Genomic DNA, 57671 nt, shown 5'->3' with positions numbered 1-57671 from the left:
CGGCGGGGTCGGCGGCGAGGTAGCCGAGGCGCAGGCCGGCGGCGCCGAACGCCTTGGACATGGTCCGGGACACCACCAGGTGGGGCCGGCCCTCGATCAGCGGCAGCAGCGAGTCGCCGTGGCTGAACTCCACGTACGCCTCGTCGACCACGACCATCGACGGCTTCGCCGCCTGCGCGGCCTCGTACAGGGCGACGACGGTCTCGCGCGGGACCGCGTTGCCGGTGGGGTTGTTGGGGGTGGTGATGAAGACGACGTCGGGCCGGTGCTCGGCGATGGCCTTCTCGGCGGCGGCGAGGTCGATGGTGAAGTCCTCGTTGCGCGGCCCGGAGATCCAGCCGGTGCCGGTGCCGCGCGCGATGAGCGCGTGCATCGAGTACGACGGCTCGAAGCCGATCGCGGTGCGGCCGGGTCCGCCGAAGGTCTGCAGCAGTTGCTGGATGACCTCGTTGGAGCCGTTGGCCGCCCAGACGTTGGCGAGGCCCACCGGGTGGCCGGAGGTGTCGCTGAGGTAGGCGGCGAGCCGGGTGCGCAGCTCGACGGCGTCCCGGTCGGGGTAGCGGTTGAGGTCGCGGGCGGCCTCGCGGACGCGCTCGGTGATCCGCTCGACCAGCGGCGCGGGCAGCGGGTAGGGGTTCTCGTTGGTGTTGAGCCGTACGGGGACGTCCAGCTGGGGCGCTCCGTAGGGGGACTTGCCGCGCAGCTCGTCCCGTACGGGCAGGTCGTCGATGTCGGTCACTTGCTCTCGGGTACCTTCCAGCCGAACCGTGCCTTGATCGCCGCGCCGTGTGCCGGCAGGTCCTCCGCCTCCGCCAGGGTCACGACGTGGTGCGCGACCTCGGCGAGCGCGTCGCGGGTGTAGTCCACGATGTGGATGCCGCGCAGGAAGGACTGGACGGACAGGCCCGACGAGTGGCAGGCGCAGCCGCCGGTGGGCAGGACGTGGTTGGAGCCGGCCGCGTAGTCGCCGAGGGAGACCGGCGCCCAGGGGCCGATGAAGATCGCGCCGGCGTTGCGCACGCGGTCCGCGACGGCGGCGGCGTCGGCGGTCTGGATCTCCAGGTGCTCGGCGCCGTAGGCGTCGACGACCCGCAGGCCCTCGTCGACGCCGTCGACGAGGACGATCGCGGACTGCTTGCCCTTCAGGGCCGGCACGATCCGGTCGTCGATGTGCTTGGTGGCCGCGATCTGCGGCTCCAGCTCCTTCTCCACCGCGTCCGCGAGCTCCACGGAGTCGGTGACGAGGACGGCGGCGGCCAGCGGGTCGTGCTCGGCCTGGCTGATCAGGTCGGAGGCGACGTGCACCGGGTCGGCCGTGGAGTCCGCGAGGATCGCGATCTCGGTGGGGCCGGCCTCGGCGTCGATGCCGATCCTGCCGGTGAAGTAGCGCTTGGCGGCGGCGACCCAGATGTTGCCGGGGCCGGTGACCATGTTCGCGGGCGGGCAGGACTCGGTGCCGTGCGCGAACATCGCGACGGCGGTGGCGCCGCCGGCCGCGTACACCTCGTCGACGCCGAGCAGCGCGCAGGCGGCGAGGATCGTGGGGTGCGGCAGCCCGCCGAACTCGGCCTGGGCCGGTGAGGCGAGCGCGATCGACTCGACGCCGGCCTCCTGGGCCGGGACGGCGTTCATGATCACGGACGACGGGTAGACCGAGCGGCCGCCGGGCGCGTACAGGCCGACGCGGTCGACGGGCACCCACTTCTCGGTGACCGAGCCGCCGGGGACGACCTGGGTGGTGTGCGCGGCGCGGCGCTGCTCGCGGTGGACGAGGCGGGTGCGGCGGATGGACTCCTCCAGGGCCGCGCGCACGGCCGGGTCGAGCTCCGCGAGGGCCTTGTCGAGGGCCTCCGCGGGGACCCGTACCCGGTCGAGCCGGACTCCGTCGAACTTCTCGGCGAAGTCGATCAGCGCCGCGTCTCCCCGATGATGCACGGCCTCGCAGATGGGACGCACCTTCTCCAGGGCGGCCGCTACGTCGAAGTCGGCTCGGGGCAGCAGGTCGCGCAGGGCGGGGCCCTCGGGAAGGGCGTCGCCGCGCAGATCGATTCGGGAGATCACGTACCCAATTCTCTCAGACCCGCGTCCGGCCCCGTGGACGCGTATCAATGGCTGATACAGAGCGTCCGGGGAACCCGGAAGATCCCCTTCACGTCTTGCGTTCGGGGCGTCACTCAGCGGGCATCACGGTGGTACGGGTCCACCGACTCGCGAGTAGCCGAGGAGGATGAGAAGGACGTGACCGAGGGGGCCGGCATCCGGGACGGGGACCTGCCGGACGATCTGACCGCCGCCGAGGCCGGGATGTGGCAGGCGTTCCGCAACGGCAGCGTGTACGACCTCAGCAGCGGCGACACGGTCGTCGACGATCCGCACGGCGGGCACCCCTGGGGCGAGGAGCGGACCGTGCGGGCCCGCATCGTGTGCTGGCTGCTGCTGGACGGGCCGCGGGCGCTGGCGGGCCGGGTCTCCTCGCTGAAGCTGGTGGGTGTGCAGGTCAGCGGCGCGCTGGACCTGGCGGGCGGCACCGTGCACCCGTACGTCGAGATGCGGGGCTGCCGCTTCGAGCGGGAGGTCCTGCTGCCGGAGGCCCGGTTCACCACGCTGCGGCTGGTGGACTGCTCGGTGCCGCGCCTGGAGGCGGCGCGGGTGCACACCGAGGGCGATCTGCATCTGCCGCGCTGCCGCTTCCACAACGGGGTGCGGATCACGGACGCGCACATAGGCACGGATCTGCTGCTCAGCCAGGCGGTGGTGTACCGGGACCGCAGCGGCCGTTCGATCGCCGGGGACGGCATGAGCGTCGGCCAGGACCTGCAGGCCGAGATGCTGGAGTCGCACGGCGAGCTGAGTCTGCGCGGCGCGAGCATCGGCGTGTCGCTGAGCCTGCGCGGGGCGCGGCTGGTCAACCCGTACACCCGGCTCGCGCTGAACGCGCCGCAGCTGACCGTGGGGCGGACCCTGTACCTGACCCCGGCGGGGGTCGGCAGTCCGCTGCTGAGCGGGCGCACCCCCGCGCGCGGGACGCGGGTGCAGCGGTTCGAGTGCCGGGGCGGGGTGCGGCTGGACGACGGGCGGTTCGGGGACGCGGTCGACCTGGAGCGGGCCCGGTTCGTCTTCACGGACGAGCAGGAGCTGTCGATGCGCCGCATCCAGACGCCGGAGCTGCGCTTCCTCGGGGAGCGGATGGAGCGCGGCCGGGTGGTGCTGTCGGGGGCGCGGGTGGTCAACCTGATGGACCGGGCGGACGCCTGGCCGGGGCCGGGACTGCTGCACATGGGCGGCTTCGGCTACGAGAACCTGGTGCCGCGCGGCCCGTTCCCGCTGGAGCGGCGGCTGGAGTGGGTGGCCGCCGCGACGGCCGAGTACAACCCGGAGCCGTACGAGCTGCTGGCCTCCGTGCTGCGGGCGGGCGGGGAGGACGAGGACGCGCGCGAGGTGCTGCTCGCCAAGCAGCGCCGGCGGCGCGAGACGCTGCCGCCCGCCGGGAAGCTGTGGGGATACGTCCAGGACTGGATGGTCGCCTACGGCTATCGGCCCGGACGGGCCGCGGTCTGGATGGCGATCCTGTGGGCGGCGGGCTCGGTGGCCTTCGGGTACGCCGACCATCCGCCGATCAAGGGCGGCGAGCACCCGGCATGGAACCCGACGCTGTTCGCGCTGGACCTGCTGCTGCCGGTGATCGATCTGGGGCAGGTGGGGTTCTGGCAGCTCAGGGGCGTCTGGCAGTGGCTGGCGGCGGCGATGATCCTGCTGGGCTGGATCCTCGCGACGACCGTGGCGGCGGGGGCGACCCGGACGCTGCGCCGCAGCTGAGACCGGGGCGGGGCTCTGGGTGATGTGGGGATTTGTGTGACCCACGAGCTGATTTCATGGATGTCCGACTGTTGTTGAACACTTGACCTTTACCGGTTCTTGACCTGCCGGGATACAACTTTCGCCGTCTTGGCCGTTCCCTCTGGCGCGGGCGTGAGCTGCGGACTTTCAATGGTCGACACCATGGCTCTGCCGCTTCCGTTCGGCCGGGCGTCACGGACGCCCAGGCCCTCAGCGCAGCATCCCGCCGCCGGGCTCCCCGCCGACGACGAGGTGCTCCTCGACGCGCCCGACGACCGCCTCGGCCCCGCGCTGGTCGCGGCCGGGCAGGGGTCCCACCGCACCGCGGCGGACCTGCTCGCCGCCACCCGCGCGCACCGGCGGTGGGAGGACCGCGACCGGTACGTCCTGCGTCTGGCCGCCTTCGCCCGCTCCCGGCCGGAGTGGGTGCAGGCCTGGTACGCGGCCGCGCCGGACGACCCGGACGTCCTGCTGCTGCGCGCCCAGCTCGCCGTGGACCACGCCTGGCGGTCCCCGGCCCGTGCCGAGCTGCTGCGCGGCGTGAGTCCGCTGATCACCGCCGCCGCCCGGGCCGACGACCGCGACCCGGTGCCCTGGCGGCTCGCCCTGGACCACGCGCGCGGCTCCCGCGCCGGGCACACCTACTTCGGGGAGCTGTGGGAGGCGGCCCTGCGCCGTGCGCCGCTGCACTACGGCTGCCATGTCGCCGCCCTGCGCTATCTGGCCTCCTCCTGGCACGGCTCCCACCGGGAGTGCCTGGACTTCGCCGACCGGGCCGCCCAGGACTCCCCCGCCGACTCCCTCGTCCAGGCGCTGCCGGCCCGGGCGGCGCTCGCCTACCTGCACGACGGGTGCGGCCCCGGCGTGCCTCCGGAGCGGTTGCACGCGGCGGCCGACCGGGCGGTCGCGCTGTCGGCCCGGTTCCCGGCGGCCGACCCCTGGCCGGCCGCGGTGCGCAACAAGCTCACGTACGTCCTGGTCGAGCTCGGCCGCTGGGAGGACGCCCTGGATCAGCTGCGGCTGATCGGGCCGTACGCCACGTCCTACCCGTGGAGCCGGTTCGCGGAGGATCCGCTGAGCCGCTTCCTGGAGGTGCGGCACCAGGTCCGGCGGCACGTGGGCCCGGCCTCGGCTCCGGGGCGCTCCGGGCATCCACCAGGTGGGCGCGCCGGACGCGCCGGTCGGCGCGACCACTAGGCTTTGGCGCCGTGACCGTCCGCCTTCCGCTCTTCCCCCTGAACTCGGTGCTCTTCCCCGGGCTCGTCCTGCCGCTGAACGTCTTCGAGGAGCGGTACCGCGCCATGATGCGCGAGCTCCTGAAAACCCCCGAGGAGGATCCGCGCCGTTTCGCCGTGGTCGCCATCCGCGACGGCCACGAGGTGGCCGCGAGCGCCCCCGGGATGCCCGATCCCACCGCCGTGCCCGAGCGCGGCCCCACGGCGGGCTTCGGGCCCGACCCGCTCCAGGCCTTCCACTCCGTGGGGTGCGTCGCGGACGCGGCGACGATCCGCGAGCGGGCCGACGGCACGTTCGAGGTGCTGGCGACGGGCACGACCCGGGTGCGGCTCGTCTCCGTGGACGCCTCGGGCCCCTTCCTGACGGCCGAGCTGGAGGAGCTCACCGAGGAGCCGGGCGACGAGGCGGGAGCTCTCGCGGAAGGCGTGCTGCGGGCCTTCCGGCAGTACCAGAAACGTCTCGCCGGCGCCCGTGAGCGGTCCGTGTCCACCACCGCCGACCTGCCGGACCAGCCGTCCGTCGTGTCCTATCTCGTGGCCGCCGCGATGATGCTGGACACCCCGACCAAGCAGCGGCTGCTCCAGGCCCCGGACACCGCGTCCCGGCTGCGCGACGAGCTGAAACTCCTTCGCGCCGAGACCTCGATCATCCGTACCCTGCCCTCGCTCCCGGCGTCGGACCTGACCCGCGGACCGACCAGTCTCAACTGACGCACCACCCTGGGGAACGGCCACCGATGGCGAAGAAGTCGAAGAAGCAGCAGCCGGGCGGTACGCCGGCCACGGTCGCGCTGACCGCGGCCGGTGTCGCGTACACCGTCCACTCCTACGAGCACGACCCCGCGCACCCCTCGTACGGCGAGGAGGCCGCGCAGGCGATGGGCGTCTCACCGGACCGGGTCTTCAAGACGCTGGTCGCGGACGTGGACGGCGCCCTGACCGTCGCGGTCGTCCCGGTGGCGGGCCAGCTGGACCTCAAGGCGCTGGCGGCGGCGGTCGGCGGCAAGCGCGCCGCCATGGCGGACCCGGCGCTCGCCGAGCGCACGACCGGCTATGTGCGGGGCGGCATCTCCCCGCTGGGCCAGCGCAAGAAGCTGCCCACGGTCCTGGACGCCTCCGCCTCGGACCACGACACGATCTGCGTCTCGGCGGGTCGCCGGGGCCTGGAGGTCGAGCTCTCCCCCGGCGACCTGGCGGCGCTCACCGGCGCGGTCCTCGCTCCCGTCGGGCGTGCGTGAACCCTCGGCAGCGGGGCCGTCCCTCGGTCGAGTGCGTCGAGCACGTCGAGCACGTCGAGCACGGAGGATGTGCCGAAGAGGACGCGCAAGCGGAAGTGGCGTAGCGGGAAGGGCCGTTCGAACGACGGGCACCGCCGCCCGGCGTGACGTGACGGTCCACGCTCGGGGGGCCGGCCTCCGTGCCTCAGGCCACGGGCCCGCCGTGCGCGTCCTTCGCCCGCCCCTGCGGGGGCTGCTGCTGATACGGGTCCGGATCCCGCGGGCCGAACAGCGCCGTCAGCCCGAGATGCACCACCAGGGCCGCGAGCGGCCAGGCCAGCCAGGCCCCCTTCGCGCCCAGCTTCAGCGGCGCCGGGAAGGTGACGCCCTTGCCCACCGCCTTGGCGTGGGCGACGACGTTCTCCGTGGGGCCGAGCCAGACCCCGATGCGCCACGCCAGCAGCGACCCGAGGAAGCCGCCCAGGGCCAGCCCCACCACCAGCGGCACACCGCCGCGCCGCCGCCACAGGAACACGGCCACGGCGCTCACCAGGCCGAACGCGAGCGCGAGCAGCGTGAACGTGCCGTCCACCCCGATGGCCTGCTCGCCCTCGGAGTCCTTGAAGTACACGACCCAGCCGTCGTCGACGACGTCCCCCACGAGCGGCACGCTGGGCGCCAGCCGCCACCACAGAACCCCCAGCAGCGCGCCGAGCAGCGCGACCACCACGGTGACCACGGCGCCCTCGCGCAGTTCGGTCTTCATACCGGGACCGTCCTGTCCGTACGAGCCCGGCGCGCCGTACGGGCCGGGCTCGCCCTTCGGGCCTCCGGCGGCGTCGGATATGGCGTCGTGCGGCACGGCGGCCGTGTACCCGGCAGCGGGCGGCCCCCACCCTCCGGGGGAGGACGGGTCACGCGGCGGCGGAGGAGGAGTCAGCGGAGCGGTCACCCTGCCATCGTGCCAGGCCGCCGGCTGGGGCGCGTCACCGGACGGCCGCCCGGCGGTAGGCCCAGGTGGCGACGGCCAGCGAGACGACGCCGACCACCGCGCACACCGCCAGGTCACCGAGGACGAACGCCCAGGAGGGCCGCTCCCCGAAGGTCCGCGCGAACGCCTCCACGCCGTAGGTCGAGGGCAGCAGGTCGCGGGTGAACCGGACCACCTCGGGCATCCGGTCGGCGGGCAGGACGCCCAGCAGCAGCGCCGCCGACATCCCGAGCTGCCCGAGCAGCGTGGCCAGCTCGGGGCGCGGCGCGAGCAGGCCGAGGGCGGCGCCGAGGCCGGCGAGGGCGGCTCCGGCGAGCGGGATCACCGCGACGAGGATCCACAGATGGGTCATCGGCAGACCGAACAGCAGGCAGCCGGACACCGCGGTCACCACGGTCCCCGGCACCGTGAAGGAGGCGTACGCGCCGGCCGCGCCGAGCACCACGGCCGCGGGCGGCACCGGAAGCGTGGCGTAGTGGTCGAGTCCGCCGCTGGCGCGCAGCTGCCCGAAGTACTGGGCGAGCAGGTTCAGCGCGACGAAGGCGACGACCAGCACCGACGAGCCGGCCACCACGGCCTGCGCCTCGGTCCCGCCGTCGACGACGCCGCGCATCAGGACCATGATGCCGACCGACTGGAAGGTCGCCACGAACAGCAGCGGGATGCGCGCGACCCGCGCCCGGGACAGCTGGGCCCGGTACACGGCGCACAGCGACGGCCCCAGCCGTGCGCGCGGCCCGAGCTCGGCCGGGGCCCGGCCGGACGTCTCGTCCGCGGCCAGGGCGCCACCCGGCAGAACCTCGGCGGGTACGACACTCACGTGGCGCTGCTCCCTTTCGCACGGGGGATCGAGACATCGGTGGCCCTGACGCGTACGGCGTCCTGTACGGATGCGGGGGTCCGCGTGCTCACGCCTTCACCAGTCCCTTCCGCGCGGCACCGCCCAGCGCCAGGTAGACGTCCTCCAGGCTGGGCGTGGCGAGCGTGAAGTCGTCGAGCGCGGCGAAGGCGGCCCCGCCGGTGACGGTGGCGACGACCGTGCGGGCCTCCTCGGGGGCGAGCCGCAGGGTCCAGCGGCGGCCGGACTCGAGGGCGCGGTCCTGGAGCGCGGCGACCTCGGGCACCTCCAGGGGCGCCCGCTCCCGCCACAGCAGTTCGACGCGGACCTCGCCCGCGACCCGTTCCTTGAGGCCGGACGGGGTGTCGCAGGCGATGACCCGGCCCCGGTCGAGGACGGCGACCCGGTCGAGGACGGTCTCGGCCTCGATGACGTTGTGGGTGACGAGCAGCACGGTGGTGCCCCGCTCGGCCCGGCGGCGGTCCACGGCCGACCACACGGCCCGCCGGGCCACCGGGTCCATGCCGGTGGTCGGCTCGTCCAGGACGAGCAGCGGCCGCTCCCCCACCAGCGCGGCGGCGAAGCAGGCCAGCCGCCGCTGCCCTCCGGAGAGCTTCTTCAGGGGGCGGCCGGCGATCGAGGCGAGCCCCAGTTCGTCGAGGACGGCGTCCCGCTCGGCCCGGGCCCGCCGGACGTCCAGGCCGCGCAGCCGTCCGGTGGTCTCGGCGGCGAGGGACACGGTCAGCTCGTCCAGGGCCGACGACTCCTGGCCGAGGTAGGCGAGGATCCGCGCGGCCCGCTCGGGGTGGCGCACGATGTCGTGCCCGAGGATCTCGACACTGCCGGAGTCGGGCCGCATCAGCCCGGTCAGCTGCCGTACGAGGGTGGTCTTGCCGGCACCGTTGGGTCCGAGCAGCCCGAAGATCTCGCCCTGGGCGATGTCGAGCCGGACGTCGTCGGTGGCCCGCAGCTCGGGGGTGCCGGGCGCTCCGCGCCGCCCCCGGACCGCCGGGTAGGTCTTGGTCAGCCCGCGCACGGCACACACGACGTCACCACCGTGCCGAAGTGCCTGTCCCGCGCGCGTACTCACAAGGCACGAGGGTACGGGGTCCGGGTGCCCGATCCGTCCCCGGGGCGGCCGGTCGCGGCGAATCGCCAGTTTGCCGCCCGCGTCGGGCACGCCGGGCGCGGGGCACGGCGGGCCGGGCTCAGTCCCCGGTGGACGCGTGTTCCGCCGTCCGTAGGTCGATCTCGCGCCAGAACCCGGCGCGGATCGCGTACCGGTCGTGCTCGTCGATCTGGTCGTCCTTGTGGGCGAGCAGCCCGAAGCGGGCCGCGTACCGCAGCAGCTCGCCGTCGATCCGGTGCGGGATGCGCGGGTACATCGAGGACAGCTTCTGCAGGTGCCCCTGCTCCCCCAGCCGTCCCATCCACCGGCGCGCGAAGACCTGCCCGACCTCGTACGGGTCGCCGCCGACCGTCGTGATGTCCTCCTCGCGGTCCGCCCAGCGCTGCTCGGCGGTGGTGAGCTGCGCGAGGGTCGGCATGGAGGCGATCTCGGGCGGTTCGGACGCGGCGCCGGGACGTTCGATCCAGCCCTTGTCCGAGGACCAGCGCAGGGTGGCGCTCGCCGGGTGCTGGGCGGTCTGGACGCCGGGTGCGCGCAGGGCGGCGAGGTCCTTCGGGGTGGGGACGCCCTTGGGCGCCGGGACCCGCTCCGGGGCGCGGGTGCCCGCGTCGGCGGCCGGGGCGTGCTCGGGCTCCTCGGAGGGGCGCTCGGCCGTCGCGCCGAGCGCGGAGTCCGGCAGGGGCGCGGACAGGATCGCGGCGATCTCCGGACGGGGCACCGGCGCCGGCGCGCACACACCGGTGAGCTCCTTGGCGCGTACGGCCTGGGTGATCCAGGCGCGGTCGAGCACCCGCCGTTCGTCCGCCTCGGCGACCAGGTCCTCGGACTGGTTGTAGTCGCCGTCGGCGGCCTGCACGGCCCACAGGTGGACGGCGACCCCGTGCTCCTTGGCGGCCATCATGCCCGGCAGCAGGTCCCCGTCGCCGGTGACCAGCACCACGTCGGAGCAGGCGCGGTTGCGGGCGAGTTCGGTGAGTTCGGCGTGCATCGCGGCGTCCACGCCCTTCTGCGCCCAGCGGCCGTCGCTGCGGGTCAGGGCGCCCAGCCGGACGGTGACCCGCGGCATCACGCGCAGCCGGCGGTGTTCGGGCTGCGGGACGCGGTCGGGGGCGCCGTCGAACCAGTAGATGCGCAGCAGGGGCTGCTGGGTGTCCGACTCGGCGCGTTGGCGCAACGCCTGGATGAGGGCGGCGTGGTCGACGCTGATCCGGGACCGGGAGGGTTCCCCGGCGAGCAGGCTGGCGGCGGCCCCCAGCAGATACCCGGCGTCCACCAGGACGATGCAGCGGTCCACACGACTCACCCTCTTCCCGGGAGGTTTGCTTCAGGCTTTCTTCGAGTCTGCCCGACCGTACGGGGGTTAACGGGCCGAACTCGATCTTCGGCGTGGCGTTTCGGCGTATCGGGCCCGCGCCTCGGCGGGGCGGGCGTCCCGACAGCCGCCACTACACAGGGTAATTATCCGACATGCATTCTTTGTCAGCCTATGTGAATCTGGTCCCGGCCCTGGCCCCTAGATCCCCCACAGGAGGCAGATCACCATGGCCAAGAACAAGAAGCAGGACCGTAAGCAGCCCCAGTCCGCGCGTGGTGCCCGGCAGAGCGACACCACGGTGATGGAGTCGCCGGCGGAGCCCGCGCTCGCGCAGGCGAGCCCGGGCGACATCGCCCGCAAGGGCCGGCAGAAGCGCTTCGGTCACAACTGAGATCTGCGTAAGGGTTGTTGAGACCCGGACACGACGAAGGGGCGCGTCCCGTGCGGGACGCGCCCCTTTCGTACGGCTGCGGGTGACCGCTCAGCCGGCCAGGCAGGAGGGGCCGAGCAGCACCTTGAGATCGCCGAACAGCGCCGGATCGGGCTTCACCCGGTGCCGGTCGAGACGCAGCACCGTCGTCCTGGTCGGGCCCTGGAGCTTGATGCGGACCTCGCTCTCGCCCCTGTGGTGGCTGAGGATCTCGCCGAGCCGGCTGACCATCGGCGGGGTCACCTTCATCGCCGGGATGGTGAGGATCACCGGCGCGTTGGCGCCCGCGTTGGACAGGTCGGGGACCTGGAGCTCCATCGCGACGAGCCGCGGCACGTCCTCGCGCTTGTCGAGCCGGCCCTTGACGAACACGACCGCGTCCTCGACGAGTTGGGTGGACACGAGCTGGTAGGTCGCCGGGAAGAACATGCACTCGATGGAGCCCGCGAGGTCCTCGACCGTGGCGATCGCCCAGGCGTTGCCCTGCTTGGTCATCTTGCGCTGCAGGCCCGAGATGATGCCGCCGATGGTGACGACCGCGCCGTCCGCGTGCTCGCCGCCGGTGAGCTGGGAGATGCCCGCGTCCGCCTTGTCGGACAGCACGTGCTCCAGGCCGAAGAGCGGGTGGTCGGAGACGTACAGACCGAGCATCTCCCGCTCCTGGGCGAGCAGATAGGTCTTGTCCCACTCCTCGTCGGTGAAGGTGACGTCGAGGCCGAAGCCCGGTTCGTCGCCCTGCTCCTCGCCCATCCCGCCGAAGAGGTCGAACTGGCCCTCCGCCTCCTTGCGCTTGACCGCCACCACGTTGTCGATCATCGGCTCGAAGTGGGCAGTGAGGCCCTTGCGGGTGTGCCCGAGGCTGTCGAACGCGCCCGCCTTGATCAGCGACTCGGTGGTCCGCTTGTTGCAGGCGGCCGCGTCGATCTTGTCGAGGTAGTCGGGGAAGGAGGAGTACTTCCCCTTCGCCTTGCGGCTCTTGATGATCGACTCGACCACGTTGGTGCCCACGTTGCGGACGGCCTCGAGGCCGAAGAGGATCACGTCGTCGCCCTGGGCGGCGAAGTTGTGCACCGACTCGTTCACGTTCGGCGGAAGCACGCGGATGCCCATGCGGCGGCACTCGTTGAGGTAGATCGCCGACTTGTCCTTGTCGTCCTTGACGGACGTGAGCAGCGCGGCCATGTACTCGGCCGGGTGGTTCGCCTTGAGGTAGGCGGTCCAGTACGACACCAGGCCGTACGCGGCCGAGTGCGCCTTGTTGAACGCGTAGCCCGCGAACGGGACCAGCACGTCCCACAGGGCCTGGATCGCCTCGTCGCTGTAGCCGTTCTTGCGGGCACCGGCCTGGAAGATCGCGAAGTTCTTCGCCAGTTCCTCGGGCTTCTTCTTGCCCATCACGCGGCGGAGGATGTCGGCCTCGCCGAGCGAGTACCCGGCGATGATCTGGGCGGCCTTCTGCACCTGCTCCTGGTAGACGATCAGGCCGTGGGTGACGTCCAGGACCTCCCGCAGCGGCTCCTCCAGCTCCGGGTGGATCGGCGTGATCTCCTGCTGCTTGTTCTTGCGCAGCGCGTAGTTCGTGTGGGAGTTCATGCCCATGGGGCCCGGGCGGTACAGGGCCGACACGGCGGAGATGTCTTCGAAGTTGTCCGGCTTCATCAGGCGCAGCAGGGAGCGCATGGGGCCGCCGTCGAACTGGAAGACACCGAGGGTGTCGCCGCGCTGGAGCAGTTCGAAGGTCGTGGGGTCGTCCAGCGGGAGGCTCAGGAGATCGATGTCGATCCCCTTGTTGGACTTCACCATCTTCACGGCGTCGTCCATGATCGTCAGGTTCCGCAGGCCGAGGAAGTCCATCTTCAGCAGGCCGAGCGACTCGCAGCTCGGGTAGTCCCACTGCGTGATGGTCACGCCGTCGGTGTGCCGGACCCAGACGGGCACGTGCTCGGTGATGGTCTCGCTGGACATGATCACGCCGGCGGCGTGCACGCCCATCTGCCGGACCAGGCCCTCCACGCCGCGCGCGGTGTCGATGACCTTCTTCACGTCCGGTTCGTTCTCGTACATCGCGCGGACCTCGCCCGCCTCCGAGTACCGGGGGTGGTTCGGGTCGGTGATGCCGGAGAGCGGGATGCCCTTGCCGAGGACGTCGGCGGGCATGGCCTTGGTGATGCGGTCGCCCATCGCGTACGGGTAGCCCAGCACGCGCGCGGAGTCCTTGATCGCGTTCTTGGCCTTGATGGTGCCGTAGGTGCCGATCATGGCGACCTTGTCGGCGCCGTACTTCTCCGTCACGTACCGGATCACCTCGACGCGCCGGCGCTCGTCGAAGTCGATGTCGACATCGGGCATGGAGATGCGCTCGGGGTTGAGGAACCGCTCGAAGATCAGGCCGTGCGGGATGGGGTCGAGGTCGGTGATGCCCATCGCGTAGGCGACGATCGAACCGGCCGCGGAGCCTCGGCCGGGGCCGACGGCGATGCCGTTGTTCTTCGCCCACATGATGAAGTCGGCCACGACGAGGAAGTAGCCGGGGAAGCCCATCGAGATGATGACGTCCATCTCGTAGTCGGCCTGCCTCTGCCGGTCCTCGGGGATGCCGCCGGGGTAGCGGCGCTCCATGCCCCGGCGGACCTCCTCCTTGAACCAGGTGACCTCGGTGTAGCCCTCGGGGATGTCGAACTTGGGCATCAGGTCGCGCTTCTCGAACATGCCCGTGGTGTCGACCATCTCGGCGACCAGCAGCGTGTTGGCGCAGCCCTCCTGCCAGGCGTCCGAGGAGTCGATGGCGTACATCTCGTCCGTGGACTTCAGGTAGTAGCCGGTGCCGTCGAACTTGAAGCGGTCCGGGTCGGAGAGGTTCTTGCCGGTCTGGATGCACAGCAGGGCGTCGTGGGCGGTCGCCTCGTGCGCGTACGTGTAGTGCGAGTCGTTGGTGACCAGCGGCGGGATGCCGAGCTTCCTGCCGATCTCCAGGAGGCCGTCGCGGACCCGGTGCTCGATGTCGATGCCGTGGTCCATCAGCTCCAGGAAGTACCGGTCCTTGCCGAAGATGTCCTGGTAGTCGGCGGCGGCCTTGAGCGCCTCGTCGAACTGGCCGAGCCGCAGCCGGGTCTGCACCTCGCCGGAGGGGCAGCCGGTGGAGGCGACGATCCCCTCGGACCACTGGGAGATGGTCTCCTTGTCCATCCGGGGCCACTTCTGCAGCCAGCCCTCGGCGTAGGCGTCGGAGGAGAGACGGAAGAGGTTGTGCAGCCCCGTGCTGTTCACGGCCCACATCGTCTTGTGGGTGTAACCACCGGAACCGGAGACGTCGTCCCGCTTCTGGTGCGGCTGGCCCCACTGGATCTTGCGCTTGTTGCGCCGGGACTCGGGGGCGACATACGCCTCGATCCCGATGATCGGGGTGATCCCGGCCTTCTGCGCGGAGTGGAAGAAGTCGTACGCCCCGTGGAGGTTGCCGTGGTCGGACATGGCGATATGGGTCATGCCCATCTCGTTGCACGCGTCGAACATGTCCTTCAGCCGCGCGGCACCGTCCAGCAGCGAGTACTGGGTGTGGACGTGCAGGTGCGTGAACGGCGGCTTGGACACGACGTGGCCTCCATGGAAAACACTCGGTGACAGGCGGGCGGACACTTCCGGGGACAGCGTCGAAGTCTATGCCTCGGGACTGACACCTACGGGTCTCCCCCGCGTACCTTCACACCGAGGGCCCGCGGGCACTTTCCGGCGGGCCCGCCCGTTCGATACGACGGAGACGCTGTCGTACACACGCACCAGGAGGCACCCAGCGATGTCGGTCCCCCAGCTCAGCGACGAGCAGCGCGGCGACGAGATCCTCGCCGTCTTCGACACCGCCTTCGGCGAGCTCCTGGCCGCCGACCCGGCCGCGTTCCGCGTGAAGTTCCGGAAGATGGCGGCCTCGGCCTTCGCGTTCTACCGGGGCACGGCGTGCCTCTTCTACCACGACCTGGACGCGGAGAAGCAGGGCGGCCCGTACCTGGACGAGCGCACCTCGCGCGTGTGGATCCACGGCGACCTGCACGCGGAGAACTTCGGCACGTACATGGACTCCAACGGCCGGCTGGTCTTCAACGTCAACGACTTCGACGAGGCCTACGTCGGCCCGTTCACCTGGGACCTCAAGCGCTTCGCCGCCTCGATCGCCCTCATCGGCTACGCCAAGGCGCTCAGCGACGACCAGATCACCGAGCTGGTGCGGATCTACGCGGACGCCTACCGCGCGCGTGTCCACGCCCTCGCGACCGGCGCCAAGAGCGACGAGGTGCCGCCCTTCACGCTGGACACCGCCGAGGGCCCGCTGCTGGGCGCCCTGCGCGCCGCCCGCTCGCTGACCCGCTTCGAGCTGCTGGACTCCATGACGGAGATCCGCGACTTCGAGCGCCGCTTCGCCCCCGGCGGCGGTTCCATCGAGCTGGACGCGGCCACCCGGTACAAGGTGCTCGCGGCCTTCGACGGCTATCTGGAGACGCTGCCGGACGCCTCGCTGGCCCGCCCCGACTCCTACCGCGTGAAGGACGTGGTGGGGCGGCGCGGCATCGGCATCGGCTCGGCGGGGCTGCCGTCGTACAACATCCTGCTGGAGGGCCACAGCGACGCCCTGGAGAACGATGTGGTGATCTACATCAAGCAGGCCCAGACCCCGGCCGTCTCCCGGCACATCACGGATCCGGCGATCGCCGGGTACTTCCAGCACGAGGGCCACCGCACGGTGATCTCCCAGCGTGCCCTCCAGGCGCACGCCGACCCGTGGCTCGGCTGGACGGAGCTGGACGGCGCGGGCCAGCTGGTCGCTGAGGTCTCGCCGTACGCCGTGGACCTGGACTGGAGCGACATCGACGACCCGGAGGAGATCGCGGAGGTCGTCGCGGACCTCGGCCGGGCCACCGCGGCGATGCACGCGGCGGCGGACGACACCTCCGGGGAGTCGCTGGTGCCGTTCTCCACCGAGCGCGCCATCGACGCGGCGATCGCCGCCGACGAGGAAGGCTTCGCCGGGCTGCTGGTCTCCTTCGCCCACGAGTACGGCGCACGCGCGCGTGCCGACCACCAGATCTTCGTGGACCTGTTCCGCAACGGCCGGATCCCGGGTCTGTGACGAAAGGGTCGCCCACCGCCCTTCCGAGGCCCCTCACAGGCAGCCTTTAGGGGTCTCTTACAGCCCCTCGTGCCACACTCTTCTTTCGTTATGGACATCTCCGGGACCCAGCTGCGAGCGGTACGCGCGGCGCTGTTCACGTCACTCGTGGTGACGCTGAGCACGGCGTCGCACGTCCTGCTGTCCCGGGCACCCCTGCCGCTGAACACGGTGGCCCTGCTGGCGGCCGCCGTGTTCGCCGTGGCGTACGCGCTGGCCGGCCGGGAGCGCAGCTTCGGGCGGATCGCCGCCCTGCTGATCCCGCTGGAGCTGGCCGCCGACACGATCCTCACCACCGGGCAGCACGTCTGCTACGGCAGGGCGGGCGGCCCGGTCGCGGGCCCGCTGGCCTCCGTCGGCTGGGACGTGCTGTGCGGCGACGGCACCCGGGTCGGCACCCCGCTGGCCCAGGTCACCGGCACCGACCCGGACCGGCTCGGCGGGCTCCTCGCCCACGCGGACCCGGCCACCGCCTGGTTCCTGCTCGCCGCCCACGTCGGTGTGGGCCTCGCCGCCGCGGCCTGGCTGCGCCGGGGCGAGCGGGCGCTGGCCCAGCTGCTGTGCGCGGTCGGCGCGACCACGTTCCGGCCGCTGCTGCTGGCGGTCGCGGCGGTGACGGTCCGGCTGACCGCGCCGGCCCGGCGCCTGCCGCGCCCGGCGCACCGGGCCGCCTCCGCCCGCCTCCTGCTCCTCGTGCACTCCCTGGGACGGCGTGGACCGCCGTGCTCGCCCGCGTTCACCGTCGCGTGAACGCGCTCCGAGCAATACGGCCCACCCGTACGTATCCCGCACACGACATGTGCGCGTCCCCATGCATGGAGAGCACCCAATGAGCAAGCGGAACAGCCAGGCGGCGAAGTCGGCGGCCCGAGAGCGCCTGCGCGCCGAACGCGAACGCGAGGCCAAGCGCGCCAAGGTCAGGCGCCAGATCATCGTCGCCGCCTCGGTCGTCGGCGTCCTGGCGGCGGCGGGCGGCATCGGCTACGCGGTCGTCCAGGCGAACAAGCCCGGCTACTGGGAGGCCGTCAAGGACGACAAGCTCGTCAAGCCGGCCAACACCTCGGGCGAGAACGGCACGACCGTCGTCATCGGCGAGGACAGCGCGAAGAAGACGCTCGTCATGTACGAGGACCCGCGCTGCCCGGCCTGCGCCCAGTTCGAGCAGACGGTCGGCTCGACCGTCGACAAGGACGTGAAGGACGGCAAGTACAAGATCCAGTTCGTCGGCGCGACCTTCATCGACAACAACGTCCCGGGCGAGGGCTCCAAGAACGCGCTCAGCGCGCTGGGCGCGGCCCTGAACGTCGGCCCGGAGGCGTTCCTCGAGTACAAGACGGCGCTGTACTCGACGAAGTACCACCCCGAGGAGACCGAGGACCAGTTCAAGGACGACGCGTACCTGATCAAGGTCGCGAACACGGTCGACGCCCTGAAGGACAACAAGCAGTTCCAGACGGCCGTGAAGAAGGGCACCTACGACAAGTGGGCGCTGGTCATGAGCGAGAAGTTCGACACCGACGGCGGGAAGTACGGCTTCCAGGGCACGCCGACGCTCCTCATGGACGGCAAGAAGATCACCGGCAGCGACGGCAAGAACACCCCGATGAGCGTCCAGGACTACACCAAGGCCATCGACGGGGCCCTCAAGGGCTGAGCCCTCGGCACCCCCGAGCCACTGACATCGCGCTGAAAAGCGGGCGAACTTTCGTCAGTTCGCCCGCCCGCGCGAGTACCGCTCAGTAACCTGATCGGCTGTGACCAGTCGATACAGATCTCCCGATCAGTACAACGCGCTCAGTCCACGCCGCCGTTCGGTCGTCAAGGCCGCGGCGGCGACGGCTGTCCTGGCCGGCCCGCTCGCCGGCGCCCTGCCCGCTCGCGCCGTCGACGCGGCCCCCGCCTTCCTGCACGGCGTCGCCTCCGGCGACCCGCTGCCCGACGGCGTCCTGCTGTGGACCCGGGTGACACCGACGCCCGACGCCCTGCCCGGCTCAGGGGTCGGACCGGACACCGCGGTGAGCTGGACCGTCGCCCTGGACAAGGGGTTCACGCACATCGTCGCCCGGGGCTCGACCACCGCGACCGCGGCCTCCGACCACACCGTCAAGGCCGACATACGCGGTCTGTCACCGGCCACCGACTACTGGTTCCGCTTCTCCGCCGGCGGCACCGACTCCCCGGCGGCGCGCACCCGCACGGCCCCGGCGGCGGACGCCCCGGTGGCGAACCTGCGCTTCGGCGTCGTCTCCTGCGCCAACTGGGAGGCCGGCTACTTCTCGCCGTACCGCCACCTCGCGGCCCGCGGCGACCTCGACGCCTGGCTCCACCTCGGCGACTACATCTACGAGTACGGCTCCGGCGCGTACGGCACCCGCGGCAAGGTCGTCCGCCCGCACGCCCCCGCCCACGAGATCATCACCCTCGCCGACTACCGCGTCCGCCACGCCACGTACAAGACGGACCCCGACCTCCAGGCCCTGCACACCACGGCCCCGGTCGTCGCGATCTGGGACGACCACGAGTTCGCCAACGACACCTGGTCGGGCGGCGCCGAGAACCACACCGAGGGTGCCGAGGGCGCCTGGGCTGCCCGGCAGGCCGCCGCCAAGCAGGCGTACTTCGAGTGGATGCCGGTGCGCCCGGCCATCGCCGGCACCACCTACCGCCGGCTGCGCTTCGGCAAGCTCGCCGACCTGTCCCTGCTCGACCTGCGCTCGTTCCGCTCCCAGCAGGTCTCCGTCGGCGACGGCGAGGTCGACGACCCCGACCGCACGCTCACCGGACGCGCCCAACTGGACTGGCTGAAGGCGGGCCTGAAGTCCTCGGACACCACCTGGCGGCTCGTCGGCAACTCCGTGATGATCTCGCCGTTCGCGATCGGCTCCCTCTCCGCCGACCTGCTCAAACCGCTCGCCAAGCTGCTGGGCCTGCCGCAGGAGGGGCTCGCCCTCAACCCCGATCAGTGGGACGGCTACACGGACGACCGCCGTGAACTCCTCGCGCACCTGCGGTCGAACGCGATCCGCAACACGGTGTTCCTCACCGGCGACATCCACATGGCGTGGGCGAACGACGTCCCCGTGGACGCCGGCACCTACCCCCTGTCCGCCTCCGCCGCCACGGAGTTCGTCGTCACCTCGGTGACGTCGGACAACCTGGACGACATCGTCAAGGTCCCCGAGGGCACCGTCTCGGCGATCGCCGCCCCGGTCATCCGCGCCGCCAACCGGCATGTCCACTGGGTCGACACCGACCGGCACGGCTACGGGATCCTGGACATCACGGCCGAGCGCGCGCAGATGGACTACTACGTCGTGTCCGACCGCGCCAACCGGGACGCCGCGTCCAAGTGGGCCCGCTCCTACCGCACCCGCAACGGCACCCAGAAGGTCGAGCGCGCGTACGACCCGGTGTGACCGAGGTCTAGAGGGTCTCCAGGAAGCCGAGTGCCACCCGCCAGGTGGTCTCGGCCGCCTCCTCGTCGTAGTCCGGGAGGTCCGGGTCGGTGTAGAGGTGTCCGGCGCCCGCGTACCGGTAGACCTCCACGTCGGCGCCCGCCCGGCCCATCTGGAGGTACCAGGCGCTCAGCCAGTCGTCCGTCTCGAACGGGTCCGGCTCGGCCACGTGCAGCTGCACCGGCAGGTCGTCCACGGAGGCGTTCGCCGCGATGTCCGAGGTGCCGTGCAGGAGCAGCAGCCCGCGGGCCTTGCCGTCGCCGAGCGCCAGCGTCTGCGCCACCGAGGCACCGAGCGAGAATCCGGCGTAGACCAGGCCGCGGTCCGAGTAGGGGGCCGAGGCCAGCACGGCCCGCTTCAGCAGCTCGTCCTTGCCGATCGACGTGTTGAACTCCATGCCCTCCTCGACCGTCTCGAAGGTGCGCCCTTCGAAGAGGTCCGGCGTCCACACCTCGTGTCCGGCGGCGCGCAGCCGGTCCGCGGCCTGACGCACCGCGGGCCTGAGCCCATAGGTCGAGTGAAACAGCATGATGTTCATGAGGCCATGGTGCCAGCCGGGCCGGCGACACCGTGACCAGCGCCTCACCCGTCTCGATGTTCAGGCCCCCCGGTGGCTGGTTACGTTCGGGGGATGGAGACGATACTCCGCCCACTGCTCGTGATCGGCGGCTCGGTCCTGCTCACCCTGCTCATCGGGTGGGCCACCGACCGCCTGCTGCGCAAGGCCGACGATCGGCACGGTGAGACCCCGCTGTGGGGGCTGCTGCGCCGCGCCCGCGTGCCCTGGCAGGTCGTGCTGTGCACGGCCCTGCTCAGAGGGTCCTACGACGAGTCCCAGCTGCTCCAGGAGCACCACGTCGGCCTGGGCCGGGTGCTCACCCTCGTGCTGATAGGGGCGGCGGCCTGGCTGGCGATCCGGATCGCCGCGGCGGTCGTGGAGACGTCGTACAGCCGCTACGCCCGCGCGCACCACGACGCGGCGCGGGTCCGCCGGGTCCGCACCCAGGTGACGCTCATCATGCGGGTGGTGTCCGCGGTCGTCGGCGTGGTGGCGGTGGCCGCGATGCTGCTGACGTTCCCGGCGTTCCGCGCGGCCGGCGCCTCGCTGCTGGCCTCGGCCGGCATCCTCGGCATCGTCGCTGGTGTGGCCGCACAGTCCACGCTGAGCAACATGTTCGCGGGCCTGCAGATCGCCTTCGGCGACATGGTCCGCATCGGGGACACGGTCGTCGTGGACGAGGAGTGGGGCACGGTCGAGGAGATCACGCTGACCTTCCTGACCGTGCGGACCTGGGACGAGCGGCGGATCACCATGCCGGTGTCGTACTTCACGGCGAAGGCGTTCGAGAACTGGTCGCGCGGCGGGGCCCAGATGACCGGCACCGTCTATCTGCACGTCGACCACTCGGCGCCGCTGGACGCGATGCGGGAGAAGCTGCGCGACATCGTCCGCGAGTGTCCCGCCTGGGACGGCCGTGACTACGGCCTGGTCGTCACCGACTCCACGCCCTCCACGATGGAGGTGCGCGCCCTGATCACCGCGAAGGACGCCGACGACCTGTGGACGGTGCGGGTCACGGTGCGCGAGCAGCTGATCCGCTGGCTGACCGAGCGGCATCCGTACGCGCTGCCCCGCGTCAACGCGGCGGACGCGGTGCTGCCGCCCGGCTTCCCGGTCCCCCATCGCGTCCCGCCCGTCCGCCGCACCCTCCCGCGCGGCCAGCAGTCGCCGGCGCGCTCCGAGCGCCCGTGACGGCCTCAGTGCCCGCGCTCGGCACCGCCGTTGACCTGGATGACCTGTGAGGTGATGTGGCCGGCGGCGTGCGACGCCAGCCAGTGCAGCGTCGCGGCCACGTCGCCGGGCGTCCCGGCCCGCCCGTCGGACGTCTCGGCGACGAGCCGGGCGCGCCGCTCCTCGCTCATGGCCTCGCCGAAGAACCCGGTGTCCTCGATGTATCCGGGGGCGACGACGTTCACGGTGATCCCACGCGGCCCCAACTGCCGGGCCAGGTCGTGGGCGTACGGGTGCAGCGCCGCCTTGGACGCCGCGTACGCCCCGCTGCCCGAGCCGCGGAAGGCGGCGATGGAGCTGAGGAACAGCACCCGCCCGCCGGGGTCGGCGAGCCGGTCCTTGAGGGCCTCGGTGAGCAGGGCGGCGGTCAGCGTGTTCAGACCGAAGTTCAGCGTCCAGTCGTGCAGGACGACGTCGAGCGGTTCGTCGCTCTCCACCCGGGGTTCCAGCCCGCCCGAGCCGCCGGCGCTGTGGACCAGCACGTCCACGGTGCCGAACTCGGAGGCGACGAAGCGCTCCACGGCGCGCGCCCCGCGCGGCCTGCTCAGATCCGCCGCGAAGGTCAGGGCGCCGGGCACCCCCGCCTGCTCCAGGACCTCGGCGCGCCGCCCGAGCAGCAGCACCTGGTCCCCGTCCGCGGCGAACAACCGGGCCGTCGCGAGCCCGATCCCCGTACCGCCTCCACTGATGACAACGTTGCGAGCCATGATCAGATGGTACGGAGCCCGGGGCCGCGGCGGGCGGATCAGCGCAGACTGCGCACGTCCAGATGCCGCAGCACCCGGTCCACCACCTCGGGGTCGGACCCCGGCTCGGTGCGGGCCGCGAGCACCTCGTGGCGGGCGGCGCTCAGCAGTTCGCCCTGGATGCGCCGCACCCGCTTCAGCCGCTTGACCCGCTGCTGATGGGCCTCCCGGCGCTCCTCCTCGGCCAGGTCGGGGCTGATACGCACCCCGATCTCCAGGGCCCGCCGCAGCATCTGCTCGGACAGCTCGTCGGGCAGGTCCTCGACGGCCTCGATCTCCCGCAGTCTGCGTTTGGCCGCCTTGGCGGCGCGGGTCGCCAGCGACCGCTCGTACTCCTTCTCCCGTTCGCTGTCGGCCTCCACGCCGAGCCGTCTGACCAGCCACGGCAGGGTCAGTCCCTGGAGGACGAGGGTCGCCATGATCACGCCGAACGCGATGAAGATGATCTCGTCCCGGTCCGGGAAGGGGGAGCCCGCGTCGGTCTTCAGCGGGATGGCCAGCGCCAGTGCCACGGACGCCACCCCGCGCATCCCCGCCCACCACATGACGACGGTCTCGCGCCAGGTCATCGGGATCTCCTCCTCGACGTCCCGTTTGGCGTGCATCCGCTTGGCGAGCCAGCTGGCCGGCAGCAGGTAGAGCAGCCGCACCAGCACGACGACCCCGACCACCGCGCCCGCCCACGTGAGCATCTCGCCCCAGCGCCCGGCCGCCGTGCTCAGCGCGTTGTGGAGTTCGAGTCCCACCAGGCCGAAGGCGACACCGGTGACCAGTGTGTCGACGATGTCCCAGAAGGTGTGCCCGGCCAGCCGGGTCATCACGTCGTCGGCGTCGGTGGCGTACTCGGCGAGGAACAGCGCGGTGACGAGCACCGCGAGCACCCCGGAGCCGTGCAGCTCCTCCGCCATCACGTACGAGGCGTACGGCACCAGCAGGGAGAGCCCGATCTGCAGGGTGGGGTCGCCCAGCAGGTCCATCAGCTTGTTGGCGCCCCAGCCGAGGGCGAGTCCCACGGCCAGCGCGACCACGGCGGACAGGACCAGGTCGAGTCCGGCCCGCCACGGGGAGAAGGTGCCGCTCACGGCTGCGGCGATCGCCACGTGGTACAGCACGATCGCCGTGACGTCGTTGAACAGGCCCTCGCCCTCCAGGATGGACACCAGGCGGCGCGGCAGCCCGAGCTGCCCCGCCACGGCGGTGGCCGCGACCGGGTCGGGCGGTGCGACGAGGGCGCCCAGCGCCACGGCGGCGGCGATGGGCAGGCCCGGCACGATCGCCTGCGCGACCGCGGCCACGCACACCGTGGTGACGAACACCAGCGCCACGGCGAGCAGGAAGATCGGCCGCATGTTCGCCGCGAACTGGCGCCAGGACGTGCGCCGTACGGCGGCGTAGAGCAGCGGCGGCAGGAGCAGCGGCAGGATCAGGTCGGGCGGGACGTCCACGTTGGGGACGAAGTCCAGCAGCGCCAGGACGATCCCGAGCAGGGTCATCAGCACCGGTGCCGGCAGACCGACCCGGTCTCCGACCGGGACGCTCACCAGGGCCCCGAGCAAAAGCACGAACAGCAGGGCCAACTGATCCACGGTCAGCGCTCCGGCGAGTAGGCATCCACGGGACAGACCTCAAGCCTCCCACGCGGCGGGCCCCACCAGCGCGTTCGCGTCCTACCGGGTGAGGGCGCGCCGCATCGCGCGGTGGGGTATCCCGGCGTCGGGGAACTCGGATCCGTACGCCACATACCCCAGACGCTCGTAGAAACCCAGGGCATGGGTCTGCGCGTGCAGGTCGACGGCCGTGAGTCTCCTCACGCGGGCCGCGTCCTCGATGGCGCGCACGAGGGCCGCGCCGACGCCGAGGCCCCGGGCCTCCTTCGTCACGGCGAGCCGGCCCAGCGATCCCACCAGGGGGTCCCCACCGGTCTTGGCGGCGGCGGCCTCGCCGTACAGCAGCCGGCCGGTCCCGAGCGGCAGCCCGTCCTCGCGGACCGCGAGCACATGCACCGCGTCGGCGTCGTAGGCGTCGTACTCGATCTCCGGCGGGACGCCCTGCTCGGCGACGAAGACCTCCTTGCGCACCGCGAAGCACGCCTCGCGGTCGGCGGGGTCCTCGGCGACCCGCACGGTGTACGCGGGGGCGCTCACGCCCAGGTCTCCTCGCGCACCTGGTCGAGGGCCTGCTGGAGGTCGGCCGGGTAGTCGCTGGCGAACTCCACCCACTGCCCGTCCCCGGGGTGCTCGAAGCCGAGCCGCACGGCGTGCAGCCACTGGCGGGTCAGCCGCAGCCGCTTGGCGAGCGTCGGGTCGGCGCCGTAGGTGAGGTCGCCGACGCAGGGGTGCCGGTGGGCGGCCATGTGGACGCGGATCTGGTGGGTGCGGCCCGTCTCCAGTTTGACGTCGAGCAGGGAGGCCGCCCGGAACGCCTCGACGAGGTCGTAGTGCGTGACGGACGGCTTGCCGTCGGCGGTGACCGCCCACTTGTAGTCGTGGTTCGGGTGGCGGCCGATCGGCGCGTCGATGGTGCCGCTGGTCGGGTCGGGGTGGCCCTGCACGAGCGTGTGGTACCGCTTGTCGACCGTGCGCTCCTTGAACTGGCGCTTGAGCGAGGTGTACGCGTACTCGGACTTGGCGACGACCATGAGGCCGGAGGTGCCCACGTCGAGCCGGTGCACGATGCCCTGGCGCTCGGCGGCGCCGGAGGTGGAGATGCGGTAGCCGGCGGCGGCCAGGCCGCCGATCACCGTCGGTCCGCTCCAGCCCGGCGAGGGGTGGGCGGCGACGCCGACGGGCTTGACGATCACGACCACGTCGTCGTCGTCATGGACGATCTCCATGCCCTCGACGGGCTCGGCGACGACCTGGACGGGGGCGGGGGCCTGCGGCATCTCGACCTCCAGCCAGGCCCCGCCGTGCACCCGCTCGGACTTCCCGACCACCGACCCGTCGACCGTGACCTTCCCCGCGGCGGCGAGCTCGGCCGCCTTCGTACGGGAGAAGCCGAACATGCGGGAGATGACGGCGTCGACGCGCTCGCCCTCCAGGCCGTCCGGCACGGGCAGGGTACGGATCTCGGGAATCGTGCTCACCCGTCGAGTATGCCGGACGGGGCGGACGGCCCCGCACGGGCCTGTGGACAACCCGTGGCCGTCCGCGGCGGGCGGTCAGTCCTTGTGGACGGTCCCGTCCGGGTCCAGGCCCCGGAACGACAGCAGCACGATCAGGATGCCGCCGCACACGATCGCGGAGTCCGCGAGGTTGAACACGGCGAAGTGCTTGGGCGCGATGAAGTCCACGACGGCACCCTCGAAGACACCGGGCGCCCGGAAGATCCGGTCGGTGAGATTGCCGAGGGCCCCGCCGAGCAGCAGGCCGAGGGCGATCGCCCAGGGCAGGCTGTACAGCTTGCGGGCGAGCCGGGCGATCACCACGATCACCGCGGCGGCGATCACCGTGAAGATCACGGTGAAGGCCTCGCCGAAACCGAAGGCGGCGCCCGCGTTGCGGATCGCCTCGAACCTCAGCCAGTCCCCGATGATCTCGATGGGCGGGTGGTGCTCCAGCTTGGCGACCACCAGCATCTTGCTGACCAGGTCGAGGACGTACGCGAACGCGGCCACGCCAAAGAGCACGGCGATCCGGCGCCTGCCCCGGGGCCGCTCGGCCGCCGCCGCGTCCTTCGCCCGCCGGTCGGACTGCTCCGGCCCGGCGTCCCCCGCCTCCGGGATTTCCGGCGTACCGATGATGCGCTCCGCCTCTGCCACGTGAGTCCCTCGACCTAGGTACCTGACTGAGGACGAGAGTACGGCACGTCCCGCTTCACCCGCCTGCCGGTCAGTACCGGCGTTCCTGCTTCTGCTTGCACTCCACGCACAGCGTGGCGCGCGGGAACGCCTGCATCCGGGCCTTGCCGATCGGGTTGCCGCAGTTCTCGCACAGGCCGTAGGTCCCCGCGTCGAGCCGCTCCAGGGCGTGCTCGGTCTGGGTGAGCATCTCGCGCGCGTTGGCGGCGAGGGCGAGCTCGTGCTCGCGCGTGATGTTCTTCGCACCGGTGTCCGCCTGGTCGTCGCCGGCGCCGTCCCCGGAGTCCCGCATCAGACCGGCGAGGGCCCGCTCCGAGGAGCTGATCTCGTCGCGCAGCCGCGTCCCCTCCGCCTGGAGCCCTGCGCGCGCCTCCTCCACCTCCTCGGGGGTCCAGGGGTCCTCACCGGGGCGTACGGCCAGGTCGCCGGGGTCCGCCGCGGCGATGCGCGCCTTGGGAACGGCGCTCTTGTCCGCCGTGGCCGTGCCAGGAGTCTTCTTCGCAACCACTGTCGTGGCTCCCGTCTGCTCCGCGGTCTGCGCCGCGCCCGCCTTCTTGGCCCTGCTCCGGGTGGCCGGCCGCTCCCCGGCCGCCCGCCCCGCGTCCACCGTCTTCTTGCCGGTCCTGCTCGACGTGCCGGGCGTCTTCTTGGCGGTGCCCTTGCCGGTGCCCGGCTTCCCGCCCGCCCCCCGCGTCCCGGCCGTCTGCGGGGCGGCGGCACCGTCGGCCACGGCCTCGGTCCTGCTCGCGCGGGACGCCGCCTTCTTCTTCGGAGCGTCGCCTCCCGCGCGCCCAGCCGCGGCGGCCTTCCTCCTGGCGGCGGTCCCGGTCGCCGCCTTCTTCGCGCTCCCGCCCCCCTTGGCGCCCTTCCCGCCGTTCACGTCCTCGGCCGCGCCACCGGAGGCGGCCGCACGGCCGGAGCCACCGGCACGGGCCGAACCGCTCGACGCCGACTGCTGTACGGCGGTCTTCTTCGCCACCATGCCGCGGCCCCTTCACATTTTATGATCTTGCTCGCGAACCGTGCTGGGACGATAAATCGACTGGAGTCCCGCGGCAACGGGGCACACCGCCCGATGCGCCCGCCCCGTGCGGGGAGAGCGCCGGACCTGCATCCGTTGTGCCCAGCTCCCCGCCGGGTATGCCGCCGGGAGGAACGTCCCGGGATCCGAGCAGGGGTGCCGCGCCATTCGAGTCACCGCGCGCCGCGCCGGCCCGCCCCCGCGCCCCCGCCTGCGGCACCGGGAAACCGGTCGGCCGCCGCCCCCGCCGCGCCGTACACTGGGCTGAGCGAAAAGCGTGGATGGGGACGAGTAGCGGCGTACGCAGCCCAGAGCGACCCGGGGACGGTGTGAGCCCGGGGGTGAGCGCGACGTGAAGATCACCCCGGAGCCGCCGGAAGAAAGCCGCAGCAGCACCACCGCGACGGCGAGTAGAACCGGTCTCGCGACCCCAATGAGGGGGCTCACCGGCGCACACCCCGCACCGGAGGGCCAAGGAGGGTGGTACCGCGGGAGCGCGCCGAGCGGCGCACGGAAAGACCCAGCTCTCGTCCCTCCGGACGGAAGGCAGCAAGTCCGCCGGAGGAAGCTCGCTGATGACACAGCCGACGTACCGCCAGGTGCCCGCCCAGGTCGACCTGCCCGCGCTCGAGCACGCGGTGCTCGACTTCTGGCGCGAGCAGAAGATCTTCGCCAAGAGTCTGGAGCAGTCCGAGGGGCGCCCCGAATGGGTGTTCTACGAGGGCCCGCCCACCGCCAACGGGATGCCGGGCGCCCACCACATCGAGGCCCGCGTCTTCAAGGACGTCTTCCCCCGCTTCCGCACCATGCGCGGCTACCACGTGGCCCGCAAGGCCGGCTGGGACTGCCACGGCCTGCCCGTGGAGCTGGCGGTCGAGAAGGAGCTCGGCTTCTCCGGCAAGCAGGACATCGAGGCGTACGGCATCGCCGAGTTCAACGCCAAGTGCCGTGAGTCGGTGACCCGCCACACCGACGCCTTCGCCGAGCTGACGACCCGCATGGGCTACTGGGTCGACCTCGACGACGCCTACCGCACCATGGACCCGGAGTACGTCGAGTCCGTCTGGTGGTCGCTGAAGGAGATCTTCGGCAAGGGCCTGCTGGTCCAGGACCACCGGGTCGCCCCCTGGTGCCCGCGCTGCGGCACCGGCCTGTCCGACCACGAGCTGGCCCAGGGCTACGAGACGGTCGTCGACCCGTCCGTCTACGTCCGCTTCCCGCTCACCTCCGGCCCGCTGGCGGGCGAGGCCGCCCTGCTGGTCTGGACGACGACCCCCTGGACGCTGGTCTCCAACACCGCGGTCGCCGCCCACCCCGAGGTCACCTACGTGGTGGCGACCGACGGCGAGGAGAAGCTGGTCGTCGCCGAGCCGCTGGTCGCGAAGGCCCTCGGCGAGGGCTGGGAGACCACCGGGCAGTCCTTCACCGGCGCCGAGATGGAGCGCTGGACGTATCAGCGTCCGTTCGAGCTGGTGGAGTTCCCGGCCGAGGCCCACTACATGGTCAACGCCGAGTACGTCACCACCGAGGACGGTACGGGTCTGGTCCACCAGTCCCCCGCCTTCGGTGAGGACGACCTCAAGGTCTGCCGCTCCTACGGCCTCCCGGTCGTGAACCCGGTCCGCCCCGACGGCACCTTCGAGGAGGACGTCCCGCTGGTCGGCGGCGTCTTCTTCAAGAAGGCCGACGAGCAGCTGACCGCGGACCTCGACGAGCGCGGCCTGCTCTTCAGGCACCTCCCGTACGAGCACAGCTACCCGCACTGCTGGCGCTGCCACACGGCGCTGCTCTACTACGCGCAGCCGTCCTGGTACATCCGCACCACGGCCATCAAGGACCGGCTGCTGCAGGAGAACGAGAACACCAACTGGTTCCCCGACACCGTCAAGCACGGCCGGTACGGCGACTGGCTGAACAACAACATCGACTGGGCGCTGTCCCGCAACCGCTACTGGGGCACCCCGCTGCCGATCTGGCGCTGCGAGGACGACCACCTCACGGTCGTCGGCTCCCGCGCCGAGCTCACCGAGCTGACCGGCACCGACCAGTCGGGCCTCGACCCGCACCGCCCGTACATCGACGAGGTCACCTTCGCCTGCCCGACCTGCCAGAAGACGGCCACGCGCGTGCCGGAGGTCATCGACGCCTGGTACGACTCGGGTTCGATGCCGTTCGCGCAGTGGGGCTACCCGTACAAGAACAAGGAGCTGTTCGAGGCCCGCTACCCGGCGCAGTTCATCTGCGAGGCCATCGACCAGACCCGCGGCTGGTTCTACACGCTGATGGCCGTCGGCACGCTCGTCTTCGACAAGTCGTCCTACGAGAACGTCGTCTGCCTCGGCCACATCCTCGCCGAGGACGGCCGCAAGATGTCCAAGCACCTGGGCAACATCCTGCAGCCGATCCCGCTGATGGACCAGCACGGCGCGGACGCGGTGCGCTGGTTCATGGCGGCCGGCGGCTCCCCCTGGGCGGCGCGCCGCGTCGGCCACACCACCATCCAGGAGGTCGTCCGCAAGACCCTCCTGACGTACTGGAACACGGTCGCCTTCCAGGCCCTGTACGCCCGTACGTCCAACTGGGCGCCGTCCGCGGCCGATCCGGCCCCCGCCGACCGACCCGTCCTGGACCGCTGGCTGCTGTCCGAGCTGCACGCGCTCACCGACCAGGTCACCCAGGCGCTGGAGGGCTACGACACCCAGCGCGCCGGCAAGCTGCTCTCGGCGTTCGTCGACGACCTGTCCAACTGGTACGTCCGCCGCTCGCGCCGCCGCTTCTGGCAGGGTGACAAGGCCGCGCTGCGCACGCTGCACGAGGTCGTGGAGACGGTGACCAAGCTCATGGCCCCGCTCACCCCGTTCATCACCGAACGGGTGTGGCAGGACCTGATCCTGCCGGTGACCCCGGGCGCGCCGGAGTCGGTGCACCTGGCGTCCTGGCCGGAGGCCGACCTGTCGGCGATCGACCCCGAGCTGTCCCAGCAGATGCTCCTGGTCCGCCGCCTGGTGGAGCTCGGCCGCGCCACGCGCGCGGAGTCGGGCGTCAAGACCCGCCAGCCGCTGTCGCGCGCGCTGATCGCCGCCACCGGCTTCGACGCCCTGCACCCCGAGCTGCACACGCAGATCACCGAGGAGCTGAACGTCGAGTCGCTGGCGTCGCTGTCCGAGGTCGGCGGCAGCCTCGTGGACACCACGGCCAAGGCCAACTTCCGCGCCCTGGGCAAGCGGTTCGGCAAGCGCGTCCAGGATGTGGCGAAGGCCATCGCGGCCGCGGACGCCGCCGCGCTGTCCCTGGCGCTGCGCGAGGGCACGGCCTCGGTGGAGGTCGACGGTGAGACGGTCGCTCTGGCCCCGGACGAGGTGATCATCACCGAGACGCCGCGCGAGGGCTGGTCGGTGGCGTCCGACGCGGGTGCCACGGTCGCGCTGGACCTGGAGATCACGGAGGAGCTGCGCCGGGCCGGTCTGGCCCGCGACGCGATCCGCCTGATCCAGGAGGCCCGCAAGAACAGCGGCCTGGACGTGGCCGACCGGATCGCCCTGCGCTGGACGGCGACGGACCCGGCGACGGCCGCGGCCCTCGACGGGCACGCCGGGCTGATCGCCGACGAGGTCCTGGCGACGGACTTCGCCCAGGGCGAGGCGGACGACTCCGGCTACGGCGACCCGTTCACCGACGAGGGTCTGACCCTGACGTTCCGTCTGCGGAAGGCGTGACGCGGGGCGGTCCGACAGCCGAAGGCCCGGCCCACCGAAGAATCATGGTGGTGCCGGGCCTTCGGCGTTGCGTGCGTCGGACATCCCACCCAGCACCGAACAAACGCCGTATACACCGTGAACACGCGTAGCAAAAGGGCGAGGCCCCGGAACTGAATCCGGGGCCTCGCCCTGAACGCTGCCGACGCCTGAGGCGTACTGCCGTCCGTCAGTTGTCGTCCTCGTCGATGAGGAAGCCGCGCATCGGCGACGGAGCCTGTCCCATCGGGGACGGGCCCTGCGGCCGGACCGGAGCCATCGGCTGGGTCATCGCAGGGGACATCTGCTGCTGGCCGCCGTAGGACGGGCCGGCCGGGGACGGGGCGCCGCCCATCGTCTGGTTGCCGTACGACGGGGCGCTCGCGCCGGCCGGAGCCATCGAGGGCGCCGGGGACGGCGGCAGGGACGCCGTGGCCGGAGTGCGCGGCGGGGCCAGCGAGTCGTCCGCCTGGGTCTCCAGCTGACGCAGCTGGGACTCGAGGTAGGACTTCAGCCGCGTGCGGTACTCGCGCTCGAAGCCGCGCAGGTCCTCGACCTTGCGCTCCAGCGTGGCGCGGGCGGACTCCAGGGAGCCCATCGCGACGCGGTGCTTCTCCTGCGCGTCCCGCTCCAGGGCGTCGGCCTTGGCACGGGCGTCACGCTCGAGACCCTCGGCACGCGAACGCGCCTCGCCGACGATCTTGTTGGCCTCGGAACGGGCCTCCGCGATCGCCTGGTCGGCGGTCTGCTGGGCGAGCGACAGGACGCGCGCCGCGCTGTCGCCGCCGGGGCCGCCCTGACCGGGACCGCCCATCGGGCCACCCATCGGACCGCCCATGGGGCCGCCCATCTGCTGCATGGGGGGCTGGCCCATCGGCCCCGGACCCTGGCCCATCGGACCGGGACCCTGAGGGCCACCCTGACCGCCGGGGCCGGCGGGCAGCTGCGGGGCACCGCTCGGCAGCTGGGGCGGACCACCCATGGGGCCACCCATCTGCTGCTGCGGCGGGCCCGATATCCCGGCGGGGACGGGTCCCCCGGGACCGCGCATGCCCTGCGGCATGCCGCCCTGCTGCATACCGCCCTGCTGCGGCATACCACCCTGCTGCTGGTCCTGCGGACCGCCCGGGCCCTCCGGAGGCTTGCGCATGTTCTGCTGGTTCTGGGCAGCAGCACGCGTCGCCGCGGCCAGCTTGGCGCGCAGGTCCTCGTTCTCGCGGAGCAGGCGGGTCAGTTCGGCTTCGACCTCATCGAGGAAGGCATCGACCTCGTCCTCGTCATAGCCTTCTCGGAGGCGGACGGTCGTGAACTGCTTGTTCCGCACGTCCTCGGGGGTCAACGGCATCTCTTCACCTCAACGTAGTCGTCGGCAGTCGGCAAGACCGTATCTGTCACATCGTTCACATCGCGCTCCGCACAAGCGTGATCAGGATGTAGACGATGATCAGCAGTACGAAGAAGGACAGGTCGAGCGCCACGCCCCCGAGACGCAGCGGCGGGATGAACCGCCGCAGAAGCTTCAGCGGTGGATCGGTGACAGTGTAGGTGGCCTCCAGAACGACCACCATCGCCTTGCCGGGTTGCCATGAGCGGGCGAACTGGAAGACGTAGTCCATGACCAACCGGAAGATGAGCACGATGAGGAACACCATCAGCGCGATGTAGAGAACTTGCATGACCACGCTCATGACTGGTGTTTCCCTCTCCCCTGTTCCCTGTCGGGTACTGCTCTTCCGGTGGTGCGTCTCAGCTCTGGTTGAAGAACCCGCCCTCTGCGATGCGGGCCTTGTCCTCCGCCGTGACATCGACGTTAGCAGGAGACAACAGGAACACCTTCTGGGTCACCCGCTCGATACTGCCGTGAAGACCAAACACCAAACCGGCCGCAAAGTCGACAAGTCGCTTCGCGTCTGTGTCATCCATCTCAGTCAGATTCATGATCACCGGGGTGCCTTCACGGAAGTGTTCCCCGATGGTACGGGCCTCGTTGTAGGTCCGCGGGTGAAGTGTGGTGATCCGGTACGGCTCTCGTTCCGACACGACCTTGGGCATGATCACCGGTGCGTTCTTCTCCAGGCTTGCGCGTTCTTGTGTGATGGACGCCACGGGCGCGATGCGCGCCGGGCGCCCGGATTCCGCGGACAGCGAAGCCGACCTGGCCACCGGTTCACGGGGCGCGGGCGGCTGCACGATTCGCACCTCTTCGTCCCTTTGGGACTGATGTGCACTGTGAGGCGAGTGGGACGGCTCGTGCCGTCGGTGGTCCCGCTCCGGCTCCGGGTCCAGTTCGGGCTCGAAGTCGTCGTCGGGGTCGAACCCCCGGCCGTCGTACCCATCGTCCTCCACGAGGCCGAGGTAGACCGCCATCTTGCGCATCGCGCCGGCCATTCTCTGAGTCCTCCGCTCTGTGGTGGATCGGCTGACGACTGCCAAGTGCCTTCGATCCACGCGGTCGTTACGTCCGCCTTTCGGCGACATTGACCATATTTTCTGCTGTGGTCCGACTTCTTGGCGACGTTACCCGAGCCTGGGGCGGACTCCGAGTACCGCAGTGCCGACGCGCACATGTGTCGCACCGGCCGCCACGGCCTCCTCGAGGTCCGCGCTCATCCCTGCCGACACCATGTTCGCAGCCGGATGGGCTCGGCGCAGGTCGGTCGACAAATCCATCAACCGCTCGAACGCCGCGCGTTGGCGCCCGGCGTACTCGCCGGTGAGCGGGGCGACGGTCATGAGTCCCGCCAGCCGCAGCCCCGGAGCCCCGGCCACCAGACCGGCCAACTCCTCGACGCCGCCCGGCGCCACTCCGCCGCGCTCCCCCCGCTCGCTGTCGCCCGCGTCCAGCGCCACCTGGATCAGGCAGCCCAGCTCGCGCTCCCGCCGCACGGCCTCCTTCGACAGCGCCGTCACCAGGCGGGCGCGGTCGACGGACTGCACGAAATCGGCATAACCGGCCACGGAACGGACCTTGTTGGTCTGCAACTGACCCACGAAGTGCCAGGTGAGGGGCAGGTCCGCGCAGGCGGCGGCCTTGGGGGCCGCGTCCTGGTCGCGGTTCTCGGCGACGTGCCGCACACCGAGTTCCGACAGGATCCGCACGTCGTCGGCGGGGTACGTCTTGGTGACCACGATCAGGGTCACCTCGTCACGGGAGCGCCCGGCGGCCGCGCAGGCCGCCTCGATCCGACGCTCCACTTTCGCCAGGTTTTCGGCAAGTTCGTGCTTACGGCCCGTCATGTCCATTCAGTCCAGCCAGACATATCCCGCGAGTCGCCCCGTGGTGCGGTCGCGGCGGTACGAGAAGTGATCGGCCGACTCCCGGGTGCACACCGGCGACTGCTCCCGGTCGCGCACCCCGAGCCGGGTGAGCTGGGCGTGCACCCCGGCGGCGACGTCCACCGCGGGAGTGCCCCAGCTCGTCTCGGCGTGCGCCGCCGGCTCGACGGCGGCCACCTCGGCGCGCATCGCCTCGGGCACTTCGTAGCACCGGCCGCACACGGTGGGCCCGGTGCGGGCGACGATCCGGGCGGGGTCGGCGCCCAGCGAGGTCATCGCGCGCACCGCCGCCGGGACGACCCCGGCGACCATGCCCGGTCGTCCGGCGTGGGCGGCGGCGACGATCCCGGCCACCGGGTCGGCCAGCAGCACCGGCACGCAGTCGGCGGTCAGGACGGCGAGGGCGAGTCCCCGCCGTGCCGTGACGACCGCGTCGACCTCGGGCACCGGGGCCTTGCCCCACGCTCCGTCGACCACGGCGACGTCCGTGCCGTGCACCTGGTTCATCCAGACGACGTCGTCGGGGCCGAGCCCGAGCGACTTGGCGGCGATCTCGCGGTTGGCCAGGACGGCCCCCGGGTCGTCGCCGACCGCCCCGCCGAGATTGAGCTCCTCATACGGAGCGGCGCTCACCCCGCCCCACCGGTCGGTGAAGGCGAAGTGGGCGCCGCTCACTGTGTCGCGCTGTCCTATCACGTCAGAAGGATCACTTGAGGAAGTCCGGGACGTCCAGCTCTTCCGCCGCGCTGTCGGCGTAGGTCCGGGACGGCGGGACCGGCGGGGCGACCGGGACGTCGGCCACCGGCTCCGGCACCGGCTCGGGCTCCTCCTTCGGCGTCACGCTGCCGAGGGAGCCGAAGGACGGACGGCTCTCGGGCTGCGGCCGGGCCGCCGGGGCGGGCTCCTCGCGGCGGACCGGGGAGGACGAGGCCGAGCCGAGGACGTTGTCCCGGCGGGCCGGCGGCTGTCCGCCGTCGAAGCCGGCCGCGATCACGGTGACCCGGACCTCGTCGCCGAGCGCGTCGTCGATGACGGCGCCGAAGATGATGTTCGCCTCGGGGTGGGCGGCCTCGCTGACCAGCTGGGCGGCCTCGTTGATCTCGAACAGGCCGAGGTCGGAGCCGCCGGAGATGGAGAGGAGCACGCCCCGGGCGCCGTCGATGGACGCCTCCAGGAGCGGCGAGGAGATCGCCATCTCGGCGGCGGCCACCGCGCGGTCGTCGCCGCGGGCCGAGCCGATGCCCATGAGGGCCGAACCGGCCTCGGACATGACCGACTTGACGTCGGCGAAGTCGAGGTTGATGAGGCCGGGCGTGGTGATCAGGTCGGTGATGCCCTGGACACCGGAGAGCAGGACCTGGTCGGCCGACTTGAAGGCGTCCAGGACCGAGACCTGGCGGTCCGAGATGGACAGCAGCCGGTCGTTCGGGATGACGATGAGGGTGTCGACCTCCTCGCGCAGCTCCGCGATGCCGTCCTCGGCCTGGTTGGCGCGGCGCCGGCCCTCGAAGGTGAACGGGCGGGTGACCACGCCGATGGTGAGCGCGCCCAGGGAGCGGGCGATGTTGGCCACGACGGGCGCGCCGCCGGTGCCGGTGCCGCCGCCTTCACCGGCCGTCACGAAGACCATGTCGGCCCCCTTGAGGACCTCCTCGATCTCCTCGCGGTGGTCCTCGGCGGCCTTGCGGCCCACGGCCGGGTTCGCTCCGGCGCCGAGTCCGCGGGTGAGTTCACGGCCGACGTCGAGCTTGACGTCGGCGTCGCTCATCAACAGAGCTTGCGCGTCGGTGTTGATGGCGATGAACTCGACGCCCTTGAGACCGACCTCGATCATCCGGTTGATGGCATTGACACCACCGCCGCCGACACCGATGACTTTGATGACTGCGAGGTAGTTCTGCGGTGCTGCCACGTCGAAGGCCTCTCGCCTCGAGTTACGGGTCACCGGACGACGGAAGCGCTGCGCTTCGCGAACCCGGTGACTGATGCCGAATGGGACGGTCCATAGCGCCGACCCGAACCCTAACCCTGAAGTTTAGGGTTACCAGTGTGTCTGTTCCTTGAAGTCTTCTGAACAGGACACTAAGTCGACAAGTGGCGCACGTTCAACGAACACGCCGAACCTCCCGTTTTTCTTTTCACCCTATGTGATCAGCCGTGTCGCTGCCCAACCAGGGTGCTGGCCTGCGCGGATGTGCGTCAACTCCCTGATGACGCCGGGGCCGTGGGGACGCTGACGTCGAAGTGCCGCGCACGGGGGGAGGCTTTCATGAGAGCGTGGAGTGTGCGAGCCTTCGCCGCGCCGTTCTCGCCGCTGCCCCAGGCGACGGTCGTGCCGCCGGTCAGGACGAGCGAGATGTCGTCGTAGGAACGGACCTTGACGACCTGGGTGCCCCGTGCGACGGACGCCGGGAGGGCGCCCGCGACCCGCACCGCCTCCCGCACCAGCCGGGCCTCGCCGAAGCGCCGCAGGCTCGCCGCGGCGGAAGTCGACCGGGAGACCGTCAAATCCAGCGCGGGGACGCCTTTCGGGGGCTCGGGGACCGTGGCGAAACGGACCCCTTTCCTGTCCACTTCGATGAACTTTCCGCCGCTTTGAACAATGAGGACCGGAGTACGTTCCACCACGTTCACACCGATTCCGTGCGGCCAGTCGCGCACCACGTCCACCTCGTCGATCCGCGGGAGTTCGCGGCGCAGGCGCGCCTCGATCGCCGCGGTGTCGACCGAGACGAGGGGCGCGCCCACGGGCACGTCGGCCGACTCGCGCACCTGCTCCGGCGTCAGGACCCGGGTCCCGGACACCGGCACCCGCTCCACACGCAGCCACGAGGAGCCGTAGAGCAGCCAGACGGAGCCGGCGCCGAGGAGCACCAGGACGACGGAAAGAATGATGATCGTACGAAGGCGGGTCAGTCTCAACCGCCGCCGGGTGGGGGGCGGGTCGGACGACTCGTGCTGGCGTTCACCGCGCTCGGCGGTCGTCGATCCGGCCACGCTCCCTACCCTCCGTCATACGGTCACTGGCGGCGGTGCGAGGCGATCGCCTCGTACACCATGCCGACGAGCAGGTCGTCGGCGTCCCGGCGGCCGAACTCGCTTGCGGCGCGGGACATCTCGTACAGCCGGTGCGGGTCGGCGAGCACGGGCAGGACGTTCTGCTGCACCCACTCGGGAGTGAGTTCCGCGTCGTCGACCAGCAGGCCGCCGCCGGCCTTGACCACCGGCTGGGCGTTCAGCCGCTGTTCGCCGTTGCCGATGGGCAGCGGGACGTAGGCGGCCGGGAGTCCGACGGCGGAGAGTTCGGCGACGGTCATCGCGCCCGCGCGGCAGAGCATCATGTCGGCCGCGGCGTACGCGAGGTCCATCCGGTCCAGGTAACTTACCGGGATGTAGGGGGGCATCCCCGGCATCTGCTGCACGTGCGGCAGTTCGTTCTTCGGGCCGACCGCGTGCAGGATCTGGATCCCGGCCTGCTGGAGGTAGGGCGCGACCTGCTGGACGACCTCGTTGAGGCGGCGGGCGCCCTGCGAGCCGCCGGAGACCAGCAGCGTCGGCAGGTTGGGGTCGAGCCCGAACATCGCGCGGGCCTCGGGGCGGGCGGCGGCCCGGTCGAGGGTGGCGATGGTGTGGCGCAGCGGGATGCCGATGTAGCGGGAGTTGCGCAGCTTGCTGTCCGGGGTGGCGACGGCGACCTGGGCGGCGTAGCGCGAGCCGATCTTGTTGGCGAGACCGGGGCGCGCGTTGGCCTCGTGGATGACGATCGGCACTCCGAGGCGCTTGGCGGCGAGGTAGCCGGGCAGGGCGACGTAGCCGCCGAAGCCGACGACGGCGTCCGCCTTGGTGCGCTCCAGGATCTGCTCGGTCGCCTTGATCGTGCCGCGCAGCCGGCCCGGCACGGTGATCAGCTCGGGCGTCGGCTTGCGCGGCAGCGGCACGGCGGGGATCAGCGCGAGCTCATAGCCCCGCTGCGGTACGAGTGTGGTCTCCAGACCGCGTTCCGTGCCCAGGGCCGTGATCCCCACGGTCGGGTCCTGCCTGCGCAGGGCGTCCGCGAGGGCGAGCGCGGGCTCGATGTGGCCGGCGGTCCCCCCACCGGCGAGTACGACATGCACCGAAATTCACCGCTCTCCGGACGAGCGCGCCGCCGAGGCACGCCGTCGCATCGTGTTCCATCTCCGAGGCCCCCGAACGAGCCCGGCGCCTCCCGCACGCTTTTTACCAAAGCGTGGTTGCCGTACGGAAAGCGCTGCCCGCGCAGCGGGCTCGTCGCGCGCGAACGCGATCAGCAGCCCGATGGCGAACATGGTCGGCAGCAGGGCGGATCCCCCGTAGGAGAACAGCGGGAGGGGGACACCGGCGATCGGCAGCAGGCCGAGCACCGCACCGATGTTGATCACGGCTTGCGCGGTGATCCAGGTGGTCACACCTCCGGCGGCATACCTGACGAAGGGGTCCTCCGTGCGTCCGGCCACGCGGATACCCGCATAGCCTAGAGCCGCGAACAGACCCAGTACCGACAGCGTCCCCGCCAGGCCCAGTTCCTCACCGGTGACGGCGAAGATGAAGTCGGTGTGGGCTTCGGGGAGTTGGCCCCATTTCTCCACACTCGCCCCGAGTCCGGAACCGAAGATCCCGCCGGACGCGAGCGCGTAGATCCCGTGCACGGCCTGCCAGCAGTCGACGGGCCCGGCCTGGGGCTCGGTCGCGCCGAGGCACTGCAGGCGGGCCATCCGGTTCGCGCTGGTCTTGATCAGCAGCAGGCCGATCGCGCCGGCGACGGACAGCACTCCCACGAACAGCCGGGTCGGCGCCCCCGCCAGCCACAGCAGGCCAAACAGGATCGCGGACAGGATGATCGCGGTACCCATGTCGCCGCCGAGCATGATCAGCCCGAGCAGCATGAAGGCGACCGGCACCAGCGGCACCAGCATGTGCTTCCACTGGGCCAGCAGCTTCTTGTCCTGCTTGCGGGCGATCAGGTCGGCGCCCCACAGCACCAGCGCCAGCTTGCCGAACTCGCTGGGCTGGATCTGGAAGGAGCCGCCGAGGGCGATCCAGTTCTGGTTGCCGTTCACCGCGACCCCTATCCCGGGCACCTGCACCAGCGCCATCAGGAAGACGGCGCCCGCGAGGATCGGGTAGGCCAGCGCGCGGTGCAGCTTCACCGGCATCCGGGAGGCGGCGAACAGCAGCCCGGCGCCGATCGCCGCGGCCAGCAGCTGCTTGCGGAAGAAGTACGAGCCGGGCAGCGACATCTGCAGCGCGGTGATCTGGGAGGCCGAGTAGACCATCACCAGGCCCAGCACGGTGATCAGGAGGCTGCCGCCGAAGATCAGGTAGTAGGCGGTCAGCGGCCGGTCCCAGGCCCGGCGCAGCCGCCGGTGGAGCCGCCGTACGGCGTTGTCGGGCACCGGGCGCGCGGCGGCGGGGCGCCGTACGGTCCGCTGGACGGGGGGCCGTCCGGTCCGGCTACCGGGCATCGGCGCTCACCGCCTCGCCAAGGGCGTACGTCCTGTCCGGCCACATCCGAGTCACGCGTCCCTCCAAGGGTCCCGAAGCACCCGCTGTGGCCGAGACCCGCCGTCAGGCGCCAGCGCCGAGTTCGCGGACCGCCGCCGCGAACGCGTCACCGCGCTGGTTGTAGTTGGCGAACATGTCCATCGAGGCACACGCCGGAGCGAGGAGCACCGTGTCGCCGGGCTGTGCGAGCCGCCGCGCCTCCTGGACTGCCGCGAGCATCGCCCCAGTGTCGGTCCGTTCGAGGTCGACGACGGGTACTTCCGGCGCGTGTCGCGCCAGGGCTTCGCGGATCAGGGCGCGATCGGCGCCCAAGAGCACGGCGCCGCGCAGCCGCGGCGCGGACTTGGCGACCAGTTCCTCGAACTCGGCGCCCTTGGCGAGCCCGCCCGCGATCCACACGATGGACTCGTACGCCGCCAACGAGGCCTCGGCGGCGTGGGTGTTGGTGGCCTTGGAGTCGTCGACGTACGCGACGCCGTCCACGTCCGCCACGTGCGCGATGCGGTGGGCGTCCGGGGTGAAGGCCCGCAGCCCGTCCCGTACGGCCTGCGGGGGCACCCCGAAGGCGCGCGCGAGGGCCGCCGCCGCAAGGGCGTTGGCGATGTTGTGCGGCGCGGGCGGGGTGACGTCGGAGACCTCGGCGAGCTCCTGGGCGTTCTTGTGCCGGTTCTCCACGAAGGCGCGGTCGACGAGGATGCCCTCGACGACGCCGAGTTGGGAGGGGGCCGGGGTGCCGAGGGTGAAGCCGACGGCCCGGCAGCCCTCCTCGACGTCCGCCTCGCGCACCAGGTCCTCGGTGGCCTTGTCGGCCACGTTGTAGACGCAGGCGACCCGGTTGCCCTCGTAGACACGGCCCTTGTCGGCGGCGTACGCCTCCATGGAGCCGTGCCAGTCGAGGTGGTCGGGCGCCAGGTTCAGCACGGCGGCGGAGTGGGCGCGCAGGGACGGCGCCCAGTGCAGCTGGTAGCTGGACAGCTCCACCGCGAGGACGTCGTACGGCTCCTCGCCGAGGACGGCGTCGAGCAGCGAGACGCCGATGTTGCCCACGGCGGCGGTGCGCAGGCCGGCCGCGCGCAGGATGGCGGCGAGCATCTGCACGGTGGTGGTCTTGCCGTTGGTGCCGGTGACGGCGAGCCAGGGGGCCGCGTCGGGGCCCCGCAGCCGCCAGGCGAGTTCGACGTCGCCCCAGATCTCCACGCCGGCCGCGCGGGCCGCCTCGAACAGCGGCTTGTCCGGCTTCCAGCCGGGCGCGGTGACGACGAGTTCGGTGCCGTCGGGCAGGGTCGCCCCGTCGCCGAGTCGCACGGTGACGCCGAGCGCCTCCAGTTCGGCGGCCTGGGCACGGGCCCGGTCGTCGTCACCGTCGTTGACGACGGTGACGTTCGCGCCGAGGCCGTGCAGCACCTTGGCCGCCGGGATGCCGGAGACGCCGAGCCCGGCGACGGTGACGTTCTTCCCCTGCCAGTCGGTCACTTGTCCGCTGCCCATCCCGCATAGAAGAGACCCAGTCCGACAATCACACAGATGCCCTGAATGATCCAGAAGCGGACCACGACGAGGACTTCGGACCAGCCTTTGAGTTCGAAGTGGTGCTGGAGTGGCGCCATACGGAAGACGCGCTTGCCCGTGAGGCGGAACGAACCGACCTGGATGACCACCGACATGGTGATGAGCACGAACAGGCCGCCGAGGATGGCGAGCAGCAGCTCGGTGCGCGAGCAGATGGCGAGACCGGCGAGCGCGCCACCGAGGGCCAGCGAACCGGTGTCACCCATGAAGATCTTGGCGGGGGACGTGTTCCACCACAGGAAGCCGAGGCAGGCGCCCATCAACGCCGAGGAGACGACGGCGAGATCGAGTGGATCGCGCACCTCGTAGCAGGCGCCCGGGTTGGTCAGGGTCTGCGCGTTGGCGCAGGACTCCTGGAACTGCCAGACGCCGATGAACGTGTAGGCGCCGAAGACGAGCACGGAGGCACCGGTGGCGAGGCCGTCCAGACCGTCCGTCAGGTTCACGCCGTTGGACATGGCCAGGATCATGAACAGCGCCCAGACGACGAACAGCACCGGGCCGATGGACCAGCCGAAGTCCTGCACGAAGGAGAGCTTGGTGGACGCCGGGGTGTTGCCGCGGTTGTCCGCGAACTGGAGCGAGAGGACCGCGAAGGCGATGCCGCCGAGCAGCTGGCCGGCCATCTTCGCCTTGGCCCGCAGACCCAGCGAACGGCGCTTGACGATCTTGATGTAGTCGTCCAGGAAGCCGACCAGACCCATGCCGGCCATCAGGCCGATCACGAGGATGCCGGAGAACGTCGGCGGCTTGCCGGTGATCAGCTTCGACAGGAAGTACGCGGCGATCGTCGCCAGGATGAACGCGATACCACCCATCGTCGGCGTACCGCGCTTGCTGTGGTGCTCGCGCGGGCCGTCGTCCCGGATGTACTGGCCGTAGCCCTTGCGGGCCAGCAGCTTGATCAGCAGCGGAGTGCCGACCAGGGTCAGGAACAGACCGATGACACCCGAGAACAGGACCTGATTCATCATCGGGCGGCGACCTCACCCTCGGTACCGCCCGCGAGCAGCGCCTCGGCGACGCTCTCCAGACCGACCGAACGGGACGCCTTCACGAGCACGACATCCCCTGGGCGCAACTCGCTGCGCAACAGGTCGACCGCCGCCTGTGCGTCGGACACGTGCACCGACTCCTCACCCCACGAACCCTCGTTATATGCGCCCAGTTGCAGCCAGGACGCTTCCCTGCCCCCGACCGCGACGAGCTTGCCGACATTGAGCCGGACGGCGAGCCGTCCGACCGCGTCGTGCTCGGCGAGCGCCTCGTCCCCGAGCTCGGCCATCTTGCCGAGCACCGCCCACGTCCGGCGCCCCTTGCCCATCGCCGCCAGCGCGCGCAGAGCGGCTCGCATGGACTCGGGGTTCGCGTTGTAGGCGTCGTTGACGACCGTCACGCCGTCCGGGCGCTCGGTGACCTCCATCCGCCAGCGGGAGAGGGAGCCCGCCTCGGAGAGCGCGGTGGCGATCTCTTCCGCGGACATGCCCAGCTCATGGGCGACGGCGGCCGCGGCGAGCGCGTTCGACACGTGGTGCTCACCGTACAGGCGCATGGTCACATCGCTGCACCCGGAGGGTGTGTGAAGGACGAAGGAGGGCTGTCCGCTGTCCGTGAGTCGCACGTTCTCGGCGCGAACGTCCGCTTCGTCGGACTCTCCGAAAAGGACCACCTTCGCCTTCGTACGGGAGGCCATGGCCCGCACGAGGGGGTCGTCGGCGTTGAGGATCGCGGTCCCGTCCTCGGGCAGGCTCTCCACGAGTTCGCCCTTCGCCTGGGCGATCTGCTCACGCCCGCCGAACTCGCCGATGTGCGCGGTGCCGACGTTGAGCACCAGGCCGACCTTGGGCGGCGTCAGTTCGGTCAGGTAGCGGATGTGGCCGATGCCCCGCGCGCCCATCTCCAGGACCAGGAAGCGGGTCTCCTCGGTGGCGCTGAGGGCGGTGAGGGGCAGTCCGATCTCGTTGTTGAGCGAGCCCGGCGTGAACACGGTCGGCGCCTTGTGGCGGAGCACCTGGGCGATGAGGTCCTTGGTGCTGGTCTTGCCGGCGGAGCCGGTCAGCCCCACGAGGGTGGCGCCGAGCCGGCGGACGACGTGGCGGGCGAGGGCGCCGAGGGCCTTCTGGACGTCCGGCACGACGATGGCGGGCACGCCCACCGGGCGTGAGCCGAGGACGGCGGCGGCGCCGGCCGCGACGACCGCCTCGGCGTAGTCGTGGCCGTCGGCGCGCTCGCCGACGAAGGCGACGAAGAGGCTGCCGGGCTCCACCTCACGGGAGTCCCGGACGACGGATCCGGTGACCTGGACCGACGGATCCGGTATGTCGTACGTCTGCCCGCCGACGACTTCTGCGATCTCGGCGAGGGAGAGGGCGATCACAAGTTCATCCCTGGGTCTTCTTGATGGCTTCGCGCAGTACCTGGCGGTCGTCGAAGGGACGGACCACTCCGGCGATGTCCTGGCCCTGCTCGTGGCCCTTGCCCGCGATCAGCACCGTGTCCCCGGGCTGCGCGCGGGCGACGGCTGCGGCGATCGCGGCGGCCCGGTCCTCGAAGACCTGCACCTCGCCGCGCTCGTGCGCCGGTACGGAGGCGGCGCCCCGGAGCATGGCCGCGAGGATCGCGAGGGGGTCCTCGGAGCGGGGGTTGTCGGAGGTCAGGACGGCGGTGTCGGCGAGCCGCGCCGCGGCCGCGCCCATCGGCTCCCGTTTGGTCCTGTCCCGGTCGCCGCCGCAGCCGAGCACCACGTGCACCTTGCCCTCGGTGACCTTGCGCAGGGCCTTGAGCACGGACTCGACGGCGTCGGTCTTGTGGGCGTAGTCCACGACCGCGAGGTACGGCTGCCCGGCGTCCACGCGCTCCAGCCGGCCCGGCACGCCCGGTACGGCGGCGATGCCGTCGGCGGCGGTCTGCGGGTCGAGGCCGGCCGCGGCCAGGGCGACGATCGCGGCGAGGGTGTTCGCCACGTTGAAGGGCCCGGCCAGCGGCGAGGTGGCCGCGATCCGCTCGTCCTTCGGGCCGATCACCGTGAACCGCGCGTCCATGGGGCCGATCCGGACGTCCTCGGCACGCCAGTCGGCGTCGGGGTGGCCCTCGGCCGAGAAGGTGACGATCGGGACGCCGGCCTCCTTCACGAGCCTGCGGCCGTAGTCGTCGTCGAGGTTGACCACGCCGAGCCGGCTGCGCGCCGGGGTGAACAGCTGCGCCTTGGCCTGGAAGTAGTCCTCCATGTCGGAGTGGAACTCCATGTGCTCCGGGCTGAGGTTGGTGAAGACGGCGATGTCGAAGACACAGCCGTCGACCCGCCCGAGCACCAGGGCGTGGCTGGAGACCTCCATGGCGACCGCCTCGACGCCGCGTTCGCGCATGACGGCGAAGAGCGCCTGGAGGTCGGTGGCTTCCGGGGTGGTGCGCTCGGACTTGATCCGCTCGTCGCCGATGCGCGTCTCGACCGTGCCGATCAGGCCGGTCGAGCGGGCCGTCCTGAGGCCGCCCTCGACGAGGTAGGCGGTGGTGGTCTTGCCCGAGGTGCCGGTGATGCCGATCTGGAGCAGGTCGCGGCCCGGCCGGCCGTAGATGGTGGCCGCGAGTTCGCCCATCCGGCCGCGCGGGTCGTCGACGACCAGGACCGGCAGGCCGGTCGCGGCGGCGCGTTCGGCGCCGGTCGGGTCGGTCAGCACGGCGGCCGCGCCGAGGCCGGCGGCCTGGGTCACGAAGTCGGCGCCGTGCAGGCGGGCGCCCGGGAGGGCGGCGTACAGGTCGCCGGGGCGGACGGCACGCGAGTCATGGGTGATGCCCGTGACCTCGGTGGGGCCGTCCGGCTGTGCCGGCGCGGCGGCACCCAGCTGATCGGCGAGATCCGCCAGGGGTGTGGCGGCGACCTGTACCGGCCTGGGCGGTCCCGGATACGTCACGGGGTGCCCCTTCTGGGTGGTTTGAGACTGATCAGCGTGTGGCACGGCGGTGAGCGTACCGGGAGTACCCCCTTGCGGGCGAAGTGAGGGGCGGGAGGTGCCGTGGTTCCCGGGGTCGGGGGTGATCGTTGTCACGGGGCGGTTCCTGGCTGCTCGGTGCTGATCAGGTGGTCAGGGTTTGTAGGAGACCGGAAGGCTGGCGGGCTTGGCTCCGGTCGGCGGGACCTGGAGGGTCTTCAGCGCGAACTCCATGACCTCCTTGTAGATGGGGCCGCAGATCTGGCCGCCGAAGTAGTTGCCCTGGGTCGCGTTCTGGATGGCGCAGTAGACGGTGATCCGGGGCTTGTCCGCGGGTGCGAAGCCGGCGAACGACGAGGTGTACCCGCGGTACTTGCCTGTGGCCGGATCCACTCGGTTCGCCGTCCCCGTCTTGCCCGCGACGCGGTAGCCGGGGATGCGTGCCTTGGTGCCGGTGCCCTCGCGGTCGTCCACGACGGACTCCAGCATCCGGGCGAGCGTCTTCGCCGTCTTCGCGCTGATCACCCGGGTCTTCCTGGGCTTGGGCGCCTCGGTGAACTGCCCGTCGGGGCCCTTGGTGCCGCGGACGAGCGTGGGTTCGACGCGCACACCGCCGTTGGCGATCGTCGAGTAGATGGACGCCGCCTGCATGGCGTTGAGGGACAGGCCCTGGCCGAAAGGAATCGTGTACTGCTGCGAGGTCGACCACTTGCCGGGCGCGGCCAGGATGCCCGGCGTCTCGCCGGGGAAGCCGAGGCCGGTGTAGCTGCCGAGGCCGAACTTGCGCAGGTAGTCGTACAGGACCTTGTTCGCCTGCGGCTGGGTCCTGCCGAGCTGGCCGGTGGCGAGGATCGTGCCGATGTTGCTGGACTTGGCGAGCACGCCGTTGAGCGTGAGGTGCCAGGTCTCGTGGTCGATGTCGTCCTTGAAGAGCCGGTCGCCGCGGTGCAGCCGGTTCGGTACGACGACGTATGTGCCGGGGGTGGCCACGCCCTCCTCCAGCACGGCGGCCATCGACATGACCTTCGCGGTGGAGCCGGGCTCGTAGGCGTCCTGCAGGGCCGCGTTGCCCATGTTGGCGCCGCTGGCCTCGGAGAGGTCGTTGGGGTCGAAGCCGGGCGCGTTGGCCATGGCGAGGACCTCGCCGGTGCGGGTGTCCTGGACGATCACGTACCCGCGGTCGGCCTTCGACTTCGCGACCTGTTCGGTGATCGCGTTCTGCGCGGCCCACTGGATGTCGCGGTCGATGGTGAGCTCGACGTCGCTGCCGGGCACGGCCGGGGTCTCGGTGGCGTTGACGGTGGGGACCTGCCGCCCGCCGGACTGGGCGTAGCGGATCTCGCCGTCCTTGCCGGACAGCTCACCGTTCAGCTGCTGCTCGACACCGCCGCCGCCCTTGCCGTCGGCGTTGACCCAGCCCAGTATCCCGGCGGCGAGGTCGCCGTTGGGGTACACGCGCTTGCTGCTGGCGACCGACAGGACGCCGCCGAGGACGTTCACCGTGGCCTTGTCGGCCTCGGACTTGGTGGCCAGCGCGGTCTTCAGGTCCTTGATCTGCTTCCAGACCTGCGGGGTCTGGCGGCTGGCCAGCAGGGTGTAGCGCAGGTTCTTGTTCGCCGGCCGGAGCTTCCTGACGATCGCGTCCTGCTCCTGCCCGAGGATCGGCGCGAGCAGGGCGGCCGCCTGCTCGGGTCCGTCGTCGACGCCGAGCTGCTCACGGCTGAAGAGGGTGGGGTCGGCCGTGATGTCGTACGCGTCGACGCTGGTCGCGAGGGCCACGCCGTTGCGGTCGGTGATGCCGCCGCGCTCGGCGGCCAGGGTGTAGCCGACGTAGCGGTTCTTCTGGGCCTTGGCGGCGTACGTGCTCGCGTCGACGCCCTGCACCTGGAGCAGGCGCAGCACGAAGGCGCTCAGCACGAGGGTCAGGGCCAGGCCGACCATGCGCAGCCGGGGCCGGGGGCTGCCGAGCCGGATGGTGCCCCGGGCGCCGGGGCGGGGCCGGCCCGGGCGGCGGGCGGGGCGCGCGCCGGGTCCCGGGCGCCGCTGGGCGCCGCCGGAGCGGGCGGGCTTCGCGGGGCCGGGCACACGGCGGCGCGGCGGTTCCCTGTCGGACACTTCCGTCACCTGCCGGGGGTCGGGTACGGGGAGGGCTGTGCGTCGGAGGGGTACGGGGCCGGAGTGGGCGCGCCCTGCGGCGTCGCGGCGGCCGGGTCGGGCTCGGCGGGTGCCGTGCCGGGCGTCGCGGGGTCCCCGGCGAGGGCCTCGGGGGCGAGCACGAGGGGCTCGCGGGCGGCCGCGGGGTCGACGGCCGCGACGCTGGGGACGCCCTTGACGGTGCCGTCGGGGCCGAGGAACGCGGGGTCGCCGCCGGGCACCATGCCGAGTTCCCGGGCCCGGCGCTGGAGGGCGTCGGGCGCGGAGTAGGCGTCGATGTCGCGCTGCAGGGACTGCTCCTCGTCGGTGAGGGACTTCGTCTCCCGTTCGAGGTCGTCAAGGCGGAACGCGCCCTCGCTGAGGGCGGAGTTCAGCACGAGCAGCCCGATGAGTCCGCCGCCGAGGAGGAGGACGACGAGGAGGACGAAGGGGGCGCGGGCGGCTCGCCCCGCCCCGGCGGGCAGGAGCCGGGCGAGCCGGGCCGCCCGGCCCCTCAGTTCGGGTCTGCTGCTCACGCGCCCTCCCGGATCCGGTGCTCCGGCCCGGCGGCGTGCTGCCCGGGACCGGGCGTCCGCCCCTGCCTGCCGTCCGTCATTCGATGGACTCCCTGATGCGCTCGGCGCCGCGCAGCCGCGCCGGTGCGGCACGGCGGTTCTCGGCGACCTCTTCCTCCGAGGGAAGTTCGGCACCGCGTGTCAGCAGCTTGAGCCGGGGCTGGTAGCGCTCGGGCACGACGGGCAGCCCGGGCGGGGCGGTGCTTGCGGCGCCGGCCGCGAGGACCTGCTTGACCAGCCGGTCCTCCAGCGAGTGGTACGACAGCACGGCGATCCGCCCGCCCACGGCGAGTGTCTCCACGGCCGCCGGGATCGCCCGCTCCAGGACCGACAGCTCGCCGTTGACCTCGATGCGCAGCGCCTGGAAGGTGCGTTTGGCCGGGTTGCCGCCGGTGCGCTTGGCGGCCTGCGGCAGCGCGTCCCGGATGAGGTCCACGAGCCGGGCGCTGTTGGTGAACGGCTCCTTCTCGCGCTCGCGCACCACGGCGGCCACGATCCGCTTGGCCTGCTTCTCCTCGCCGTAGGCGCGCAGGATGCGGACGAGCTCACCGGGCGGGTAGGTGTTCAGGACCTCGGCGGCGCTGATCCCGGTGGTCTGGTCCATGCGCATGTCGAGCGGGGCGTCCTGCGCGTAGGCGAAGCCGCGGCCGGCCTCGTCGAGCTGCATGGAGGAGACGCCGAGGTCGAACAGGACGCCCTGGACCCGCGGGATGCCGAGGCGGGCGAGGACGTCCGGGAGCTCGTCGTAGACGGCGTGCACGAGGTGGGCGCGCTCGCCGTAGGGCGCGAGCCGTTCGCCGGACAGGCGCAGCGCCTCGGTGTCCCGGTCGAGCGCGACGAGCCGGGCCTCGGGGAAGCGCCGGAGCAGGGCCTCGCTGTGCCCGCCGAGCCCGAGGGTGCAGTCGACGACGACGGCCCCCGGCTCCTCCAGGGCGGGGGCCAGCAGGTCGAGGCACCGCTGGAGCATCACCGGGACGTGCCGGTCCTCCCGTCGCCCGCCGTCCGTGTTCGGAAGCGCTTCGCGCCCTTTCACTCTTGGGGCCCTCTCAGATCCGGCGGCGCACGCACCGCCGGGTCTCCCGCCGCTCGGGAAGGGGCGGTCCGCCGGCGCCTGGAGCGTCAGCCGACCGGGAGCGGGAGGAGGCCGAGCCGTACGTACGCGCCGCGCACGCGGGGAGGTCTCCGGAAAGTCGCCGGAACCTCCGGGGTTTGCTGTCCAGCAGGGGGAGTCTCGCCTCCCGCTTCGCGTCACTTTAGTCCACGGTGTCGCGCGGTCAATCAACCGGCCTGCGCGTCGCCGCCCCGGGTCGCGGTGACGCCACCCGGCCGGCGAAACCGCCCGTATGGGGGCACTCACATCACCCTTGTGGGTTAACTCACAACAAGCCTTGATGACGTTCTTTGTCCCCTCTCACGACAGGTCCTGCGCCGAAGTGACCAGTACCGTCATGGGTATGACGACCTCTGCATCGATTCCTGCCGGCTCCGACAGCGCGACAGACCGCAGCGGGACGGTCACCGACCGGCTCGTCGACGCCAACGCGCGGTACGCGGCCGAGTTCGCCGACCCGGGCATGGACGCCCGTCCGGTCCTGCGCGTGGCCGTCGTGGCGTGCATGGACGCCCGCCTCGACCTGCACGCCGCGCTGGGCCTGGAGCTCGGCGACTGTCACACCATCCGCAACGCGGGCGGTGTCGTCACCGACGACGTGATCCGCTCGCTCACCATCAGCCAGCGGGCGCTCGGCACCCGCAGCGTCGTCCTGATCCACCACACCAACTGCGGTCTGGAGTCCCTCACCGAGGAGTTCCGGCACGAGCTGGAGATGGAGGTCGGCCAGCGCCCGGCGTGGGCGGTGGAGTCCTTCCGGGACGTCGACCAGGACGTCCGCCAGTCGATGCAGCGGGTGCGCACCTCACCGTTCCTGCTGCACAAGGACGATGTGCGCGGCTTCGTCTTCGACGTGAAGACGGGCCTGCTGCGCGAGGTCGACGCGGCCTGAGCCCGGCTCCGCGCCTCCTCGTGGTGACACCGCGGGCATCCCTGGTGACCTTCGGTTTCACCTGTCGTTCCACTGTCGATTTCGCGCTCCGGCGCGTACAAAAACCCCTAAGACCGACATAACGCAGGCAGTTGTCCACAGTCGAGTGACACGAATCGGTAACGGCAGCAAGAATGCGGGTGTGGCGGCACGCGGAACGTTTCACGCGTGGTGTCCGTGTTTCAGGGGAGGGCCGGTCCGCCTTGTGTCGGCCCGGGAAGAACGGGCCGAGGAGGGCCGGGTGACGACCTATGACGATCGAGCGAGCCTCACAGATCTGACCGCCACAGCGGAGCGAGTCCGCAGTTCGGTGGAGGGTGTGATCGAGGGCAAGCCCGAGGTCGTACGGCTTTCGCTGACCGTACTGCTCGCCGAGGGGCATCTTCTGATCGAGGATGTCCCCGGCGTGGGCAAGACCATGCTGGCCAAGGCGCTGGCGCGATCCATCGACTGTTCGGTGCGGCGGATCCAGTTCACGCCCGACCTGCTGCCGTCCGACATCACGGGCGTGTCCATCTGGGACCAGCAGCGCAAGGACTTCGAGTTCAAACCGGGCGCGATCTTCGCGCAGATCGTCATCGGCGACGAGATCAACCGCGCCTCGCCGAAGACCCAGTCCGCGCTCCTGGAGTCCATGGAGGAGCGCCAGGTCACCATCGACGGGCAGACCTATGAGCTGCCCAGCCCCTTCATGGTGGTGGCCACGCAGAACCCGGTCGAGATGGAGGGCACCTACCCGCTGCCCGAGGCCCAGCGCGACCGCTTCATGGCCCGGGTGTCCGTCGGCTACCCCAGCGTGGAGGCCGAGCTGCAGATGCTGGACGTGCACGGCGGGGTGTCCCCGCTGGAGGACCTCCAGCCGGTGGCCCACGCGCACGACATCGTCAAGCTCATCGACGCCGTGCGCGGTGTCCACGTGGCGGAGCCGGTGCGCCGGTACGCGGTGGAGCTGGTCGCGGCCACGCGCATCCACCCGGACCTCAGACTCGGCGCCTCCCCGCGCGCGACGCTGCACCTGCTGCGCGCGGCGAAGGCGTCGGCGGCCCTCAGCGGCCGGGACTACGCGCTGCCGGACGACGTCCAGGCCCTCGCCTCGGCCGTCCTGGCCCACCGTCTGCTGCCCACCGCGCAGGCCCAGCTCAACCGCCGCACCTCCGAGCAGGTCGTCCAGGATATCCTGCAGCGCACCCCGGTGCCCGCGGCGCCCCACCAGCAGAGCGGCTTCGGCGATCTCGGCCGCGGCGCCGTCGCGTACGGCCGGCAGCCGCCGCGGAGGCTGGGATGACCTCCGGCGAGGCCGGCCCGGCCGAAGCGGACCGCGGTGACCACAGCGGGGTCCGCACGGCACTGGCCGGCCTGACGACGCGCGGGCGGTCGTTCCTCGCCGCGGGCGTCGCGGCCGCCGTCTGCGCCTATGTGCTCGGCCAGAGCGATCTGCTGCGCGTCGGGCTGCTGCTCGCCGTGCTGCCACTGGTCTGCGCCACCGTGCTGTACCGCACCCGCTACCGGGTCGCGGCCAGCCGCCGCCTCTCCCCCGCGCGCGTGCCCGCGGGCAGCGAGGCCCGTGTGCACCTGGGGATCGAGAACGTCTCCCGGCTGCCCACCGGACTGCTGATGCTCCAGGACCGGGTGCCCTACGTCCTCGGGCCCCGGCCCCGCTTCGTGCTGGACCGTGTGGAGGCCGGCGGCCGGCGCGAGGTGTCCTACCGGGTGCGCTCGGACCTGCGCGGCCGCTATCCGCTGGGCCCGCTGCAGCTGCGCCTGAGCGACCCGTTCGGCATGTGCGAGCTGACCCGCTCCTTCTCGGCGTACGACGACCTCACCGTCGTCCCGCGCGTGGAGCCGCTGCCGCCGGTCCGCTTCGGCGGCGAGGCGAAGGGGTACGGCGACGGGCGGCAGCGCTCCCTGGCGCTGGCCGGCGAGGACGACGTGATCCCGCGCGGCTACCGCTACGGCGACGACCTGCGCCGGGTGCACTGGCGCTCCACCGCCCGCTACGGCGAACTCATGGTGCGCCGCGAGGAGCAGCCGCAGCGCTCCCGCTGCACCGTGCTGCTGGACACCCGGGGCGACGCCTTCCGGGGCGCGGGCCCCGACTCGGCGTTCGAGTGGGCCGTCTCGGGCGCGGCCTCCGTCCTGGTGCACATGCTGGAGCGGGGCTTCTCCGTACGGCTGCTGACCGACACCGGCTCGTCGGTGCCCGGCGAGGGCGCGGACGGGTTCGCGGGCGCAAGCCAGGAGTCGGCGGACGCCGCCGGGCTGATGATGGACACCCTCGCGGTGATCGACCACTCCGACGGCACCGGCCTGTCGCGCGCGTACGACGTGCTGCGCGGCGGCAACGAGGGACTTCTGATCGCCTTCTTCGGCGACCTGGACGAGGAGCAGGCGGCGGTGGCCGCCCGGATGCGGCAGCGCAGCGGGGGCGCGATCGCCTTCGTGCTGGACGGCGAGACCTGGATGCGGGAGGCGTCGGACGTCCCCGGGCCCCCGACCTCCCGGCAGGAGGAGCGGCTGCACCTGCTGCGCGAGGCCGGCTGGACGGTCCTGGCCGTGCCGCGCGGCGCCTCGCTGGAAGAGATGTGGCGGCAGGCGGACCGGGATCGCAGCGGGCTCGCCGCGGCCGGGGGCGGGGAGGCACGGGGATGAGCGGGCGGACACGGATGGCGCTGTGCGCCGCGGCGGCCACCCTGATGGCGTCCTGCGCCCTGCTGCCGCTGGTCACATCGGTGGGCTGGCTGGTGCAGGCGGCGCTGCTGCTGGCGGTCCAGACCGGGGTGGGCATGCTGACCCGGCGGGTGCCGCTGGCCCGGCCGCTGACCGTGGCGGCCCAGGCCGTCGTCGCGCTGGCGCTGCTGACCCTGGCGTTCGCGAGCAGCCGGGCCGTGCTCGGGGTGGTCCCGGGACCGGAGGCGTTCCGTCACTTCGGCGACCTGCTGCAGGCGGGCGGCGAGGACGTCAGCCACTACTCGGCCCCCGCCCCGCTCACGCCGGGCATCCGGCTGATGCTGGTCGGCGGTGTCCTGGTCATCGGGCTCGCGGTGGACGCCGTCGCGGTGACGTTCCGCAGCGCCGCCCCCGCCGGGCTGCCGCTGCTCGCGCTGTACTCGGTGGCCGCCGGGCTGTCCGACGGGGCGGCGGACGGGCTGTGGTTCGTGGTCGCCGCCGTCGGCTATCTGATGCTGCTGCTGGCCGAGGGACGCGACCGGCTCTCGCAGTGGGGCCGGGTCTTCAGCGGGGCTCCGCGCCACCCCGGCGCGGTGCCGGGCGCGGCGGTGGCCCCGGTGCGCACCGGGCGGCGGATCGGGGCGGTCGCCCTGGGCATCGCCCTGGCGGTGCCGCTGGCCCTGCCCGCCATGAACGACGGCCTGCTCGGCCCGGCGGGCACGGGGATCGGCGCCGGCAGCGGGAACGGCGGGACGATCTCCGCCGTGAACCCGCTGGTGTCGCTGCGCGACAGCCTGAACGTGGAGGAGGACCGCCAGGTCCTGTCCCTGCGGACCGACTCCACCGACATCTCGAACATGTACCTGCGGATCGTGTCCCTCGACGACTTCGACGGCACCACGTGGCAGCCGTCCAAGCGGACCATCGAGGCGGTGCCCGAACCGTTCCCCACCCCCTTCGGGCTGGGTCCGGACATCAAGCGCACCGAGGTCGCGACGACCGTCCGGGCCGCCGACTGGTACGCCCAGAACTGGCTGCCGATGCCGTACCCGCCGAGCGGTGTGCAGATCCCCGGCGACTGGCGGTACGAGCCGCTCGGCATGACGGTCGTCGGCGACCGCCGGCAGACCACGCGCGGCGTCACCTACACCGTGCGCTCCCTGGACGTGCGGCCGACGGCCAAGCAGCTGGCGAGCGCGCCCGAGGCGCCGACCGCGCTGCGGCGCGAGTTCACCCGGCTGCCCGACTCGCTGCCGGACGTGGTCGCCCGCACCGCGCGCGAGGTCACCGAGGGCGCGACCAGCCGGTACGACCAGGCGGTCAAGCTCCAGGACTACTTCTCGCTGACCGGCGGGTTCCAGTACGACACAGCCGTCAAGGTGGGCAGCGGTCCGGGGGCGATAGCCCGCTTCCTGAAGGACAGGGAGGGCTTCTGCGTCCACTTCTCCTTCGCGATGGCGGCGATGGCCCGCTCGCTGGACATCCCGGCCCGGGTCGCGGTCGGCTTCGCCCCCGGCACCCCGCAGGGCGACGGCACGGTGTCGGTCGGGCTCAGGGACGCGCACGCCTGGCCCGAGCTGTACTTCGAGGGCGTGGGCTGGACCCGCTTCGAGCCGACGCCGACCCGTGGTTCGGTGCCGTCGTACACCCAGCCGGACACGTCCAGCAGCGCGCAGCCGGACGAGGCACGCCCCTCGCAGTCGGCGAGCGAGGCGCCCTCCCCGTCCGCGTCGGAGAGCGACAGCTGCGCGGGCCGGCGCCCGGAGCTGTGCGCGAGCGAGTCCACGGCGCCGGCCGCCGGCTCGGACGACGACGGCCCCCGCTGGTACGTGGCGTCGGCCTGGGCGCTCGGCGGGCTGCTGGCCCTGCTGATCCCGCTGGCCCCGGCGCTGTGGCGGCTGCGGACCCGAACGGTCCGGCTCGGCGGGCACGGCCGGTCGGACGAGGAGACGGCCCTGCACACCCTCGCGGTCTGGCAGGAACTGACCGACATGGCGTGGGACTTCGGGATCGCGCCGGACGACAGCCGGACACCGCGCGGGACCGCGGCCCGGATCGTCCGGCTCGGCCGACTCGATCCTCCGGCCGCGGAGGCGGTCCACCGCGTCGCGGACGCGGTGGAGCAGGTCCTCTACGCACCGACTCCCCGTCCGGTGGCCGGCCTGGCGGAGGAGGTCCGCGGGGTCCGCGCCGACCTGGCGTCGAAGGTGAGCTGGACGACCCGGGTGCGGGCGCTGCTCGCCCCGCGTTCGACCGTGCGGGTGGCCTGGGTCCTGTCGGAGCGCTGGACGGCCCTGAAGCAGCGCGCCTCGGCAGCCCGGCCGACCTGGCGGCGGCCGTCAGCGCCTGGTCAGCGGGGGTGACGGCCGGCTCGGCCGGGAGCGCGGCGCCGGGTGGGCGCGAGGGCGGGCGGCCCGGCGCCCCGCGCACCGGGCAGGCCGGGCGCCCCGCCCGCCGGTGGGGTCAGGATCGCTGAGGGCATACGTCAGGGGGTGACCACCATCCGGTGGTCACCCCCTGCTGTCGTCACGGGAGCGGCGGCTAGTGGCCGCCCTGCTCGTCCCGGCGGCGCTGCCAGCGCTGCTCGATCCTGTCCATCACGGAGCGCCTCTGGCGGGCGGGCCGGCCTGCGGGCGGGCCGCCCGCGGGCTGCTCGCCCGGCTTGGGGGCCTTGCGCCAGCCGGTCACGGCGAGGACCGCACAGCCCAGCATCACCAGGAAGCCCACCACACTGAGCCACACCTGCTTGGCGACCATTCCAGCCATGAGGAGCGCGATACCTACGAGGAAGCCCGCGACCGCCTGGTAGACCCGTCGCCGGGTGTACGTGCGCAGCCCGCTTCCCTCAAGCGCTGTCGCGAACTTCGGATCTTCGGCGTACAGCGCTCGCTCCATCTGCTCGAGCATGCGCTGCTCGTGCTCCGAGAGCGGCACGGAGTCCTCCTCATCGTGCAGTCGCCGGGGCGACCCGGGGGGTCCCTTCAGGATAGGCAGGGAATCGCCCCCGTGAAACCCGCCCCTCTACGCCAATTGGCCAACCGGGCCCCGGCATGGCGCCCCGGCTCACTGAGACCTACTTTCCCCAGCGGCCGACCCGTCATGCCGGAACGGTCTCCCCCGATCATACGGCGCCGGGCGCCCGGACGGGGGGCCTGTGGCGTACTCCATGTGCGGCCAAGTCCCTGATCAAGGCATGCCCGGCGGGGTGAACGCGGAGGGCGGCTCAGGCGCCGGCCGTCTCCGGCGTCTCGCCGAGCACATGGAGCTGGGTGGCCACCGACTGGAACGCGGGCAGCTCGGCCGCCGCCTCCTCCAGCTTGAGCAGCGCCTCCAGCGCACCGGGCTCGGTGTCCACGAGCACGCCCGGCACGAGGTCGGCGAAGACCCGCACCCCGTGCACGGCGCCGACCCGCAGGCCCGCGTCCTCGACGAGTCCGGTGAGCTGCTCGGCCGTGAAGCGCCGGGGCACCGGGTCGCCCTGGCCCCAGCGCCCGTCGGGGTCCTCCAGGGCCCGCTTGGCCTCCGTGAAGTGGCCGGCGAGGGCCCGGGACAGCACCGCGCCGCCGAGCCCCGCGGCGAGCAGGCTGAGCACGCCCTCGGCCCGCAGCGCGGCCACCGCGTTGCGCAGGCCCTCGGCGGGGTCGTCGACGTACTCGAGCACGCCGTGGCACAGCACGACGTCGTACGCGCCGCGCTCGGCCACGTCGAACAGGCCGTGGGCGTCGCCCTGGACGCCCTGCACGCGGTCCGCGACATCGGCCTCGGCGGCGCGCCGCTCCAGGGCGAAGAGCGCGTTGGGGCTGGGGTCGACGACGGTGACGCGGTGCCCCAGGCGAGCCAGGGGCACGGCGAAGTTGCCGCTGCCGCCCCCGGTGTCCAGGACGTCCAGCGCGGGGCGGCCCGTGGCCTTGATCCGGCGATCCAGCGCGTCCTGGAGGACCTCCCAGACCACGGCGGTGCGCAGAGCGGCGCGGGACCGGGAGGGGCCGGAGCGCGCTGTCCCCTGGGGGTGCTGGGCGGAGACGGGCGGGCGCATCGGGTCCGACACGGCGATTGACTCCTCGGCGCGGGACCGCCGTCTGCACGGCGGAGCGAACGGTCTGCCTCACCGGGCCGGATGACGGGCGCGGGAAGGCTGCAGGCACCTCCCACCCTATTGCCTCCCGGGCTCCGGACGGCCATCGCGGTGCCGCGCCGACCCGGGCGTCCCGCCCACCGGACTCCCCCGCCGGACTCCCCCGCCGACCAGGGCCGCCGTACTCCCGAGGGACCGGCGGGGGCCGGTCCACGGGTCTCACCCCGCGTCCGGCATCTCCGCGGAGCGTGGGCCGTCGGCCGGGTCGGCGTCGGTGTCCTGGCGGGGCTGGGGCAGGACCGGCTGGAGCACCAGCATCCGCTCGACGAGGCGCAGGAACATCGCCACGTCGCGTATCAGGTCGTCGGCCTCCCGGCGGCCGGCCGCGCCCCGGATACCGGCCTCGGCGCGGGCGCGGCGCTCGGCACCGGAGGCGAACAGCGCGCTCCACTCGGCCAGTTCGGGCGCTATCTCGGGGAGCACCTCCCAGGCGCTGCGGATCCTGGCCCGGCGCCTGGGCGTGGCCTCCGGGCGGCCGCGTGCGGCGAGTACGGCGGCGGCGACGCGCAGGGCGGCCAGGTGGGCCGTGGCGTAGCGCTCGTTCGGGGTCTCGAGGACGGTGGCCTCGTCCAGCCCGGCGCGGGCCTGGGCGAGCAGGTCGAGGGCGGCGGGCGGGGCCGTGGCCCTGCGGAGCACCGGGTGGACATCGCCGGCGGGGCCGGTCAGTGAGGGGGCAGGGCCGGTGGCGCGGCGCCGGCGGGCGGCGGCTGCGTGCGAGCTGGCCATGACGAACCTCCTGTCGTCTGTGTGACGGCATGCCCCGATACGGGATGCCGTATGTGCCCATCGTGGGGTACGGCACTGACAATCCGTTCCGACCTGGGGTTTTGCCTCGCTCGCAAGTTCGGGATACCTTTTGCACTGACCAGTCAGTTCAAAAAGAATGAGGGGGCGGGGATGGGGGGAACCGTGACAACCGACGGCGTCACGGCCCGGGATCTCGGGCTTCGGGGACCGCGCGGGTGGGCGTTCCGCGCGGTCTCCTTCGAGGCCGGGCCCGGTTCGCTGATCACGATCGAGGGGCCGTCCGGCAGCGGCCGTACGTGTCTTCTGCTGGCCCTCACGGGGCGGATGAAACCCACCGAGGGCACGGCGGTGGTCGACGGGACGGAACTGCCCCGGCGG

At 72.1% G+C, this 57671-nt stretch carries 49 protein-coding genes (2 of these 49 only partly in view); 16 read left to right on the top strand and 33 right to left on the bottom strand.

Annotation, left to right across the window (positions count from 1 at the left end):
- Together ABZ899_RS08800 and hisD are read right to left on the bottom strand one after the other, a co-directional pair.
- A protein-coding gene (locus ABZ899_RS08800; protein WP_361342806.1) for a histidinol-phosphate transaminase crosses the window boundary here: on the bottom strand, positions 1–739 show its 5' portion. It extends 368 nt beyond the left edge of the window; only the first 739 of its 1107 coding nucleotides appear in the window; the start codon lies at positions 737–739; the stop codon falls past the left edge of the window.
- A complete protein-coding gene (hisD, locus tag ABZ899_RS08795) occupies positions 736–2061 on the bottom strand; it encodes a histidinol dehydrogenase (protein WP_361342803.1) in 1326 nt (441 codons plus the stop codon). The genes ABZ899_RS08800 and hisD overlap by 4 nt, the downstream gene beginning before the upstream one ends.
- Positions 2062–2238: 177 nt before the next feature.
- On the opposite strand from hisD, the gene ABZ899_RS08790 reads away from it, so the two are divergent.
- From ABZ899_RS08790 to ybaK, 4 genes are all read left to right on the top strand, one after another.
- Positions 2239–3816 carry an oxidoreductase gene (locus ABZ899_RS08790; RefSeq protein WP_361342800.1) on the top strand — a complete coding sequence of 526 codons (1578 nt, stop codon included), beginning with the start codon at positions 2239–2241 and terminating at the stop codon, positions 3814–3816.
- Between the two features lie 171 nt (positions 3817–3987).
- Positions 3988–5034 (top strand): hypothetical protein, encoded by a 1047-nt coding sequence (locus ABZ899_RS08785; RefSeq protein ID WP_361342797.1) that lies wholly within the window; start codon positions 3988–3990, stop codon positions 5032–5034.
- Between the two features lie 11 nt (positions 5035–5045).
- Complete coding sequence (locus ABZ899_RS08780) at positions 5046–5783, top strand: LON peptidase substrate-binding domain-containing protein (protein ID WP_361342794.1); 738 nt, start codon at positions 5046–5048, stop codon at positions 5781–5783.
- A 26-nt stretch (positions 5784–5809) separates the two neighbouring features.
- Positions 5810–6310, top strand: a complete 501-nt coding sequence (ybaK, locus tag ABZ899_RS08775) for a Cys-tRNA(Pro) deacylase (RefSeq protein ID WP_361342791.1) — start codon at positions 5810–5812, stop codon at positions 6308–6310.
- Positions 6311–6494: 184 nt separating this feature from the next.
- Here ybaK and ABZ899_RS08770 read toward each other — a convergent pair whose 3' ends face one another.
- The 4 genes from ABZ899_RS08770 to ABZ899_RS08755 form a co-directional block, all read right to left on the bottom strand.
- A complete protein-coding gene (locus ABZ899_RS08770) occupies positions 6495–7241 on the bottom strand; it encodes a hypothetical protein (protein ID WP_361342789.1) in 747 nt (248 codons plus the stop codon).
- Positions 7242–7275: 34 nt separating this feature from the next.
- Positions 7276–8100, bottom strand: coding sequence for an ABC transporter permease (locus tag ABZ899_RS08765; protein ID WP_361342786.1), 825 nt, complete (start codon positions 8098–8100; stop codon positions 7276–7278).
- An 88-nt stretch (positions 8101–8188) separates the two neighbouring features.
- Positions 8189–9163 carry an ABC transporter ATP-binding protein gene (locus ABZ899_RS08760; RefSeq protein WP_361343550.1) on the bottom strand — a complete coding sequence of 325 codons (975 nt, stop codon included), beginning with the start codon at positions 9161–9163 and terminating at the stop codon, positions 8189–8191.
- 163 nt (positions 9164–9326) lie between these two features.
- Positions 9327–10541 carry an NYN domain-containing protein gene (locus ABZ899_RS08755; protein WP_361342783.1) on the bottom strand — a complete coding sequence of 405 codons (1215 nt, stop codon included), beginning with the start codon at positions 10539–10541 and terminating at the stop codon, positions 9327–9329.
- A gap of 247 nt (positions 10542–10788) precedes the next feature.
- Here ABZ899_RS08755 and ABZ899_RS08750 point away from each other — a divergent pair, with 247 nt between their 5' ends.
- A complete protein-coding gene (locus ABZ899_RS08750; protein ID WP_361342780.1) occupies positions 10789–10953 on the top strand; it encodes a hypothetical protein in 165 nt (54 codons plus the stop codon).
- Positions 10954–11043: 90 nt separating this feature from the next.
- Here the strand turns inward: ABZ899_RS08750 and dnaE are convergent, their stop codons facing one another.
- Entirely contained in the window at positions 11044–14583 is a 3540-nt protein-coding gene (gene dnaE, locus ABZ899_RS08745) for a DNA polymerase III subunit alpha (protein ID WP_361342777.1), read from the bottom strand.
- Between the two features lie 202 nt (positions 14584–14785).
- Here dnaE and ABZ899_RS08740 point away from each other — a divergent pair, with 202 nt between their 5' ends.
- The 4 genes from ABZ899_RS08740 to ABZ899_RS08725 all read left to right on the top strand — a co-directional run bounded on the left by ABZ899_RS08740 (position 14786) and on the right by ABZ899_RS08725 (position 19566).
- On the top strand, positions 14786–16111 hold the full coding sequence (locus tag ABZ899_RS08740; protein WP_361342774.1) for a DUF2252 domain-containing protein: 1326 nt from the start codon (positions 14786–14788) through the stop codon (positions 16109–16111).
- 90 nt (positions 16112–16201) lie between these two features.
- Positions 16202–16900: a hypothetical protein gene (locus tag ABZ899_RS08735; protein WP_361342772.1), complete on the top strand. Its 699-nt coding sequence runs from the start codon at positions 16202–16204 to the stop codon at positions 16898–16900.
- 79 nt (positions 16901–16979) lie between these two features.
- Complete coding sequence (locus ABZ899_RS08730) at positions 16980–17804, top strand: DsbA family protein (RefSeq protein WP_361342770.1); 825 nt, start codon at positions 16980–16982, stop codon at positions 17802–17804.
- 100 nt (positions 17805–17904) lie between these two features.
- Positions 17905–19566 (top strand): alkaline phosphatase D family protein, encoded by a 1662-nt coding sequence (locus tag ABZ899_RS08725; protein WP_361342767.1) that lies wholly within the window; start codon positions 17905–17907, stop codon positions 19564–19566.
- A 7-nt stretch (positions 19567–19573) separates the two neighbouring features.
- On the opposite strand, the gene ABZ899_RS08720 is transcribed toward ABZ899_RS08725, so the two are convergent.
- Positions 19574–20143 carry a dienelactone hydrolase family protein gene (locus ABZ899_RS08720; protein ID WP_361342764.1) on the bottom strand — a complete coding sequence of 190 codons (570 nt, stop codon included), beginning with the start codon at positions 20141–20143 and terminating at the stop codon, positions 19574–19576.
- 93 nt (positions 20144–20236) lie between these two features.
- Between ABZ899_RS08720 and ABZ899_RS08715 the strand changes: the two genes are divergently transcribed.
- A complete protein-coding gene (locus ABZ899_RS08715; protein ID WP_361342762.1) occupies positions 20237–21358 on the top strand; it encodes a mechanosensitive ion channel domain-containing protein in 1122 nt (373 codons plus the stop codon).
- A gap of 5 nt (positions 21359–21363) precedes the next feature.
- On the opposite strand, the gene ABZ899_RS08710 is transcribed toward ABZ899_RS08715, so the two are convergent.
- The 6 genes from ABZ899_RS08710 to ABZ899_RS08685 form a co-directional block, all read right to left on the bottom strand.
- On the bottom strand, positions 21364–22104 hold the full coding sequence (locus ABZ899_RS08710; RefSeq protein ID WP_361342759.1) for an SDR family oxidoreductase: 741 nt from the start codon (positions 22102–22104) through the stop codon (positions 21364–21366).
- A 38-nt stretch (positions 22105–22142) separates the two neighbouring features.
- Entirely contained in the window at positions 22143–23729 is a 1587-nt protein-coding gene (locus ABZ899_RS08705; protein WP_361342756.1) for a Na+/H+ antiporter, read from the bottom strand.
- 81 nt (positions 23730–23810) lie between these two features.
- Positions 23811–24287: a GNAT family N-acetyltransferase gene (locus tag ABZ899_RS08700; RefSeq protein WP_361342754.1), complete on the bottom strand. Its 477-nt coding sequence runs from the start codon at positions 24285–24287 to the stop codon at positions 23811–23813.
- Complete coding sequence (locus ABZ899_RS08695; RefSeq protein WP_361342751.1) at positions 24284–25228, bottom strand: RluA family pseudouridine synthase; 945 nt, start codon at positions 25226–25228, stop codon at positions 24284–24286. Before ABZ899_RS08695 ends, ABZ899_RS08700 begins: the two co-directional genes overlap by 4 nt.
- A gap of 75 nt (positions 25229–25303) precedes the next feature.
- Positions 25304–25903: a signal peptidase II gene (gene lspA / locus ABZ899_RS08690; RefSeq protein ID WP_361342748.1), complete on the bottom strand. Its 600-nt coding sequence runs from the start codon at positions 25901–25903 to the stop codon at positions 25304–25306.
- 70 nt (positions 25904–25973) lie between these two features.
- Positions 25974–26924, bottom strand: a complete 951-nt coding sequence (locus ABZ899_RS08685; protein WP_361342745.1) for a TraR/DksA family transcriptional regulator — start codon at positions 26922–26924, stop codon at positions 25974–25976.
- A 614-nt stretch (positions 26925–27538) separates the two neighbouring features.
- On the opposite strand from ABZ899_RS08685, the gene ileS reads away from it, so the two are divergent.
- Positions 27539–30679, top strand: a complete 3141-nt coding sequence (gene ileS, locus ABZ899_RS08680; protein WP_361342742.1) for an isoleucine--tRNA ligase — start codon at positions 27539–27541, stop codon at positions 30677–30679.
- 208 nt (positions 30680–30887) lie between these two features.
- Here ileS and ABZ899_RS08675 read toward each other — a convergent pair whose 3' ends face one another.
- The 16 genes from ABZ899_RS08675 to rsmH form a co-directional block, all read right to left on the bottom strand.
- Positions 30888–32042: a DivIVA domain-containing protein gene (locus ABZ899_RS08675; protein ID WP_361342740.1), complete on the bottom strand. Its 1155-nt coding sequence runs from the start codon at positions 32040–32042 to the stop codon at positions 30888–30890.
- Between the two features lie 55 nt (positions 32043–32097).
- A complete protein-coding gene (locus ABZ899_RS08670) occupies positions 32098–32385 on the bottom strand; it encodes a YggT family protein (RefSeq protein ID WP_062674960.1) in 288 nt (95 codons plus the stop codon).
- Positions 32386–32443: 58 nt separating this feature from the next.
- The gene (gene sepF, locus ABZ899_RS08665) at positions 32444–33085 is read right to left on the bottom strand and encodes a cell division protein SepF (RefSeq protein WP_361342737.1); all 642 of its coding nucleotides are present in this window, start codon (positions 33083–33085) and stop codon (positions 32444–32446) included.
- A gap of 129 nt (positions 33086–33214) precedes the next feature.
- Positions 33215–33934, bottom strand: coding sequence for a YggS family pyridoxal phosphate-dependent enzyme (locus ABZ899_RS08660; protein ID WP_361342735.1), 720 nt, complete (start codon positions 33932–33934; stop codon positions 33215–33217).
- Between the two features lie 6 nt (positions 33935–33940).
- On the bottom strand, positions 33941–34669 hold the full coding sequence (gene pgeF, locus ABZ899_RS08655) for a peptidoglycan editing factor PgeF (protein ID WP_361342732.1): 729 nt from the start codon (positions 34667–34669) through the stop codon (positions 33941–33943).
- 10 nt (positions 34670–34679) lie between these two features.
- A complete protein-coding gene (gene ftsZ / locus ABZ899_RS08650; protein ID WP_361342730.1) occupies positions 34680–35885 on the bottom strand; it encodes a cell division protein FtsZ in 1206 nt (401 codons plus the stop codon).
- Positions 35886–36172: 287 nt separating this feature from the next.
- Entirely contained in the window at positions 36173–36970 is a 798-nt protein-coding gene (locus tag ABZ899_RS08645; RefSeq protein WP_361342727.1) for an FtsQ-type POTRA domain-containing protein, read from the bottom strand.
- Positions 36971–36993: 23 nt separating this feature from the next.
- A complete protein-coding gene (murG, locus tag ABZ899_RS08640) occupies positions 36994–38088 on the bottom strand; it encodes an undecaprenyldiphospho-muramoylpentapeptide beta-N-acetylglucosaminyltransferase (protein WP_361342724.1) in 1095 nt (364 codons plus the stop codon).
- 6 nt (positions 38089–38094) lie between these two features.
- On the bottom strand, positions 38095–39456 hold the full coding sequence (gene ftsW / locus ABZ899_RS08635; protein ID WP_361342721.1) for a putative lipid II flippase FtsW: 1362 nt from the start codon (positions 39454–39456) through the stop codon (positions 38095–38097).
- Between the two features lie 103 nt (positions 39457–39559).
- Positions 39560–40984: a UDP-N-acetylmuramoyl-L-alanine--D-glutamate ligase gene (murD, locus tag ABZ899_RS08630; protein ID WP_361342719.1), complete on the bottom strand. Its 1425-nt coding sequence runs from the start codon at positions 40982–40984 to the stop codon at positions 39560–39562.
- Positions 40966–42039, bottom strand: a complete 1074-nt coding sequence (gene mraY, locus ABZ899_RS08625; RefSeq protein WP_108706477.1) for a phospho-N-acetylmuramoyl-pentapeptide-transferase — start codon at positions 42037–42039, stop codon at positions 40966–40968. The genes murD and mraY overlap by 19 nt, the downstream gene beginning before the upstream one ends.
- Positions 42036–43442: a UDP-N-acetylmuramoyl-tripeptide--D-alanyl-D-alanine ligase gene (gene murF / locus ABZ899_RS08620; protein ID WP_361342716.1), complete on the bottom strand. Its 1407-nt coding sequence runs from the start codon at positions 43440–43442 to the stop codon at positions 42036–42038. The genes mraY and murF overlap by 4 nt, the downstream gene beginning before the upstream one ends.
- A 4-nt stretch (positions 43443–43446) precedes the next feature.
- Positions 43447–44976: a UDP-N-acetylmuramoyl-L-alanyl-D-glutamate--2,6-diaminopimelate ligase gene (locus tag ABZ899_RS08615; protein ID WP_361342713.1), complete on the bottom strand. Its 1530-nt coding sequence runs from the start codon at positions 44974–44976 to the stop codon at positions 43447–43449.
- Positions 44977–45147: 171 nt separating this feature from the next.
- A complete protein-coding gene (locus tag ABZ899_RS08610) occupies positions 45148–47118 on the bottom strand; it encodes a penicillin-binding protein 2 (protein ID WP_361342710.1) in 1971 nt (656 codons plus the stop codon).
- On the bottom strand, positions 47115–47663 hold the full coding sequence (locus tag ABZ899_RS08605; RefSeq protein ID WP_361342708.1) for a hypothetical protein: 549 nt from the start codon (positions 47661–47663) through the stop codon (positions 47115–47117). Before ABZ899_RS08605 ends, ABZ899_RS08610 begins: the two co-directional genes overlap by 4 nt.
- A 76-nt stretch (positions 47664–47739) precedes the next feature.
- Complete coding sequence (gene rsmH, locus ABZ899_RS08600) at positions 47740–48735, bottom strand: 16S rRNA (cytosine(1402)-N(4))-methyltransferase RsmH (protein ID WP_361342705.1); 996 nt, start codon at positions 48733–48735, stop codon at positions 47740–47742.
- 421 nt (positions 48736–49156) lie between these two features.
- On the opposite strand from rsmH, the gene ABZ899_RS08595 reads away from it, so the two are divergent.
- From ABZ899_RS08595 to ABZ899_RS08580, 4 genes are all read left to right on the top strand, one after another.
- Positions 49157–49705 carry a carbonic anhydrase gene (locus ABZ899_RS08595; protein WP_361342703.1) on the top strand — a complete coding sequence of 183 codons (549 nt, stop codon included), beginning with the start codon at positions 49157–49159 and terminating at the stop codon, positions 49703–49705.
- A 280-nt stretch (positions 49706–49985) separates the two neighbouring features.
- Entirely contained in the window at positions 49986–51029 is a 1044-nt protein-coding gene (locus ABZ899_RS08590; protein ID WP_361342700.1) for a MoxR family ATPase, read from the top strand.
- Positions 51026–52393, top strand: a complete 1368-nt coding sequence (locus tag ABZ899_RS08585) for a DUF58 domain-containing protein (RefSeq protein ID WP_361342697.1) — start codon at positions 51026–51028, stop codon at positions 52391–52393. The genes ABZ899_RS08590 and ABZ899_RS08585 overlap by 4 nt, the downstream gene beginning before the upstream one ends.
- The gene (locus ABZ899_RS08580; RefSeq protein WP_361342695.1) at positions 52390–54774 is read left to right on the top strand and encodes a DUF3488 and transglutaminase-like domain-containing protein; all 2385 of its coding nucleotides are present in this window, start codon (positions 52390–52392) and stop codon (positions 54772–54774) included. Before ABZ899_RS08585 ends, ABZ899_RS08580 begins: the two co-directional genes overlap by 4 nt.
- A 178-nt stretch (positions 54775–54952) precedes the next feature.
- Here ABZ899_RS08580 and ABZ899_RS08575 read toward each other — a convergent pair whose 3' ends face one another.
- The 3 genes from ABZ899_RS08575 to ABZ899_RS08565 all read right to left on the bottom strand — a co-directional run bounded on the left by ABZ899_RS08575 (position 54953) and on the right by ABZ899_RS08565 (position 57272).
- Positions 54953–55345 (bottom strand): DUF3040 domain-containing protein, encoded by a 393-nt coding sequence (locus tag ABZ899_RS08575; RefSeq protein ID WP_361342692.1) that lies wholly within the window; start codon positions 55343–55345, stop codon positions 54953–54955.
- Between the two features lie 289 nt (positions 55346–55634).
- Positions 55635–56459 carry a methyltransferase gene (locus tag ABZ899_RS08570; protein WP_361342689.1) on the bottom strand — a complete coding sequence of 275 codons (825 nt, stop codon included), beginning with the start codon at positions 56457–56459 and terminating at the stop codon, positions 55635–55637.
- Positions 56460–56705: 246 nt separating this feature from the next.
- The gene (locus ABZ899_RS08565; RefSeq protein ID WP_361342686.1) at positions 56706–57272 is read right to left on the bottom strand and encodes an SAV_6107 family HEPN domain-containing protein; all 567 of its coding nucleotides are present in this window, start codon (positions 57270–57272) and stop codon (positions 56706–56708) included.
- Between the two features lie 171 nt (positions 57273–57443).
- On the opposite strand from ABZ899_RS08565, the gene ABZ899_RS08560 reads away from it, so the two are divergent.
- Positions 57444–57671 carry the 5' end (the start) of an ATP-binding cassette domain-containing protein gene (locus ABZ899_RS08560; protein ID WP_361342683.1) on the top strand. 564 nt of this gene lie beyond the right edge of the window, so the window shows 228 of its 792 coding nt (coding positions 1–228); it begins with the start codon at positions 57444–57446; its stop codon lies beyond the right edge, outside the window.

This window comes from Streptomyces sp. NPDC046859, assembly GCF_040645135.1.
In the GTDB taxonomy this organism is placed as follows: Bacteria; Actinomycetota; Actinomycetes; order Streptomycetales; family Streptomycetaceae; genus Streptomyces.
This window is presented reverse-complemented; position numbering and strand designations above follow the sequence as displayed.

Coding starts and splice junctions, on each gene's coding strand:
- ABZ899_RS08785 (WP_361342797.1), top strand. CDS start 3,988: ATGGTCGACACCATGGCTCTGCCGCTTCCGTTCGGCCGGGCGTCACGG.
- ybaK (WP_361342791.1), top strand. CDS start 5,810: ATGGCGAAGAAGTCGAAGAAGCAGCAGCCGGGCGGTACGCCGGCCACG.
- ABZ899_RS08750 (WP_361342780.1), top strand. CDS start 10,789: ATGGCCAAGAACAAGAAGCAGGACCGTAAGCAGCCCCAGTCCGCGCGT.
- ABZ899_RS08740 (WP_361342774.1), top strand. CDS start 14,786: ATGTCGGTCCCCCAGCTCAGCGACGAGCAGCGCGGCGACGAGATCCTC.
- ABZ899_RS08735 (WP_361342772.1), top strand. CDS start 16,202: ATGGACATCTCCGGGACCCAGCTGCGAGCGGTACGCGCGGCGCTGTTC.
- ABZ899_RS08730 (WP_361342770.1), top strand. CDS start 16,980: ATGAGCAAGCGGAACAGCCAGGCGGCGAAGTCGGCGGCCCGAGAGCGC.
- ABZ899_RS08720 (WP_361342764.1), bottom strand. CDS start 20,143: ATGAACATCATGCTGTTTCACTCGACCTATGGGCTCAGGCCCGCGGTG.
- ABZ899_RS08715 (WP_361342762.1), top strand. CDS start 20,237: ATGGAGACGATACTCCGCCCACTGCTCGTGATCGGCGGCTCGGTCCTG.
- ABZ899_RS08710 (WP_361342759.1), bottom strand. CDS start 22,104: ATGGCTCGCAACGTTGTCATCAGTGGAGGCGGTACGGGGATCGGGCTC.
- ABZ899_RS08685 (WP_361342745.1), bottom strand. CDS start 26,924: ATGGTGGCGAAGAAGACCGCCGTACAGCAGTCGGCGTCGAGCGGTTCG.
- ileS (WP_361342742.1), top strand. CDS start 27,539: ATGACACAGCCGACGTACCGCCAGGTGCCCGCCCAGGTCGACCTGCCC.
- ABZ899_RS08675 (WP_361342740.1), bottom strand. CDS start 32,042: ATGCCGTTGACCCCCGAGGACGTGCGGAACAAGCAGTTCACGACCGTC.
- ABZ899_RS08670 (WP_062674960.1), bottom strand. CDS start 32,385: ATGAGCGTGGTCATGCAAGTTCTCTACATCGCGCTGATGGTGTTCCTC.
- sepF (WP_361342737.1), bottom strand. CDS start 33,085: ATGGCCGGCGCGATGCGCAAGATGGCGGTCTACCTCGGCCTCGTGGAG.
- ABZ899_RS08660 (WP_361342735.1), bottom strand. CDS start 33,934: ATGACGGGCCGTAAGCACGAACTTGCCGAAAACCTGGCGAAAGTGGAG.
- ftsW (WP_361342721.1), bottom strand. CDS start 39,456: ATGCCCGGTAGCCGGACCGGACGGCCCCCCGTCCAGCGGACCGTACGG.
- murD (WP_361342719.1), bottom strand. CDS start 40,984: ATGGGCAGCGGACAAGTGACCGACTGGCAGGGGAAGAACGTCACCGTC.
- mraY (WP_108706477.1), bottom strand. CDS start 42,039: ATGATGAATCAGGTCCTGTTCTCGGGTGTCATCGGTCTGTTCCTGACC.
- ABZ899_RS08595 (WP_361342703.1), top strand. CDS start 49,157: ATGACGACCTCTGCATCGATTCCTGCCGGCTCCGACAGCGCGACAGAC.
- ABZ899_RS08585 (WP_361342697.1), top strand. CDS start 51,026: ATGACCTCCGGCGAGGCCGGCCCGGCCGAAGCGGACCGCGGTGACCAC.
- ABZ899_RS08580 (WP_361342695.1), top strand. CDS start 52,390: ATGAGCGGGCGGACACGGATGGCGCTGTGCGCCGCGGCGGCCACCCTG.
- ABZ899_RS08565 (WP_361342686.1), bottom strand. CDS start 57,272: ATGGCCAGCTCGCACGCAGCCGCCGCCCGCCGGCGCCGCGCCACCGGC.